The following is a 57,671-nucleotide window of genomic DNA, read 5'->3' on the forward strand; positions in this document are numbered from 1 at the left end:
AACTGGACATCGACGCCAGCTGCGTCATGGTGATGAAAAACTGCGGACCGAAGGGTTATCCAGGCATGGCCGAAGTAGGCAATATGGGTTTGCCCGCGAAACTGCTGGCTCAGGGCGTGACCGATATGGTGCGCATCTCCGACGCGCGCATGAGTGGCACCGCCTATGGCACGGTGGTCTTGCATGTGGCACCGGAAGCCGCTGCGGGCGGACCGTTGGCGGTGGTGCATGAAGGTGACTGGATCGAACTCGACTGCGCCAACGGCCGTTTGCACCTGGACATCTCCGATGCCGAACTGGCCGGGCGTCTGGCCGACTGGCAGGCGCCAGAGAAATTACTGCTGGGCGGTTATCGCCAGCTGTACATCGACCATGTCATGCAAGCCGATCAAGGTTGCGATTTCGACTTTCTGGTTGGCTGTCGTGGCGCCGAAGTACCGCGTCATTCGCACTGAGTTTGCGGGATAAATAACGGGGCGACGATACTATCGTCGCCCTGTCTGGCTCCCTGCGCGATGCTATTATGCGCGGCACTTATTGCTCAGGAACGACCCGCCCCTCATGGACTACCGTAAGCCCTCTGTCCGCAAAAGCATGCATGCCCGAATTGTTCAGGACATCGGCATGCAGATCGTATCCGGCCGCTTCAAGCCCGACGATAAACTGCCTGCCGAAACGACCCTGTGCGAAGAGTACGCAGTTAGCCGGCCGGTGCTACGTGAAGCCACGCGGGTGTTGGTCGCCAAAGGTCTGGTGTATTCCCGGCCACGGGTCGGTACGGTGGTCAAACCACGTCGCGAATGGCATTTGCTCGACCCGGACGTGCTGCATTGGGTCATGCAAAGCAGCCCGCAAAACGAATTCTTCAACCTGCTGACCAGCGTGCGCAGCATCATCGAGCCCGCTGCGGCCGCCCTCGCCGCGCAATACGCAACCGATCAGGACATTGCTTCGATTGGCGAGGCCTACCAACGCATGGAAGCCGCGCCGACGCCTGAAGCACTGTTGCAGCCAGACCTGGACTTCCACAGCCGGATCGCCGACGCCACCCATAACGACCTGCTCGCCCACCTGTGCAACATGCTGTCGCTGGCCCTGCGCGAAGCGTTGAAACACTCCAACCAACGACCAAACCTCCATGAGCTGGCGATGCCGCGCCACAAAGCGATCCTCACCGCCATCGAAAACCGCGACGCCCTTGGCGCACGCCATGCCACGCTGGTGCAACTGGATGACGCAAGAAGCGCCCTGAACGTGGTGTTGGGGCAGGATGTGGCGTTGTAACAGAAACCAATCCTAACTCGGCAATAAAAAACCGCAGCCCTTGAGCTGCGGTTTTTTTATTGCGGACGACTTCAGTGAGAGAACAACGAGTTCCCGACCTTGCCCGCCATGTTCTCCGGTTTGATCAGGAACCGCGCCAGTGCTGGCAGTAGCCACAGGGCACCGAACATGTTCCACAGGAGCATGAAGGTCAGCATCAGGCCCATGTCAGCCTGAAACTTGATGGCCGAGAAGATCCAGGTGCAAACCCCGATAGAGAGGCACAAGCCGGTAAACAGCACCGCTTTACCGGTGGACTTCAAGGTCTCGTAATACGCTTCCTGCAGGGGAAGACCGGCACGCAGGAAGCTTTCCAGACGGCTGTAAACGTAGATCCCGTAATCCACACCGATGCCCACACCCAGTGCGACCACCGGCAAGGTCGCAACTTTCACCCCAATGCCCATGAAGGCCATCAAGGCGTTGCCCAGTACGGACGTCAGCACCAGCGGCAGGACGATGCACAAGGTCGCCGCCCATGAACGGAAGGTGATCATGCACATGGTCGCCACGCAGAGGTAGACCAGGATCAGAATCGTCAACTCCGACGCCTTGATCACTTCGTTGGTGGCCGCCTCGATCCCCGCATTACCCGCGGCGAGAAGGAATTGCAGACCATCCTTGTCGTTGTCCCTGGCGAAGTCCTTGACTGCATGCACCGCGCGATCAAGGGTTTCGGCCTTGTGGTCGTTGAGGAACACCAACAGCGGTGCCAGCGAGCAATCGTTGTTGTACAGGCCGTCAGCGCGGGAGATGGAGTTGTTCAGCACGTCCTTGTTACGCGACAGGGATTCCCATTTCAGGTTGCCCTCGTTCATGCCCTTGATCATCTGCTTGGACACGGTCACCAGGGAAATCGCCGACTGCACGCCTGGGGTGTTCTCCATCTTCCAGGTCAGTTCGTTGATGGCAGACATCGTCGGATAGGCCGAGCAGCCTTCTGGCGGGGTCTTGACCATCACCACCAAGACATCCGAGCTGGTGGAGTAGTTTTTGATGATGAAACTGTTGTCTTTGTTGTAGCGCGAGTCCGGACGCAGTTCCGGCGCCCCCTGATCGAGGTCACCGATTTTCAGGTTCTGGCTGTACCAGAGCCCACCACCGAAGGCCAGCAACGCCAGGCCAATAGACACCGGCGCAACTTTTGCGCTGGCGAAATTCGACAGCAGGCGCCAGAACGGATGCTCACGCACCGCATCCTTTTTACTGCGTTCAACGGCTTTCTTGCTGATGCCGACATAGGAAATCGCCACCGGCAACAGGATCAGGTTGGTGAAAACGATGACCGCGACACCAATCGACGCGCCGATGGCCAGCTCGCGGATCACGCCGATGTCGATAATCAGCAAGGTGATGAAACCCACTGCGTCGGCAAGGATCGCGATCATCCCCGGCAAAAACAGTTGGCGGAACGTCCGTCGAGCAGCGGTCAAGGCGTTGTCGGCATCGCTGGACTGCATGGCGATGCCGTTGATTTTTTGTACGCCGTGGGAAATACCGATGGCGAAAATCAGGAACGGCACCAACATCGAATACGGGTCCAGGCCGAAGCCCACCACGTGCATCAACCCCAATTGCCAGACCACCGCAATCAGCGTGGTGCTGAGCACCGCGATGGTGCTGCGGATACAGCGCGTGAACCAGATGAGCAGCACCAGGGTGATCAGGAAAGCCACACCAAAAAACAGGACCACCATGATCAGGCCATCGATCAGGTCGCCGACTTTCTTGGCGAAACCGACGATGTGCACCTTCACATTAGGGTTCTGCGCCTGGAACTTGTCGCGAATTTTCTCTTCGAGCTGATGGGAAAACTGCCGGTAATCGAGGGCAAGCAGCTTGCCTTGATCATTCGGGTCCGGGTAGGACTCGAGCAACGGAATATCCACGATGCTCGATTTGAAATCGTTGGCCACCAGTCGACCGACCTGACCCGACTTGAGCACGTTGTTGCGCAGTTGATCAAGGCTGTCTTCGGACCCGTTGTAGCTTTGCGGGATGACTTCACCACCAGCAAACCCTTCTTCGGTCACTTCGGTCCAGCGCACGCTAGGACTCCACAGCGACTTCAACCCGGATCGATCAACGCCGGAGATGTAGAACACCTCGTCATTGATCAGTCGCAGGGTCTCCATGTACTCCTTCGTGAAGATGTCGCCGTCCACCGCTTCCACGGAAACCCGTACGGTATTGCCGAGGTTGGCCAGATCGTTGCGGTGTTCAAGCATCTTCTGGATGAAGGGATGCTCGAGCGGAATCATTTTTTCGAAACTGGTCGAGGGCCGAACCAACGTCGCCTGATAGAACAGAAAGGTACTGACCAGCAGGCAGATAAAGACCACTACCGGGCGATTGTTGAAAATCAACCGTTCAAGGAACGTCGCCTTGTCTTGATGATGAAGTGCTTGATGATTGGTCATGCGAAAACTTCCTCGCCTTAATAGGTCTTATTGTTGGACCAGCTCAGCGCCGGTTGGCGAGGTAACGCGAACGCCACCCTGTCCTACCAGAATCAGATCGCCCTTATCGTCGGCGGTCACGCCTGCCAGGGAGATGCGGTCAGGACGATTGGACACCTTGAACGAAACGCCGTCGTCAGTGCTGCGCATCACACTGCCGCCATTGCCCACCACTACCAGCGAGCCGTCAGACAGCAGGGCCGCATTCGACAGGCCGAACTCCAGCGGGCCACGTGCGCCCTTGAGTTCGATGGTGGTCCAGGTAGTGCCGAAGTCAGTGGACCGAAACAGGTTACCGCGCAGGCCGTAGGCCAACAGCGTGTCGGATCTGGCAGTGCCGATCACACCGAACAGGGAACCCTGATAAGGGCTTTGTACGCGCTCCCAGGTTTGTCCCTCGTCGGCAGAACGGAACATGCTGCCCATTTCCCCAACAATGAACAGACCCGAATCCTTGACCTGGGCGATGCCGTTGTAGTGGTACTGGTCCTGGTTGTCGATTCGGTCGCTGACATCGGCCCAATGCGCGCCGCCATCAGTGGTCGTCAGCAAGGCGCCATAGGCTCCCACGGCAAAACCTGTCTGGGCGTCCTTGAACCAGACATCCAGCAAGGGTGCTTCGCGGTTGAGGTCTTCGAATTGCTTGGTCCAAGTCGCGCCTGCATCGGCACTGGCAAGAATCTGTGCATCGTGCCCGACTGCCCAACCATGCGTGTCGTCGACAAAATAGACCGCCGTCAGCAACTGCCGGCTCGGCACTTTGGCCTGAGTCCAGGTCTTGCCCTGATCATCGGAATACAGAATGTGGCCCCGGTCGCCCACAACGATCAGCCGCGCACCGGCATGGGTCACGTCGAGCAATAACCCGTGAGAGGATTTGGGCGATTCGATGGAAAAAGTAGAGTCTTCAGCCGTGCTTTGCGCAGCCTGCAAGGGCGCGGCAAAACCAGATACCGACAGCGCGCCGAGCAGCGAGATGGTCACTGAGAGTGCCGCCGCCAGGGACTTGCCTTTACGTAACGCCGATGGACGACCTATAGCCGCATCCACATCGGACTGGGTGCGCCGATTTACAGGCTCACTCATAGACCTCTCCCCCGTTATTGTTATTAGGTCGACCTCAAGGTGTTCCAGAGGGCCGCAACCGCTCTAGAAAAACCCTTTGGAAGCAGACCTATCCTATCCAGCTTTAGAAACGTATGACAATCGACATGACGTTATCTTTTGTTAAGCCGGGCATGCGTGATTGATGGCTTATTCGTTTGCTTGATGACCAGGGTGCGAGCGGACATACCCTATCAAGAAGGGCACGCCTGATTGCAAGACTGCCCGTCCCGGCAGATCGCGCACCTGTGTGGTGACACGCGAGACTGCGATGAAGGGGCCAGGGCAGTCTCACTGCCCCCTACCGGGTACCGCGCCGGCGCAAGGCAGCTGGTTTGAACTCGCTTTCATCAGGGCTGATCTGGCTGAAGTCGATGGTATTAGGCTCCTCATTGTCCAGGTTCTGCACGTGATAGCGACGGGCCTGAAGATCGTGAAATACGTCCAGTGCAGACCAGGTGGTGGGCAGTTCGTAGTAGTTTTTCAGGTAGGCCATCGATACCCGCCACAATTCGCCGCGGCTGTCGTACTGATCGACCACCGCCGCTTGCCAGCTGTCCTCATCCAGATACAGGGTCCGTCTGGAATAGATATGCCGTGCGTTCGGTTTGAGCGTGCCCTCCACCACCCACACCCGATGCAACTCGTGACGCGTATAGGCAGGGTTCAAATGGCCCGCCTGCAACAATTGCTTGTAACTGACCTCCGGGCTGGACACCTTGTAGTTGTTGTAGGGGATGTAAATTTCCTTTTTGCCCACCAGCTTCCAGTCGTAACGGTCCGGCGAACCGTTGAACATGTCGGTGTCATCAGCCGTGCGTAAACCGTCGGCAGCGGGGATTGGCGTGTCATAAGCCAGATTCGGTGCGCGCCGCACCCTGCGCTGGCCTGCGTTATACGCCCAGGCCTGACGTGGCTCCTTAACCTGATCAAGGGTTTCATGCACCAGCACCGCAGAACCGGCAAGACGCGCCGGGCTTTTGGTGAACGACAGGTAATAGAACATCACGTTGCCCAAGCCGGCGTAAGAGCCATCGGGTTCATAAAACTTGAACTTGGCCTCCTGCTGCGACGTGATCGGACTGAAACTGCCATTACGCTGTACAGCCACTTCCGACGCACGACGCACCACATAGGTACCGCGGTAGCGGGCAATGTGGTTCCACAGCGCTTCAACCCCGCTTTGCGGCATCGGGAACGGAATACCTCCGTATGCATCGACAAAGCCGTTGCCGCCACCGATCAATTTGGCGCTGCCGGCGTTCTTGCGGGTGTTGTCATAGACCCATTGCGGTGCCGCTCCGGTGCGGCGAGTGGTGTAAACCGGCATCTGGTAGCTGTTCGGGTACGTTTCGAACATCGCGATCTGACCCGGCGTCAGACTTACTTTGTATTGGTCTAGATTGGCCTTGGTGATGGTGAACAACGGCGTGTCTGTGCCAAAGGGATCGACATGCGGTTTGCCGGGGCCTTTGTAACCCGCAGGCGCTTGGGTGAGACCACCACTCCAGGCCGGAATGGTGCCCGCCGCGTTGCCAGCCTTTTCAGCGCCCAGTGGGGTCAGGCTTTTATCCCACGCAGCAGCGTCCGCGGCCTGGACAGTGTTGGCCGTCAGCGTCAGGACAAAGGCGACTGCCATTGACCGATGCGTCTTGAGCATCTGTTTCATGAGCATCTGCACTCTCCTTGATTTCAAAACGAATATTTGACGTTCAACCCGATGTTGTCCCGGTCGCGAATGGCACTGTTCTGCCCTGCCCCGTAAAACTCGGTGTATTGCAGCTCGGCTTCCAGACGGTTCTGGTAGTTGGCCCTGACGCCGAGGGTGTAAGCCTTGCGTCCCTCAATGAAGTTGCCGGTCTGGTGAGAGTTGCCCTCGAAGTCATCCTTGTAGATAACGAAGGGCGACAGGTTGACCCCCGCATACGCATCGTTCCAGGTGCCCTGGAACATCAGCGTGTAGCCAAAAGCATTTTTGTTGACCTGGTCGTCCCGGCCATGGCCATTGATGTACGGAACGTTGCCACGGCTGGAGTAATAACGAGTGCTGCCATCCCAAGCGGTATATTTCAAGCTGCTACCGCGCAAGTGTTCGGAAGACAGCTCGGCGACGCCGGTCAGCGAATCAAAACTCATCCGTGGGCCGAAGTTGTAGATCGTGCCCAATGAGGTGTTGAACATTTCGACGCGTTCGGCGTTATGGATCCTGTCCCCCAGCCCGACGTCATTACCGCCGATATTGACCAGAGCACCCGAGGCCATTTGTGGGGCCTGCATCAGTAAATCGCCGAGCAAATCGCTGGTGGTGGCGATACCAATCGGCATGTTCGGCCGATAAGCCAGTTCCCCGAACAACGAGGCGTCACCCAGAGTCGTATTGAAGCTGACACCAAACATGCGGATGTCTTCAGCGTATTCGCGACGCCCCTGGACCTGATTGGCGACGTCCATGGTGGCCATCCCCCCCCACCGCCGAGGTCAGGGTGCTGCGATAGGCTTGGGCCAATGGCGAATTGGGGGCGGCAGCCAGTGCCGCCTGCAATTGCGCCACGCTGATACCGGCCTGAGCGGCCACCGCCTGTTGAATCGCAGGCGTGGTCGCGGCGGTCAGCTCGGCCAGATTCAACCCACTGTAGCTGCCCAGGTCAGCGTAAATGGTCGGTTCTTTGGCGTGATAGTTGACGAAGTAAAAGCCGAATTCGGTGGCGTTGAGCTGTTCGGCCAGATAGCGGAAAGCCACGCCGTATTGCCCGTCGTTTCTCGCGTTGATATCAGGCCCGATCGAGGCCACCTTGAAATTGCCGACGGCGTCAGCACCACCTCCGCCTTGCAGGCCCCCGGCACCCGCCGCACTGAGGCCCTGATACAAACCGTTGAGTTCGGTCAGCTGCGGCATCACCGCATAGGCCGTATTGCCACCATCGGCAAACAGATCGGTTTCCGAAAAATAGGTGCCCACCGGATCAACCTGGGTTTCCTTCCAGCTGAATTGGTAGAAGGTTTCCATCGACAGGTTGTCGCTCAACCCCACGTTGAAATTCAGCGCCTCGATGGGCACCAGTACCTCCTTGAGTTCAGAGCCAGGCAACCGGAATTGCGCAGCATTGATCGGGTTGGTGGTGTTGACTCCACCTCGATAGAAAAGCCCCTCGCCCCAGTTGAATACTTGTCGGCCCAGACGCGCCGTCAGCGGCAAATCACCGACCTCCCAATTACCGTAGACATAGGCATCGAGAATTTGTGCATCGCGCCCGGCACTGTGACGAGTGGCATAAGTGAAGCTGTCGTTATGCGGAAAGTTCTGACTGGGTTGCGACGGATTATTGTTACCCGAGTAATCGGTGCGCTTATCCATAATCTGTGTGTCATAGAACGCCGAGCCACGTACGAAAGCTCCATAGTTCTTGTAGGAAACTTCCAAGTCACTCGTAACTTTATAAACCTCCGAGACCAATCCGGTATCAAAGTTACGATTACCGTCATTGATATTGACATCATCATTAGTCTTGTCCCGGCCTTGCACTCGCCAAAGCTGCCCATAAGACAATGTGGTATCGAACGAGCCTTTGATTTCATCATCGGCGAAACTGAACTCGACAGCCTCGACCTCCACGCCGCCCAGCAAGGGCAAAAGCCCGGCCAAGGTAAAGCCCGCAATCCTTGGTGCGAAACGCAACCGCGCCCTGACAGGTCCCTTCTCCATAATGACTTACTCCCTGAAGTTACTTATTTACATGCATTAATTATTTTTATAAGAAACATCCCTTTAGCTTGTAGGAAATTTCACAAGTTAAACGCACGCAAGCCGTTCTCAAGTTAAAAACCCGCAATCCGGATGCCAAATGTAATAACAAAGGAGAGGATAAGTGTTACAGAACAAAAAACCAATCATTAAGGCAATAACATACGCCGTTCAACGCACGGAGAATATCCCAAGCAGTATTTCAGGAGCGAATACAATCCGACACACACCGAAAAGTTAGTAACTGCATGTGAGTTATCCGTCCAAGACAGGCCGTCGATACTTTCTTTACGCAAAAAAAATGTTACCCCATTGTTTGCGGGTAACACTTTTCAGAGGGGACTTTCCATTGTGCCTGTTGCTGGCGAAGGCGATGAATCAAGCCAGACTTTTGCTCACCACCTCATACACGTCGCTCGACAGATCGCCCGAAGCACGAATGCGCTCCAGTTCGGCCTTCATCAGGGCCTGACGGGCGCTGTCGTATTTGCGCCAGCGTGTCAGCGGTGCCAATTGGCGCGAGGCGATCTGTGGATTGAAGGCGTTCAGCTCAATCACCAGGTCCGCCAGGAAGCGATAGCCCGAGCCATCCGCCGCATGGAAGTTGATCAGGTTCTGACCGGCGAATGCGCCGACCAACGCACGAACCTTGTTCGGATTTTTCATCGTGAAGGCCGGGTGCGCCATCAACGCTTTAACCCGTTGCAGGCCACCGGGCAAGGTGCTTGCAGCCTGGACGCTGAACCATTGGTCCATGACCAGCGGATTGTCCTTGAAGTTGTCGGCAAACGTGGCCAGGGCCTTGGCTTTCTCTTCGGCGAATGGCGAGTTCACCAACACCGCGAGCGCAGTCAAGCGCTCGGTCATGTTGTCGCACGTATCGAACTGCTCAAGGCAGGCCGCAAGCACCTGCGGTTTGCCACTGAGCATCAGGTACGACAGGGCGATGTTTTGCAGGCCACGACGGGCAAAATGCTCGGCCTCGGCGACATAAGCGGTCTTTTTCGACAGCTCGCGGTTGGCCTGGTAACGCTGCCATAAGCCCTCGAACAGGCTGTCGGCCAATTGCTTGCGGGCAAACTCGCGGGCGGCATGGATCGCGTCCACGTCGGCGACTTCGCTGATTTCTGTCAGATAGGCCTCGCCCGGCAACGACAGCATCTCGGCAACCATGGCCTGATCAAGCTGATCGTCAGCCAGCACGCTATTCAACGCAGTGACCAGACGCTGATCGAGCACCAGGGCCTCACCCTTCTGGTGTTGGCCGATCAATTCCTGCAGCACCTGTACCGACAGTTGCTGGCCTGCTTCCCAGCGATTGAAGCCGTCGCTGTCATGCTGCATCAGGAACATCAGTTGGTCACGGTTGTACGGGAAGCTCAGTTTCACCGGTGCCGAGAAACCACGCAGCAACGACGGCAGCGGCTTTTCAGCGATGTCGACGAAGGTGAAGGTCTGCTCGGCTTCGTTCACCGAAATCACCCGCGAGGTGCCCGACGCCATTGCTTCGCCATACAGACGCAAGGCTATTTCGCCGCCCTGCGCATCCAGCAAGCCGAGCGCCACCGGGATCACGAAGGGTTGTTTTTCCTGTTTGTCCGGGGTCGCCGGGTAGCTTTGACGGAAAGTCAGGCTGTAGGTTTTCGCCGCGCTGTCATACGCCTCGCTCACCGCCAGACGTGGGGTGCCCGCCTGGCTGTACCAGCGTTTGAACTGGGTCAGCTCGACGCTATTGGCGTCTTCCATGGCTTTGATGAAGTCATCACAGGTCACGGCTTGACCGTCATGGCGTTCAAAGTACAGGTCGCTGCCTTTACGGAAGCCCTCGGTACCGAGCAAGGTGCGCAACATGCGCACCACTTCCGAGCCCTTCTCGTACACGGTCAGGGTATAGAAGTTGGAAATCTCGATGAAGCTGGCCGGGCGCACGGCGTGGGCCATCGGGCCGGCATCTTCGGCGAACTGGTGGGTACGCAGGTAAGCGACGTCTTCGATGCGCTTGACCGTGCGCGAGTTCATGTCGGCCGAGAACTCAGCGTCACGGAAGACCGTGAAGCCTTCCTTCAACGACAGCTGGAACCAGTCGCGGCAAGTCACGCGGTTGCCCGACCAGTTGTGGAAATATTCGTGGGCGACCACCGCTTCGACCCGCTGGTGCGCGGCATCGGTGGCGGTTTCGGCGCGGGCCAGCACACAGCTGGAGTTGAAGATGTTGAGGCCCTTGTTCTCCATGGCGCCCATGTTGAAGTCGTTGACCGCCACGATCATGAAGATGTCCAGGTCGTATTCGCGACCGTAGGTCTCTTCGTCCCAGCGCATGGACTTCTTCAGGCTGTTCATGGCGTGCTCGCACTTGTCGACGTTTTCAGGCTCGACATAAATGCGCAGTGTCACGTCGCGCTGGTTCATGGTGGTGAACACGTCTTCGATGCACCACAGATCGCCGGCCACCAGCGCGAACAGGTACGCCGGCTTCATGAACGGATCTTCCCAGGTCGCCCAATGCCGACCGTCCTCTCCCGGGCCACTGGCAATCGGGTTGCCGTTGGACAGCAGTACCGGATAGCTGTGCTGCTCGGCGCTGACGGTGGTGGTGAACTTGCTCATCACGTCAGGTCGGTCGAGGTAATAGGTGATCTTGCGGAAGCCTTCGGCCTCGCACTGGGTGCAGAACATCCCGCTGGACTTGTACAAGCCTTCCAGCGCGGTATTGGTTTCCGGGTGAATCCGTACCGAGGTGTCGAGGGTGAATTGCGCAGCCTTGGGTTGCACGGTCAGCTGGTCGGGAGTCTGTTGGTAGTCGCCGACACCCAGTTCAGTGTCGTCGAGCTTGAGCGACAGCAGTTCGAGCAACTGCCCATCCAGCACCAGCTGCGGCAGACCGGCACCGCGCGCCGGGTTACGACGCATCACCAGTTGCGCATGGACCAGAGTGTGGTCCTCGAACAGTTCGAAGGTCAGGTGCGTCTCGTCAATGAGGTACTCAGGCGCCTGATAGTCTTTCAGATAGATCATTTTCGGTTGTTCTGTGCGCATGCTGGAGTCCTTACTGATGCACGGCGAGCTGATAAGCCGTGTACTTACGAATATTGATCACGCCGGTATCGAAGATCAGGTACTGCCCCTTGATCCCCATCAGCGTGCCTTCAGCGATCGGGTTCTTGTCCAGATTGAAGCTGACGATCTTGGTCGGATAAGCCTCGACCGGGTAACGAATTTCAATTGGCTCGACGTCATGCAAGAGTTGGACGGCCTGCAGGCCGAATCGTTCTTGCAAGCCGAGCAAGCCTTCGCCACAGGTGTCGAACAGTTGCTGGCGAACGGCTTTAAGGTCCACCGGCGGTGCATCGCCCTTGAGCAAGGCACGCCAGTTGGTACGGTCGGCCACCTGACTGCGCAACAGGTCTTCGACAAAACCGGACTGCTGCCGCGTCGCGACGCGCACAATCGGCACCGCCTGACTGGCCCCCTGATCAAGCCAGCGGGTGGGCAATTGCGTGGCGCGGGTGATGCCTACCTTGACCCCGGAAGAGTTGGCCAGATAAACCACATGATCGGTCATGCAGAACTGCTCGCCCCACGCCGGATCACGGCAGGTGCCCTGTTCGTAGTGGCATTTTTCCGGGCTCATGATGCAAATATCGCATTGCGCCAGTTTGGTCATGCACGGGTAGCAATACCCTTGGCTGAAGCTGGTCTTGGTCTTGCGCCCGCAATGGGTGCAATTGATCGCGCCCAGGTATTCCAGGCGCACCGTCTTGCCGATCATGGGATTGACCGGTATGTCCGTGTCGCCCAGACGAAAACCGTACTGCACCCACGGCGCGTCGAGACGCGCCGACATTTTGCTGATTGCACCGCGGCCAATCTCGATCAATGGATAGCATCCGACTTGAACAGGATGTTAGGCACTGTTATCGATTTTGAACTGCATTCCTGCGGTCCCATATAGCCGGTGCGTTGTTCCTCGGGCAAGTTCTGGACTTCCCAGGCGATCAACGCTTGCAAGGACAACTCACGCTGTTCCTGGGACAGCTTGCGACCGTCGGACCACTTGCCGATTTCCACTGCCAATTTCAGGCTTTGGTAAATGTCCGGGGTAATGTTTTCGATCATTTCAACAAAAGAGGACATATCACTCTCCACAGTAAGGACACAATTTTAACCAGCCCGGCGAGCTAAAGCTCCGCCTACAAGACCCGTAACACAACCGATGATCAGGCCGCCGACATGAGCGCCGTTGGCGATGGCGCCGAAGCCCAGCATGCTGATCAGACCCGACAGGCACAGCAGCAGCCAGACCAGCATCATGATCAGTACGCCGCGAGGCAGACGATAAACAGGGTTCGGCGCCAGCCACTGGAAGATCCAGCAATGGCCGAGCAGGCCGTAGAGTACTCCCGAAAGCCCGCCAAACAGGGTCGGCCCACTGACCAGATATTGGGTGTAGTTGGACACCAGGCTGAACAGCAACGTCAGCCCGAGCAAGTGCCAACTGCCCTCGCGCGACTCGATCCGCCGCCCCAGTTCCCAGTACCACATGCCGTTCATCGACAGATGGAGAATACCGAAATGCACCAGCATCGGTGTGACCAGCCGCCACCACTGCCCCGCTGCCAGACTGTCGGCCAGTGGCATGAAGGTGATGTAGTCACCCCGCACGCGGAAGTCGAGAAAAGTCAGCCAGCTCAGGGTGTCAAACCGGTCACCGAGCAGGGTGACGGCGCCAACCACCAGGCACAGCAGCAATACCAGTGTCGTAACCGGGCTGTTGCGCAATTGTTGGACAAAGCCCGGCCGGGCGTAGGTCGCCCCCAGCTCGACAGCGGGCAATTCATAGGCGGGATCGCCTTCGGGGAAGCGTTGATACAGCACTCGGATGTCATCTGCCAACTGCGCATTTGGCACCCACAAGACCTGCTCGCCCGCCTCCTCGCTGACCCGATGGGGCACGCGCAGGCGTCGCAACAAACCGACGAAGCCGCTCAAGTCAGTGGTCAACGGCAAGCGTAGTACTGCGACAGGACTCATTGCACAGCCTCTGGACGTTCAACATCGACCCAGACGAATTTGCGTGGGTCGATGCAGGTTTCCTGGTCCAGCCGATAGGCGACCAGCTTGCCGTAAAGCACGGCGCTGTAATCCAGACAGGCCAGGTTCGGCCGGATTGGGGCGGGGTTGCCACTGCGCCAATAATGGCCAACGAACAGCAAGGGTTCGTCGATGCCGTAGCGTAACAAGGCATTTTTTTCGAGTGGCGACAACGGTGTCTTCGCGACCAGATCAGGCAAGGCGTCCGGCTGAAACACGACGTCGCCGTACGTTTGCGGGTCGTCTTCCCAAAACTTGGTGCGGAAAAACGCACGGGTCAGGCCATCGCCGCCGGTCAGGGTCAGGCCATGCGGCAGGCGCATGTCTGTCCCCCGCAGCAGACGGTCGAAGACGTTGCTGGCGAAACTGCCGGGCTCGGCGGACGCCTGAACAAAGTGCTCATCTATACAACCGTCGCTGTACTGCGCCCGTAGCGGCTCGATCAAACCCGCGTCCCAACAGGCGTGAACCATGCGAAACCGCCCGGCATCGATAAACAGCGGCATCGTGTAGAACCACGCGAGGAAGTCATGCCAGTCCTGAGGATGCTGGTCGAACTGGCTCAGGGTTTCCTCAAGCAGCCGCGCGTGACGCGGCGTATGTTCGCGCACGAATTGCTTGTGGCTGCCCGGCAAAGCCGGCGTGCTCCAGCCCAACGCATTGAATTCATGGTTGCCCATGATGCAGTGGGCCTGGCCCGCTTCGACCATGTCATGAACGATGTGCAGCGCTTCGCGGATTCGCGGGCCACGGTCGATGATGTCGCCAAGAAACAGCGCGATACGTTCAGGGTGACGCCAGACGCCCGCCTGAAAACGGTAACCGAGGGTGTCGAGCAAGTGCTCAAGGGTATGGGCACAACCATGCACGTCACCGATCAGATCATAGCTACGCGCGGGATCGAGCATCAATCGCCTCCACCACCGAGCCGGCTGCCCCAGCCAAGCTTGGTGCGGCAGACTTCGTAATAATTGTGATCAAGCGGATGAATCAACCGCAGCTTTTGCGGCTTCTTGCTGATGTTGATCGTATCACCGGGCGCGCAGGTGAAATGGTTCTGCCCGTCACACGAGACTTGCGGGTAGATCTGCATGTCTTTGGACACGACGATCTTCAATTCGCTGTTGCCATCGACCACGATCGGCCGGCCTGACAGGGTGTGCGGGTACATTGGCACGATGACGATCGCGTCGAGTTTGGGGTGCATGATCGGCCCGCCCGCCGACAGCGCGTAGGCAGTCGAACCGGTCGGCGTGGCGACGATCAGGCCGTCGGCCTTCTGGCTGCAGACGAACTGGCCGTCGATATACAGCTCGAACTCGATCATCCGCGTCGATTTACCGGGGTGCAGTACCACATCGTTGAGCGCATCACCCTGACCAATGGCGTCGCCATGGCGCCGTACTTCGGCCTGAAGCAGGAAGCGGTTCTCCACCAGATAGTGGCCGTCGAGCACTTCGGCGACTTTCACTTCCAGCTCATCGGGACGGATATCGGTGAGGAACCCCAGGCTGCCCCGGTTGATCCCCAGCACCGGCACGTTATGACGCGCCAAGGCCCGGGCAGCACCCAAAAGGCTGCCATCACCGCCGACGACGATGACCATGTCGCAGACTTCGCCCAGCATTTTACGCGTCGACGTCTGCAGACCATGCCCCGGCAAGACTTCGGCGATGGTGTCTTCGAGGATCACGTGCATGTGCCGCTCGAGCAGAAACGCCTTCAGTCGGCGAACGGTATCAAGCACCTGCGAACTGCCGAGGCGACCAATGATGCCGATATTGCGAAATTGCTCCATGGGGCTCCTGCGGGATTCGATACGACTCAAAGAAAGCGATTATGGGTGAAAGGCCTGCCCAGCGGCAAACCGGTGCGGATTATTTGCCTGCCCGGACATCCTCGCGAATGACCCAACCCCTTCAACACAGGCTATTCTCGCTGAATGACTTTATTCCCGAGCCTACTCGACCTGCCCCGCCAGTTGCGCCACCCCGAAGTGCGCGACCTGGCGTGGGTCATCCTCGCACCGCCGATGCTTGCCGAAACGCCCTGGCCCCAGCGTCACCCCCTGACGGGCAGTGATTGGGTGCAAGCGCCGCACACCCTGGCCGACTGGTTACTGCGTCTGGATCAGGACAGCAGCGCCCTGAATCACTGGCTGGCACTGGGCGCGACCCGACGCCTGGGCCTGTATTACGAGCGGCTGTGGCAATTTGCCGTGCAGCAGGCACCCGGCGTTGAAATGATCGCCGCCAATTTACCTATTCGCCTGGCCGGTCACACGCTGGGGGAGCTGGACATGCTTCTGCGTGACCGGGACGGCGTGCACCACGTGGAGTTGGCGATCAAACTCTATCTGGGGCCGCAACGGGGCGATGGCAAGGACCCCGCGCAATGGTTGGGGCCCGGTTGTCATGACCGACTGGACCGCAAGCTCGCGCACCTGAGCCAGCATCAACTGCCAATCTCGGCACGACCCGAGGCCCGTGAAGCCCTTGATGCGCTGGACATTCGCCAGTTCAGCGCTGAACTGTGGCTGGGGGGGTACCTGCTTTATCCATGGCCCGGGAAAGCACAATCACCGGCGGGCGCGCACCGTCAGCACCTGAATGGACGCTGGCTGCATCAGCATGACTGGGCAGATTTCATCGCGCAAAGCCCCGCAGGTCGTTGGCAACCCCTGCCGCGCCATGCCTGGCTGGCTCCCGCCCATTACAGTGAAGCGCAGACCTGGCAGGCCGATCAGTTACAGGAGTGGCTGCTGCAACTGGACCCGCTGGCGCCAGCACAGCTCTTGGTGCGCTTGACCGAAAACGGTGGCGGCGATTGGGAAGAGGCCGAGCGCCTGTTCCTGGTCTCGGATCAGTGGCCCTATCTAGGGAATACCACCAACGCCGTCGCCTCAGTCGCCGTACCAATGCCGCCGGCTTGAGCGTTCGGCCGGAATCTATGCAGTGATAGGTGATCAGACTTTTTTGGTATTGGGCAACAGAACCGTAAAAATCCCCAGCAGTGGCAGGAACGAGCAGAGCGAGTACACGTAGATGATTCCGTGGATATCGGCCAGGTAGCCGAGCAACGCTGCGCCAATCCCACCGAAACCGAACATCAAGCCAAAGAACACCCCGGCAATCATCCCCACGTTGCCCGGCACCAGCTCTTGAGCAAACACCACAATGGCGGAAAACGCCGAGGCCAGAATGAAGCCGATGATCACGCTCAGCACGCTGGTCCAGAACAGGTCCGCATAGGGCAGCATCAAGGTGAACGGCGCCACCCCAAGGATCGAGAACCAGATCACCGTTTTACGCCCGACTTTGTCGCCTATAGGGCCGCCAAAGAACGTACCGGCGGCCACCGCACCGAGAAACAGGAACAGGTGCAGTTGCGAACTGGCCACCGACAGGTCGAATTTCTGGATCAGGTAAAACGTGAAATAGCTGGTGAAACTGGCCATGTAGAAGTATTTGGAAAACACCAGAAAGCCGAGGACCATCAACGCGCCGGTCACCCGCTTTTTCGACAGGCCATGGGTCGCTTGCTGCCCTGCCTTGAGTTTGAACAGGTTCAGGTGCGCGCGGTACCAACGACTGATCGCGTACAGCAAACCGATGGCAAACACCGCGAACAGCCCGAACCAGGCGACATTGCCTTGGCCAAACGGAATGATGATGGCTGCAGCCAGCAGTGGGCCAAATGCCGACCCTGCGTTGCCACCGACCTGAAAGGTAGACTGAGCCAGGCCAAAGCGGCCACCCGAGGCCAGTCGGGCGATACGCGACGCTTCCGGGTGAAATGTCGAAGAACCAACGCCGATCAATGCCGACGCCAGCAGAATGAGCGGAAAGCTGCCGACCATCGACAGCATGACAATCCCTACCAGCGTACAAATAGCACCGGCCGGCAATAGCAGCGGGTTCGGATGACGATCCGTGTAATAACCCACCCAAGGCTGCAACAGCGACGCCGTGATCTGAAAGGTCAGGGTAATCAATCCGACCTGAGTGAAGGTCAACCCGTAGTTGGCCTTGAGCATTGGATAGATCGACGGCAGTACCGCCTGAATCAGGTCATTGATCAAATGCGCCAGAGCCACGGCACCAATGATGCGCATGACCAGAGGACTGCTTTGGCTCGCTGCCAAGGGCGGGACCGGGCTGGACTGAATATTGCTGATAGCCATGAAGATCATCCGTAACAATGGGTATGCGCTTTACAACCGTGATTGCAAAGGATGCCGCCAACAGTGGCGGCGCCAATGTGCCACTTTTTAGCGCATGAATGCCATTTTTTGTTGCGGACTCTGCCTGGCTGGCAAAATTTATCCTCCCTGATGCCAGTGCATCCAAAAGCATCAGTAGAGGTATTCGCTAAGCGACAGATCCCTGCGGCGACACTTCGAATTCATCTGAGCCATCAGCCCCGTGCAAGGAAACCTTCGACGTCTCCGGCAACGCCAATCCGCCCGCCAGCGCCAGCACTGCGACGGCCATCAGGTAAAAAGCCGGGGACAGGTTGCTGCCGGTCGTGGTGATCAGCCAGGTGGCAACCAGTGGCGCGGTACCACCAAAAATCGTGTAGGCCATGTTGTAGGTGATCGCCGAGGCGGTGTAGCGCGTACGTGTAGGAAAGGTTTCGGAGAGCAAGGCCGCCGTGACCACACCACAGAGCACTGCTCCCACCGCCAACAACATTACGCCGATGATCGACGCAATGAACGAGCCGGAACTGGCCATCAGGAATGCGGGATACACCACCACAAGCAACAACACGCCAGCGCTCGCTATTGTCGCCCGCCGCCCGACCCTGTCGGAAAACATCCCGGCCAATGGGCAGATCGCGGCGGCAAAAATCAGCGCAATCACCGACACCAGCAATGCCGTGGCCCGGCTCAGACCGCCTGCGACTTGCAGGTACGTGGCGAAATAGGTGGTGAACATATAAAACGAAAGCGCCGTCAACGACACGAACGCGCCCAGGCAGCAGATCGCGGCACCATGGGTACGCAGGGTTTCGCGCAATGGGGAATGGGCCACTGCAGCCTCGTTGGCGACGGCTTGAAACGCCGGGGTTTCATCCAGTTTCCAGCGCAGATACAGCCCGACCAACCCCAACGGGGCTGCCAGCAGAAACGGCAAACGCCAGCCCCAAGTGCTCATGGCGTCCAGCGACAGCGACGACTCCAGCGCATAGGCCACCACCGCCGCGCAGGCAAAGGCGGAGAACGTCGAGACCGGCACAAAGCTGCCATACCAGGCGCGCTGGGTGCGCGGTGCATGCTCCATCAGATAAGCGCAGGCGCCAGCGTATTCACCCCCGGCGGAAAACCCCTGGGCACAGCGAATCAACGTCAACAACACCGGCGCCAGCACGCCAATTGCCGCGTAATTGGGCAGCACGCCAATCAACGTCGTCGCACCCGCCATCAGCAGGATGGTCAAGGCCAGGGTTTTCTTGCGCCCTACCCGGTCACCGAGCATGCCGAAGAAAATACCGCCCAAGGGCCGAAAAGCGAACGCCACAGCAAAGACAGCGAACGTCTTCAACAACGCGGCGCTGGGGTCGCTGCTGGGGAAAAACTGCTGAGCGATAGTCGTCGCCAAAAAGCCGTACACCGCAAAGTCGAACCACTCGACAAAATTGCCAATGGCCGCCGCACAGATCACGCGTCTCAAGGTGGCAGGGTCTACAGCCTTCATTGCTTGGGTTGTCATGCTGACCTCGGCGCGCTCATCAGGAAGGTATCGATTAGAAGTTATCGATTATCCGGGCCGCGCCGAGATGTACGTGCTCCACATGTGTCATCCGCATACTCAGGGCCGACCCGTTACCAAATGAGATTCGCAGGATTCATGCCATGAGACTCAGAGCGTGGTCCTCGCCGCCATCCCGCGCCGCCCCTGCAAGCCGCCGGTGTGCACAAAAATCAAGCGAGTGCCTCGGGCCAATAACCCTGCTGCCACCCGATCATGCAAAGCCAGTAGCGCTTTGCCGGTATACAGCGGCTCCAGTGGCAGGCCGCTGTCGGCTTCACTGACGGAGATGAAGTCCAGCAAGTGCGGATCGGTCCTGGCAAAGCCGCCGCGGCTCGCGTCCAGCAGGTAATAGCTGCAATGGCGCTCGTTAGCCCGCTCGATGACAGCAGAGACGTGCTCGGCGACACCGTGGTCGTCCGGCACCGCCAGAGCGCCATAGACCGGGTGGGCGCCCGTTTCAGCCAGGACCAGCCCGGCCAGGGTGGTTCCGGTGCCTGCCGCCAACCACCAGGCGTGATAATCGTCCCAACCCAGTTGACTCAATTGGCTGCGCGCTTGAACCACCAAATCGGCACAGCCCAAAGCACCGGGCAATCCACCACCGCCTTCCGGTACCGGGTGCAGGTGCGGGTAAAGTGCTTGCCATGGCAACCAGAAATCCGCCTGATGCCGAGCCCGATAACCGGCGTAACCCAACCAGTGCAGCTGCATGCCAAATGCCTGCAAATCAAGACTTGTCGGGGTGTCTTGCGCATGGCCGCGCAGCAGGCCGACGGTGGGGAAACCGAAGCGTTTGCCCGCTGCGGCCAAGGCATGCAGGTGATTGGAATGCGCACCGCCGAGGCTGATCACGCCTTCAGCACCGGCCTCGGCTGCCGCCGCCAGATGATGAGTCAGCTTGAACCACTTGTTGCCGGAGATCAGCGGGTCGATCAAGTCCAGACGAAGGACAGCCACCTCGACACCAGCCTGTTTTAGCCAAGGCAGATGCAAGGGTTGGAGGGGGGCGTTGGGCGGGTGGGGTATTGGGGGAAACATGAGGTTGGAGTCAGTAAACAAAGAGGCCGCAGTTTAGCATTGCGCCCTCTTTGGTTTTTTCAGGCAGACCGGCGAATCGGGTTCATTCGCGACAACGGGGCATTAGAGCTCGGCCGCCAACCGCGAACCCTGATTGATTGCGCGCTTAGCGTCCAGCTCGGCAGCGACGTCCGCGCCGCCGATCAGGTGCACGTTCTGCCCGGCTTCGACCAAGCCGTCATACAGTTCGCGCAGCGGGTCCTGACCTGCGCAAATGACAATGTTATCCACAGGCAATAGCTGCGGTTCACCTTCACCGATGCGGATGTGCAAGCCAGCATCATCAATGCTCAGGTATTCGACACCATTGAGCATTTGCACCTGCTTGTTCTTCAGACCCGTGCGATGAATCCAGCCAGTGGTTTTACCCAGGCCGTCACCGACCTTGGTTTTCTTGCGCTGCAAGAGGAACACCTGACGCGCAGGAGCCTGCGGCTCGGCCTTGATTCCGGCGACGCCACCACGCGCCTCCAGCGTCGCGTCGATGCCCCACTCTTTCCAGAACGCAGCGCAGTCGAGACTCGTGGACACGCCCTTGTGCACCAAATATTCCGACACATCGAAACCGATACCGCCCGCGCCGATCACTGCGACGCTTTTCCCTACTGGCTTACGCCCCAGAATCACGTCGAGGTAATTCAGCACTTTTTCATGCTCGACACCGGGAATAGCCGGCGTACGCGGGGCAATGCCCGTCGCCAGAATAATCTCGTCGTAACCGGCACCCAGCAGATCGCTGACAGCCACCCGGGTGTTCAAGCAGACCTCGACACCGGTGGTTTGCAGCTTGCGAGAAAAATAGCGCAGGGTTTCGGAGAACTCTTCCTTGCCCGGCACCCGTTTGGCAACGTTGAACTGGCCACCGATCTCGCTGGCCGAATCGAACAATGTCACCTGATGCCCGCGCTCGGCAGCCACCGTTGCCGCGGCCAGACCCGCTGGACCGGCACCGATCACCGCGATTTTCTTGATCTGCTGCACGGGCAGGTAGTTGAGTTCAGTCTCGTGGCAGGCGCGCGGATTGACCAGACAACTGGTCAATTTGCCACCGAAGGTATGGTCCAGACAGGCTTGGTTGCAGCCGATGCAGGTGTTGATTTCATCACTGCGACCGGCGGCGGCCTTGTTGACGAAATCCGCATCCGCCAGAAACGGCCGCGCCATGGACACCATGTCGGCATCGCCCTCGCTGAGTATCTGCTCAGCAATTTCCGGGGTGTTGATGCGGTTGGTGGTGATCAGTGGAATGCTCACCGAGCCGCGCAATTTAGCCGTGACCTTGCTGAAAGCCGCCCGCGGAACCTTGGTCGCGATAGTCGGGATTCGTGCCTCATGCCAACCGATACCGGTGTTGATCAGGGTTGCACCCGCCGCCTCGATGGCTTTGGCCAGTTGCACGATTTCTTCCCAGACGCTGCCACCTTCCACCAGATCGAGCATCGACAGGCGATAGATAATAATGAAGTTCGGGCCTACCGCCTCGCGCACGCGACGGACGATTTCCACTGGCAGGCGCATGCGATTTTCATAGCTGCCACCCCAGCGATCAGTGCGATGGTTGGTGTGAGCGGCCAGGAACTGGTTAATGAAATAACCTTCCGAGCCCATGATTTCAACGCCGTCGTACTCGGCGATCTGCGCCAGGGTCGAACAGGTGACGAAATCCTGAATTTGCTTTTCGATGCCCTCTTCGTCCAGTTCTTTGGGCTTGAACGGGTTGATCGGCGCCTGAATCGCGCTTGGAGCGACTTGCCTGGGGCTGTAGGCATAGCGTCCGGCGTGGAGGATCTGCATGCAGATTTTGCCACCGGCTTCATGCACTGCCTTGGTGACGATGCGATGTTTGTCCGCTTCTTCAACCGTGGTCAACTTGGCTGCGCCGGAATACACCGCGCCTTCATCGTTGGGGCCGATACCGCCGGTCACCATCAGGCCAACACCACCACGGGCCCGCTCAGCGAAGTAAGCCGCCATGCGTTCGAATCCGCCGGGCTTTTCTTCAAGACCTGTGTGCATCGAGCCCATCAGGGTGCGGTTGCGCAAGGTGGTGAATCCCAGGTCCAGCGGGGCCAACAGGTGCGGGTAGAGAGCGGCGGCCATAAAAACTCCATCGAACGTCATCACGGGATGCGGGGGCCTCTATGGGCTCCCGTCAATTATTCAGGCAGGAGGCAAACTCACTGATCTGTCCATGGCACAAACATTAAAGAGCCAACCGGTCACACTCAATGACTCAAAGTGACAAGTTATTGATCCAAACGAACAGCGAGGGTTGGCAAGCGCGGCTCATCGCCCTACCCTAGTCGGTGAATCCTGCTCACGGCTGCTCTCTGTGTCTCCCATGCGCAAAATTTTCAATGTCTCCGTTGCCCTGCTGTTGATCGCCATGATCACCGGTTACGCCGTTTGGACCGGGCAACGCCCCGTAGGCCATTATCTTTCGGATCTGCGCATTCAACTGGCAGTGAATGACGGCCAACCCGGCGAGCGCGGCAACCTGCTGGGTATCCAGCCGGAGCTGTTCCCCACCGATTATCAAAGCCTCGAGCATCTGCACCGCAAGCTGGCGGCCTACCTGCAACAAGCCCGTGACCAGGGCCTGCTTAACGACAAAACCATCGTGGTGTTGCCTGAGCACATCGGTACCTGGCTGTTTGCCAGAGGCGAGAAAGATGAGTTGTATCAAGCCACGACGATCAATGAAGCCATGAACTGGCTGTCGGTCAGCAACCCCCTGCAATTCCTCAACGCGCTGATACGGGCCAAGGGCAGTAACCGGCTCGACGACGCTCATCTGCGCATGAAAGCACGGGCCATGGCCAAGGATTACCAGACGCTGTTCGGCGGTCTGGCCAAAGAGTTTGCCGTGACCCTGGTGGCAGGCTCAATCGTATTGCCCGAACCGAGCATCGATAACGGCCAACTGCACATCGGCCCAGGCCCTCTGTACAACAGCAGCCTGGTATTCAGCAGCGACGGCCTGCCGATTGGCCAGCCGCAGCGTCAGCTGTACCCGACGTTCGCGGAACGCAATTACATCCAGCCAGCGACGCAGGCTGCGCTGAATGTCGTCGACACCCCGGCCGGACGCCTGGGGGTGCTGATCGGCAGTGACAGTTGGTATCCGCGTAATTACGCACAATTGAACAACAACGGCGCCGAATTGATTGCCGTGCCTGCGCTCGTCGTGGGCCATGGTCTCTGGTCCAAACCTTGGCAAGGCTATAAAAGTGCTTCGACACCTGAGGGCGTCAGCCTCAAGCCGGGAGAAATCAGCGAAGGTGCGGCCTGGCGCCGCCTGACCTTGACCGGCCATGCACCGGCCAGTACCGCACGTGCTGGGATTAGTGTGTTCATGCGTGGACAGTTCTGGGATCAGGACAGCTCCGGCGACAGTTTTGCCAATCGCCAAGGGCTGACCGGCACCGATCAAATCAGCGCCGACCAGCCTGGGCACGGTGCGCGCTTGATTAACCTCTGGCTGTGAATCGATGACTTCGCCACGGGTGCGTTTGGGTGATTTGTCAGTAGGCTTCGTGCACAGCCTGGCCGACGCTGTAAGCAGTTTCGGCCAGGACCCGGAGCCGTTGCTGGAACAATACGGGCTGGACCCGGCACGCTTGGCTGAGCCGGGTGCACGCCTGTCGATCCCGCGTTACATGCGCCTTGGGCACGCCGCCATCCAGCTGACTGGCGAACCGGGGCTGGGCCTGCGCATGGGCCAGTTGAGCCGTATCAGCCAAGCAGGACTGGCGGGCGTGACCGCCGCGCAGGCGCCCACCGTGCGCGAGGCAGCACGCTGCCTGATCCGCTTTGAAGCGCTTTTCGGTTCGAATTACCGAGGGCGGTCGAGCTTTCATGAGGACGCTCAAGGCGCATGGCTGCGTTTCTATTCCATCAGCCCGTACAACGCCTACAACCGCTTTGTGGTGGATTCGATTCTCGCCAGCTGGATTCAGCAGCTTTCGAGTCTGGCCGGCTGCCGCCTGCGTGCGGAAAAGGTCGACATCGAGTTTCCCGCGCCGGCTTACGCGGGGTCTTACAGCGACTTGAGCGATAACCCTGTAAGTTTTGCTGCTGACATCAATCAACTGCGCCTGAGCCTGTCGAGCCTCGGGCTACGCAACCCGGAGCACTGCCCCAGCACGTGGCGGCACTTGTTGCAATTGTGTGAGAAGGAACTGGAACAGCTCACCCGCACCCGCAGCCTGCGAGAGCGCATCACTCAGTTGCTCGGGCCGTTATTGAATGGTGGTCGGGAACCGGATCTGGAAGAAGTGGCCGCACGACTGAAGCTGCCGACTTGGACATTGCGTCGCAAATTGGCTGACGAAGGCACGCAGTTTCGCGCCATTCTCAATGACACCCGCCGCGACCTGGCGATGACCTATATCCGTGATACAGAACTGGCCTTCGGCGAAATAGCCTACCTGCTCGGCTTTGCCTCGGCCGAGGCTTTTCAACGCGCCTTCAAACGCTGGAACGGGCATACCCCGGGAGAGTTCCGCCGCAGCCAGCGTCAAGCCGGTTGACGCTTACAGCTCGGTAGCGTCGTCGGCGGGTTCCACTGGATCAAGTTCAAAAGCCTGATACTCAAGCAGTTCTTCCTGGTATTCGTCCATTACGCATGCCCTCTTTGGCTGATGCTCACTATTGGTTTTATGACTGACCACGGTTTTCACCTTAAAGTGCCAACGTGACGAAAAAATGAATGCGTCGCCCCCTAGGGAAAGGGATACCTGGTTCTGCGATCATCAGTACACCTGACACGACGCCATCGCGGCGGGACGCGTCGTTGCAAGCGCGCGCCTACAGTTTGCTGCGCGACAGCGCGGCGAGGCCTCCTACATAGCCCGTGTAGGCTTGACTTGCCCACGCCATCCGAAATAGTCTTCGATACATGAACCTGACCCAGCATGTCGTCCGCCCGATTATTATTACCGCCATTCCTATCTTGGCGGGTTAGCTGACGGCTGCACCCAACCCGCCCTCGAGGCGGGTTTTTCTTCTGTCTCCTGGGCAACACCTCTCGTACCAGGAGCCCATCAATGAGCGATTTGCTCAAGCAGTACGTCAAGAAAATCCTCACCTCGCGCGTCTATGACGTGGCCGTTGAAACCCCCTTGCAGCAGGCTCGCCAGCTGTCCGAGCGCCTCGGCAATCAGATATTGCTCAAGCGCGAAGACTTGCAGCCGGTGTTCTCGTTCAAGATTCGCGGCGCGTACAACAAGCTGACGCAACTGAGCGAAGCCGAACGGGCCAAGGGCGTGGTCACCGCGTCGGCCGGCAATCACGCGCAGGGGTTGGCGTTGGCGGCCAAGGTATTGGGGGTCAAAGCCACGATCGTCATGCCAAAAACCACCCCCGAGATCAAGGTCGAAGGCGTGCGTTCGCGCGGCGGCAAGGTGGTATTGCACGGCGACTCGTTCCCCGAGGCGCTGGCGTTCTCCCTGAAACTGGTCGAAGAAAAAGGCTACGTCTACGTCCACCCGTATGACGACCCGGACACCATTGCCGGGCAAGGCACCGTGGCGATGGAGATCCTGCGTCAGCATCCGGGCCGTCTGGACGCGATTTTTGTCCCGGTGGGCGGTGGCGGCTTGATCGCAGGTATCGCGGCGTACGTGAAATACCTGCGCCCGGAGATCAAGGTGATCGGCGTCGAGCCTGACGATTCCAACTGCCTGCAAGCGGCCATGGCCGCAGGCGAGCGCGTGGTGCTGAGTCAGGTCGGTCTGTTTGCCGATGGTGTGGCGGTGGCGCAGATTGGCAAGCACACCTTTGATATCTGCAAGGATTACGTCGACGAAGTGATCACCGTCAGCACCGACGAAATCTGCGCGGCGATCAAGGACATCTACGACGACACCCGCTCGATCACTGAGCCTGCCGGTGCATTGGGCGTGGCCGGGATCAAGAAGTACGTCGAGCGTTACGGCGTCAGTGGTCAGACCCTGGTGGCCATCGACTCCGGGGCCAACGTCAACTTCGACCGTCTGCGCCACGTTGCCGAACGCGCCGAGCTGGGCGAAGGCCGCGAAGCGATCATCGCGGTGACCATTCCCGAGAAGCCGGGCAGCTTCAAAGCCTTCTGCAAAGCCATCGGTAAACGCCAGATCACCGAATTCAACTACCGCTATCACACCGATCGCGAAGCGCACATCTTCGTCGGCGTGCAGACCCACCCGGAAAACGACCCGCGCGCCGCGCTGCTCAGCAGCCTGACCGAACAGGGCTTCCCGGTGCTGGACCTGACCCACAACGAACTGGCGAAGCTGCATATTCGGCACATGGTCGGTGGCCATGCGCCAAGGGTCAGCGATGAAGTGGTGTTCCGCTTCGAATTCCCCGAGCGTCCCGGCGCGCTGTTCAACTTCCTGAACAAGCTCGGCGGCCAGTGGAATATCTCGATGTTCCACTACCGCAACCACGGCGCTGCAGATGGCCGCGTTATGGCGGGGCTGGTGGTGCCGGAAGAGGAGCGTCACCTGATCCCTGCGGCACTGGCCGAGATCGGTTATCCATACTGGGATGAAACGGATAACCCGGCGTACAAGCTTTTTCTAAGCTGAGGAACGCTGCCCATCAAAAAGCCGCTGAACGGAGAAGTCTCAGCGGCTATTGGGCACCGGATGCTGCTTGCCAGACGCTAAGGTGTCGTTGCCTCCGGCTGAACAGGTGTCGGCGCAGGCGCTACAGGTTCGACCTTAATAGACTCGTGCTCAGCCGGTGCTGGCGCTGGTTCACTTCCATTGGCGGCAGCAGGAGCCGTCTCCGGAGAGGATTCTTTCGCAGGTTCTGTCGCAGGTACCGCCTCTGGAGTCGCAGGCTTGGTCTCGGCCAGCGCTGCCGGCTTTATCGCTTGAGCAGCCGGTTCTGGTATGCCCAGATCGGTTTTCGGTTTTTCAGGGATATGGGCGGCTTTTTTCACTTCAGGTGGCAAGAAGATTTCTACCAGCGTAAAGAAGCGATCATAGAACGTGGGTGACGAGACCGTCTCGCTGGCAACCTTGACCATCGAATCGTCAGTGGAGCCAATCGGCATCGACACCGAACCCAGTACGCCAACACCCACGCTCGCCGAATTGTTGACCTTCTTCAGCGCATAACGGTCCTGCAACGCATTGGCGAACATCGTCGCCCCATTAGCGGCAGTACCATCAGACGCGCAGACCACACTGAAGCTGATCTCCATATGGGTTTCACCCGTCTGCTGGAAGCTTTTGTGCCCGCTGATCACTTTCGGGTCACTGCTACTGATGATGTAGCCCTGGCTGAGCAAGGCTCGACGCGCCGCCTCACAGGACGCGGAATCGCTGACCGGGTAGTTTCTCGAAAAAGTACCGGAATCGTCGAAATTTTCATGCTCGTAGACCGCCGGCTTGGGCGATGAGCAGCCTGCGGCAGCCAGCAGGGTGGTGACCCAGCATGCGGTACGAAAGCTCAGTAATTTAGACATTGAAAATCCTGGGGAAAATAGCTGTCAGTAGAACTACAGTCCTGAAACGAGGGGGTAAGTCTGCAACAAGGCTGGCGTTCGATCAACGCAGTTTGGAGGTATGGTCGATTTGACTGACGCCTGGGGATTCTACACCCGTTCGGCTCACGCGCCGACGTTGATTATCCAAGGCGCCGATGGGCGTGACGAAGTGGAGCTTCTCCCGTAATGTCGACACTGTGCGACGCTGCCCAAGTTAATCGAAGGCCGCCGGGCCCTGATTTGAATTGAACCGATTTTTCCAGGCTGTGATTACGGCCCGCGTATCAAGGATTTCCCATGCATTGCGACACCATCGTTCTGGGCGCCGGGATTGTCGGCGTCAGTACCGCCCTGCAGTTACAGGCACGCGGCCGCAACGTGGTATTGCTCGACCGAGAGCAACCCGGCAACGGCACGAGCCATGGCAACGCCGGGCTGATCGAGCGCGCCAGCGTGATCCCCTATGCGTTTCCGCGCCAGCTGTCGAGCCTGCTGCGCTATGCCCTCAACCAGCAATCCGATGTGCGCTACAGCCTGCGTTATCTGCCTAAGGCAGGTCCGTGGCTGCTGCAATACTGGCGTAACTCGGGACCCAAAGGCCTGGCCGACGCGACTCGCTCCATGCTGCCGTTGGTCGAGCGCTGTGTCAGCGAACATGACCTGCTGTCGGAACCGGCAGGCATGGGCGGGCTGATCAAGGACAGTGGCTGGATCGAGGCCTTCCGCAACCTGCCCGCGTTTGAAAAGGCCAAAGAAGACGCGGCGGCGCTCAAAAAGTACGACTTGAACTATGAAGTGCTTGATCAGCAGCAGGTACACGAGCGCGAGCCCGGGCTGCATGCCAACGTCGTCGGCGGTATTCACTGGCTCGACCCGAAGACGGTCAGCGATCCGGGCGGTCTGACCCGCGGCTATGCTGAACTGTTCATCAAGCGCGGCGGCGTATTCGTGCTGGGTGATGCCTTGAGCCTGAGCCAGCGTGCCGACAAATGGGAGGTGCAGAGCGAAAAGGGCCTGATCATTGCCAACGAAGCCGTGGTGGCCCTCGGTCCTCAGGCCAGGGGCATTTTCGAGCCGCTGGGTTACCGGATTCCGCTGGCGGTGAAACGCGGCTACCACATGCACTACGCAGCCAAACCCGGTACTCAGTTGCATCACCCCATCGTTGACCGTCAGGGCGGTTATGTACTGGCACCGATGGTGCGAGGGATTCGTCTGACCACCGGCGTCGAGTTCGCCGACAGCGACGACCCTATCAATGAAATCCAGCTGCGCCGTTGCGAAAAGCTGGCACGCGGCTTCTACCCCCTTGGAGAACGTCTGGATGCCGAACCCTGGCTGGGTCGACGTCCGTGCCTGCCGGACATGTGCCCGGTGATCGGTCCGGCCAACCGTCATCCGGGGCTGTGGTTCAACTTCGGCCACGCCCACCACGGTCTGACGCTGGGCCCGGTCAGTGGCCGCCTGCTCGCAGAGCTGATGACCGGCGCCGAACCGTTTACCGACCCAGCCCCCTATAGCGCCGAACGCTTCCACTGATCGCCGGGGGCGGCAACTACCCGCATGAGCGTTACATCGCGGATCAACCCAGCGCTGAGGTCATTGGAAACTCAAGGGTAAACACCGCCCCGGCGCCGGGCCCGTCACTGTGAACCGTCAAGGTGCCGCCCATCTCCTTGGCGGCCAACGCGCAGCTGTGCAGGCCAAAGCCATGGCCCTCTTTGCGTGTCGTAAAGCCATGAACGAAAAGCTGCGGCAGATGCTCGGGGGCGATGCCTTCGCCGTCATCTTCCACACTCAATTGCAAACGCCTGCCCTCGCTGTTCTTGACCACCCTTGCGCGCAGGGTGATCGGGCCTGTCAGGTCATCGATAGCGTCCATGGCCTGCCTGGCATTTCGCAGCAAGTTGACCAAAATCTGGATAAACCGCGACTTATCCAGGAGCAACGCGGGCACATCAGAATACTCCTTGAGCGCGAGAACCTGATGCGCACCTACGACCCCGGCCCCCAAACGCAGGACATCCTCGATCGCGACATCCAGATCGACATCCTCGATAATGCTGGCCGAGCCCGCATGGGACTGCTGGGTCGCGACAATACTTTTGATGTGGTTGATGTTTTGGGTCAATGAGCCGAGCTCATCCAGCACGTTGCGCTGCTCGGCGGACAACGCGGCCGCCAGCTTGAACAAGTAAGGCAGCAACAGCTTTCCTTTTTCATCTCGCGCCAGAAACTCACCGATGTCGTCCGAGTGCTCCTGGATAAGCTCCACGACATTACTCAGGCTGCGAACCTTCGACTGGCGCAGCGTGGAACACACGATATCGGCCGAGATATTCACGCTGTTAAGCACGTTGCCGACGTTGTGCAGGACGTTGTTTGCGATTTCGGCCATACCGGCCAGGCGCGCGGAGGTCACCAACTCCCCCTGGGTCGCTTTCAGCTCGCGGGTGATGCTTTCGTTATTGCGCAGCGCGGTTTCCAGATCCTGCGTGCGCTCATGCACCATGTCTTCCAGCATGACAGTGGTCTGAAACAGATCGAAATCGGAACCTTGACCGTTGGTCCCACGTTCGGCGCGGTCCATCAGGACCTCAATGATCTTGTCCTTGCGAGCGATCTCGGCGTACAGACGCTTTTCGTCATCGGCGGACAGCTGGGTTCGCTCAAGCATGATCCACCTCGGGCAGCGCTGCGCCAATCGCGATACCGGTCAATGTCTGGTTGACGTGCACTCCGCGAAATTGCTCACCATAGGTCGTGAACCCGGTGACATTGTTGCTGCGAAAAATATCCTCAACGGCGTCATCAAGGCCATTGAGGGTGATTTCCATCCTGCGCAGGACGCAGTCGAACCCCAGAACCAACTGCGGTGGCCCGATTTCCGCGTTGAATGCGGCAAAGGACTGCTGGAGGTTTTCCACCAGATCCTCGCCATGCGCCAGGCGTAGCACCAACCCTTCCTCGATGGCACAGAAAAACGTCAGGCTCCCGTCACTGTTGGCCGACTGAATGGCACGCACATAGCTCGTCTCGCCGATCACCACCACCAGGGGCGACGCGGCGAAACTCAACGGGGTCAGGTCGCTTACCTCAACACCGATATAGCGGGCATATTCCTCGGCGGCGGGCAATCCGTTGATTTCTTTCACCACGCGATGTGCGGGGTCGGCCGCGGTCACCACCAGCCTTTTGGACGTCGGTACAAAATGCTGGATTTTGAATAGTTTGAACGGCAACGGGGTACTCAGCAGGACCACGACCGCGCTATCGCTGTGAAATGTCCCGTCGAAGTAGACGTAGGTATGGCCAAAAGACAACGCATCGGCTGCAGACCCACCGATCAGTGGCAACTTGCCCAGGGACCGTTGCAACGCGTTAGCCAGCGGCTCTTCACGCACTGAAAGGCCATCGGTCAGGAGCAGCGCAAAACCACTTGGGTCCACCACCCCTGACGCCTTGATCGTGAGCCTCTGTAACTGCCGTTGCGCAAACTCCATGACCTTGGCCGCTTCAAGTTGCTGCAGGTGGTCAATAGCACCCACCACCGCCACAAAATCACTTTCAGGAAAACTGACTCCGGTGATGCTGTCGGTGCAATAACCGACAGGGCCAATCTCCCCCGCCGTCGAGCAGCCAACAACGTCTACGCCTGGGAACAGACGCGCCATTTCTTGCGCGACTATCTCCCGGTCATAGGTCGGCGAACAGAAGAACAGCACCAGTGCCATGTCGTGCTGAACGACCCCTGCGTGAAACTCACGCACCGCCTCTCGTGTATCGGAAGCGAATGACTGCGCCCTGCGAATACTGCCTGGAGACTCCATGAGTCACTCCCTTTCACCCCACCAAGGCCGCAACCGATGCCAAAACGCCTTCACGCTTCGAGCATAACCTAATCCCGGAGCATGGAAGAAACAGAAGCGCTCACCGCGTGAGTGCTGGCGATGGCGTCCTGTAAAATGACGGACGCAAAAAAGCGACCCTAAGGTCGCTTGTTTGTTTGCTTCAAGGAGTTCAAGGGCCTTGAAGCGGGATATGGCGCAGCGGACGGGACTCGAACCCGCGACCCCCGGCGTGACAGGCCGGTATTCTAACCGACTGAACTACCGCTGCTTGTCGCTCGAGCTTGCACCCGATGAACTCATTTGAAACGGGCCTTCGAGAGCCTGTTTCGTTGTAACCCTGACTGATCAACCTTGCGGCTTTCCAGTCTCAGACCGGGCGAACCCAATCTGAAAAATATGGCGCAGCGGACGGGACTCGAACCCGCGACCCCCGGCGTGACAGGCCGGTATTCTAACCGACTGAACTACCGCTGCTTGTCGGTGGACTTTCGTCCTGTTCTCGTTAAAGAACACTCAATAAATGGTGGGTGATGACGGGATCGAACCGCCGACCCGCTGCTTGTAAGGCAGCTGCTCTCCCAGCTGAGCTAATCACCCTTTGCTTCGTTGAGGCCGCGAAATTTACGCAGGTATCGAACCTAAGTCAATACCCTGCTTGAAGTTTTTTTGAAAAGTACCATTTTGAATCAATCGTCTGACATCGTTTTACCGAATCACATTTGCGGGAGCGTATCTATCCGCGAACAGATCGGCACATTCAGGTCATGCCGGTTTGATGCAGCGCTTTCGCTGAAAACCTCAATCCTGATAAACCATCTTCCTGGTCATGCCGCCATCGACCACAAACTCCTGGCCGGTGACGAACCCTGCATTTTTCGACAGCAGCCAGACCACCATCGCAGCCACGTCTTCAACCGTCCCCACCCTGCCCACCGGGTGCTGGGCATGGTCGCTATCGGACAAAGGCTCTGCACGCCGCACTGACGGATCACGGGCATCGATCCAGCCAGGGCTGACAGCGTTTACACGAATTTCCGGCCCCAAACTGATGGCCAGAGCATGGGTCAACGCCAGCAGGCCGCCCTTGCTCGCTGCGTAGGCCTCTGTGTCCGGTTCCGATTGTGTGGCACGGGTCGAGGTCAGATTGACGATGGCGCCACCGTGAGCGCGCAGGTAAGGCGCGCAATGCTTGGCCAGCAGCATCGGCCCACTGAGATTGACGGCCAGTACCCGATTCCAGTCATGAAGACTCAAGCTTTCCAGTGTTGCATTGTGTGGATCGGCAACGGCCGCATTGCACACCAGCGCATCAAGGCGACCGAACTGCCCCAGCACTTCAGCCACACACAGCGCCACTTGCTCTTCACTGGACACGTCCATGGCAATGAACCAGGCGTTTTCGCCAAGCACCTTGGTCACTTTCGAACCACGAACACGATCCCGGTCCGTCAACACCACCTGCCAGCCTTCGCTGACCAGCCAGGCGGCAATGCCCAGACCGATACCGCGAGCAGCCCCTGTGACCAACGCGACCCGGCCATTGCTGGCTGGGGCCGCTTCCACCGCCCACTCACTCACAAAGCCGCCAGCCCGCGTGCCAGATCCGCCTGCAAGTCAGCAACGTCTTCGAGACCCACCGCAACCCTGATCAAGCTGTCACGAATCCCGGCAGCTTCCCGCTCTTGCGGCGCCAGACGCCCGTGAGAAGTGGTGCTCGGGTGGGTGATCGTGGTTTTGCTGTCGCCCAGGTTGGCGGTGATCGAAATCAACCGCGTAGCATCGATAAAGCGCCAGGCGCCTTCTTTGCCGCCTTTGACTTCAAAACTCACCACCGCACCAAAGCCCTTTTGCTGACGTTGCGCCAAGGCATGCTGTGGATGGCTCTTGAGGCCTGCGTAATGAACCTTTTCGATGCCGTCCTGCTGTTCCAGCCACTCGGCCAGAATCTGGGCGCTGGCGCAATGAGCGCGCATACGCAGACTCAAGGTTTCCAGGCCCTTGAGAAAGATCCAGGCGTTGAACGGGCTCAGCGTCGGCCCGGCGGTCCGCAGGAATCCCACTACTTCTTTCATCTGCTCGCTACGACCAGCAACCACACCGCCCATGCAACGGCCCTGGCCGTCGATGAACTTGGTCGCCGAATGCACGACCACGTCGGCGCCCAACAACAAAGGCTGTTGCAGCGCAGGCGTGCAGAAACAGTTGTCGACTACCAGCATCGCGCCTTTGGCATGCGCAATTTCGGACAGTGCAGCGATATCCACCAGCTCGGCCAGAGGATTTGACGGCGACTCGACGAACAGCAACCGGGTGTTGGCCTTGATCGCTGCATCCCAGCCAGACAGATCGGCCAGCGGAACATAGTCGACTTCGACACCGAAGCGCTTGAAGTACTTCTCGAACAGGCTGATGGTCGAACCGAACACACTGCGCGACACCAGCACGTGATCACCGGCGCTGCACAAGCTCATCACTACAGCAAGGATCGCCGCCATGCCTGTGGCGGTGGCGACGGCCTGCTCAGCACCTTCGAGTGCGGCAATACGCTCCTCGAAAGAACGCACGGTCGGGTTGGTATAACGCGAATAGACGTTGCCCGGCACTTCACCGGCGAACCGCGCCGCCGCATCGGCGGCAGTGCGGAACACGTAGCTGGACGTGAAGAACATAGGATCGCCATGCTCACCTTCCGGCGTGCGGTGCTGACCGGCACGCACGGCAAGGGTGTCGAAACCCACGCCGTCGAGATCACTGTCCAGCCGGCCTGCATCCCATTCGTGAGCCATGCCGCCTACCCCTTCTTAGTTGTTGTACAAATCGATAATGGCACTGACCGCCTGAGTCTTGACCTTGGAGGCGTCGTTGCGCGCCTGCTCGATCCTGTTCAGGTAATGCTCGTCGATATCGCCGGTCACGTACTTGCCGTCAAATACCGCGCAGTCAAAGTTTGCGATCTTGACCTTGCCGCCGCCCACTGCATCGATCAGGTCACTGAGGTCCTGATAAATCAGCCAGTCGGCGCCGATCAGGTCCGCAACGTCCTGCGTCGTACGATTGTGTGCGATCAGCTCATGAGCACTCGGCATGTCGATGCCGTAGACGTTCGGGTAACGCACAGCCGGTGCCGCAGAACAGAAGTACACGTTCTTGGCCCCGGCTTCACGGGCCATCTGAATGATCTGTTTGCAGGTGGTACCACGCACGATGGAGTCATCCACCAGCATCACGTTCTTGCCACGGAATTCCAGGTCGATAGCGTTGAGCTTCTGGCGCACGGACTTTTTCCGCGCAGCCTGCCCCGGCATGATGAACGTGCGACCGATGTAACGGTTCTTGACGAAACCTTCGCGGAACTTCACGCCCAGGCGATTGGCCAGTTCGAGCGCTGCGGTACGGCTGGTGTCAGGAATCGGGATGACCACGTCGATGTCGTGATCAGGGCGCTCGCGCACGATTTTGTCCGCCAGCCGCTCGCCCATGCGCAGACGCGCCTTGTACACCGAGACGCCGTCGATGATCGAGTCTGGACGCGCCAGATAAACGTGCTCGAAAATGCACGGTGCGTATTGCGGGTTGGTCGCACACTGGCGAGTGTGCAGCTTGCCGTCTTCGGTGATGTAGACCGCTTCGCCCGGCGCCAGATCACGGATCAGTGTGAAACCGAGCACATCCAGCGCAACGCTTTCGGAAGCGATCATGTACTCGACGCCTTCGTCGGTATGACGCTGACCGAAGACGATAGGACGTATGGCATGCGGGTCACGGAAACCGACGATGCCATAGCCAGTGATCATGGCGACCACGGCGTATCCGCCACGGCAACGGTGGTGCACATCGGTCACGGCCGCGAAGACGTCTTCTTCTGTCGGCTGCAACTTGCCGCGCTGGGCCAGTTCGTGAGCAAAAATGTTGAGCAACACTTCCGAATCGGAGTTGGTGTTGACGTGGCGCAGGTCAGATTCGTAAATCTCCTTGGCCAATTGCTCGACGTTGGTCAGGTTGCCGTTGTGCGCCAGAGTAATGCCATACGGCGAGTTGACGTAAAACGGCTGAGCTTCGGCCGAAGTCGAGCTGCCTGCGGTGGGATAGCGCACATGGCCGATACCCATGTGACCTACCAGGCGCTGCATATGGCGCTGGTGGAACACATCACGGACCAACCCATTATCCTTGCGCAGGAATAACCGGCCGCCATGGCTGGTTACGATACCGGCAGCGTCCTGGCCGCGGTGCTGGAGGACGGTTAGCGCGTCATACAGCGACTGATTGACGTTCGACTTACCGACGATACCGACGATGCCACACATGCGACGCAACCCCTACTTAGTGGAACTGGATTTACCGAACACTTCTTGCGGCATTGTTGACGGCAGGAGGTGTTCCTTGAACGGGAGATCAGCGGGTACGCTGATACCGCTGGCTAGCCACTTGCTGGACAACCCGAGAATCAGGTTTTTCGACCAGTCAGCGACCAATAGAAATTGTGGCATCAGTTTAGACTGCTGCCACCATTGATCTTGCTGTACGGGGCCCAGGCTCAACAGCCCGACCGCGACAACCACTAGCAAGCCTCCGCGCGCAGCGCCGAAGACCATACCCAGAAAACGATCGGTCCCGGAAAGCCCGGTGACGCGAATCAGTTCGCTGATAAGAAAGTTGACCATGGCGCCTACCAGCAAGGTGGCGACAAACAGGATGGTGCAGCCGGCAATCACGCGAGCTGAAGGTGTCTCGATGTAACTGACAAGGTACTGCGAAAGCGAGCCGCCGAACATCCAGGCAACAACACCGGCAATGATCCAGGTGAGTAACGACAATGCTTCCTTGACGAAGCCGCGTTTCAAACTGATCAAGGCGGAGATGGCAATGATCGCAATGATCGCCCAATCAACCGGGGTAAATGGCACGTTGAAGCCTACGGACGGATAAGGCGGCGTATTTTAGCAGAGCACCAGCCCGCCCGTAAGCAGCTATTACCGATTAGATGACGGACTCAATTTCGCTCAGGCTGAAAGCGCACCACCAAACCGTTGAGTTTCTGCTGTTTGCTCAACTGATCACGCAAACGATCAGCCTCGGCACGCTCAATCAGCGGCCCGACAAACACTCGGTTCAAGCCGTCCGAGGACCGAATATAAGCATTATAACCCTGAGCACGCAGGCTTTTCTGCAACGTGTCGGCACTGGCGCGATTGGACAGACTGGCCAGTTGCACCGACCAACTGACCGACAGGCCATTGGCATCCACACGACTGGGGTCCGCAGCGGGTTTGGCGGGCGCCTGAGCCGCTGCCGGCTTGACTGCCGGGACTGGCTGCGTGGTCGCGACCGACGGGGTCACAGTGGTTATTGGCACAGGCACTGAAGAGGCCTTGGGCTGAGCAAGGTCTTCGTCCGTCGGCACAGGCTCCTGCGGCAACGACTGAGGCTCTGGAACCGCTACGGGCTCGACCTGCACTTGAGGCGTCGCCGGTGTTTGCGGCGTGGCGGGCACATCGACCGACACGCGACGCGTTTCATCCTGGCGCGAAAACAACATCGGCAAAAAAATCACCGCCAATGCAACCAATACCAGTGCACCGACCATCCGCTGCTTGAACACGTTATCCAGCAAAGCCATTTGCAATGTCCTCCTTGGCGCGCCGGGCCAGCCATTCCAGGGCCTCGGCGACGCAATAAAATGATCCGAACAACAGAATTTCATCTTCGGCAGTCGCTTGATCGCACTGCCCTTCCAGCGCCAGTGCGACACTCTGATAAGACGTCACGCTTGCGCCAAGGTTCTGTAGCGCGGCCTGCAACTCGCCAGCCGAACAGCTACGGGGCGTCGGTAAAGGTGCAACAGCCCACTCCTGAACGCTGCCAGCCAGCTCGGCCAGTACGCCCTTGAGATCCTTGTCCGCCAGCAATCCGAAAACTGCCAGGCGTTTACCAGCCAGCGGCCGACTTGCCAGCCGCTGCGCCAGATAGTGTGCCGCATGAGGATTATGGCCGACATCCAGCAAAAGCTTCAGTGGCTTGCCATGCCAGTTGATCTGGCGCCGATCCAGACGACCGGTCAACCGCGTGCTGCTCAAGGCTGCACTAATGTGTTCCTGCACCCAGGGAAGATCCAGCAGCAGATAAGCCTGCAACGCCAATGCGGCATTTTCCATCGGCAGGTCAAGCAGCGGCAAGTGGTGCAATTCAACCAATCGGCCGCGCGCATCATGCCCCTGCCAATGCCAGTCACTGTCGGTCACCGCCAGATCGAAATCACGACCGCGCAACAGGAACGGGCAACCAAGCGCCTTGACGCGTTCGAGCAATGGCGCGGGAGGGTCGAGGTCGCCGCACAGGGCTGGACGCCCCTGACGAAAGATCCCGGCCTTTTCGAAGGCGACCGACTCTCGGGTATCACCCAACCAGTCAGCGTGATCAACGCCAATACTGGTGATCACGGCCAAATCGGCATCGATCAGGTTCACCGCATCCAGACGTCCACCGAGGCCTATTTCAAGGACCACCGCATCCAGCGCCGCACGCTCGAACAGCCAAAACGCCGCGAGCGTGCCCATTTCGAAGTAGGTCAGGGAGATGTTACCGCGAGCGGCTTCTACCGCCGCGAAGGCCTCGCACAGCTGGCTATCGGTGGCTTCAACACCCTGGACCTGCACCCGTTCGTTGTAACGCAACAAGTGCGGCGAGCTGTAAACACCCACCTTGAGCCCCTGCGCCTGCATCAATGAAGCAATGAACGCGCAGGTAGACCCCTTGCCGTTGGTCCCTGTAACTGTGATCACCCTGGGTGCCGGCCGGGTCAATCCCAGCTTGCCCGCCACTTGTTGCGAACGCTCCAGCCCCATATCGATGGCCGATGGATGCAGTTGCTCAAGGTAAGCGAGCCAGTCGCCCAAGGTACGCAGGGTCATACAGTGGCCGGTGCCGGCGGAACGATGATCGGTTCCAAAGGTGCGGCGATGAATTTTGGTGTCGGCAAGTTCATCATTTGGGCCAGCAGATTACCCAGACGCGGACGCAGTTCTTGACGCGGAACGATCAAATCGATAGCGCCATGTTCCAGCAGGAACTCACTGCGCTGGAAACCTTCTGGCAGTTTTTCACGCACAGTCTGTTCGATCACACGAGGACCGGCGAAGCCGATCAGCGCTTTAGGCTCGGCAATGATCACGTCGCCCAGCATCGCCAGACTGGCGGAAACACCACCGTAGACCGGGTCGGTCAGGACCGAGATAAACGGCAAGCCTTCCTCGCGCAAACGCGCCAATACCGCCGACGTCTTGGCCATTTGCATCAGGGAAATCAGCGCTTCCTGCATCCGCGCACCGCCGGAAGCAGCGAAGCAGACCATTGGGCAGCGATTTGCCAGTGCGTAGTTGGCCGCGCGGACAAACCGCTCGCCGACAATGGCACCCATCGAGCCGCCCATGAACGAGAATTCAAACGCGCAGGCCACGACGGGCATCCCGAGCAGCGTGCCGCTCATGGAGATCAGTGCATCTTTCTCGCCGGTCTGCTTCTGCGCAGCGACCAGGCGGTCCTTGTACTTCTTGCTGTCGCGAAACTTCAGTCGATCCACTGGCTCAAGGTCGGCGCCCAGCTCTGCACGCCCTTCCACATCGAGAAAGATGTTCAGACGAGCACGCGCGCCAATGCGCATGTGGTGATTGCACTTGGGGCAGACGTCCAGGGTCTTTTCGAGTTCCGGACGATAAAGCACCGCTTCACAAGACGGGCACTTATGCCAAAGCCCTTCTGGTACCGAGCTTTTTTTCACCTCGGAACGCATGATCGAAGGGATCAGTTTGTCTACCAACCAGTTGCTCATGCTTTCTTTCTCCAGTACCGGTGACTCGATCGCGCTAGCGATTCACAGTCCCGCGTATGCCCTTGAGCTAATTCATGTGTACAGCGGCGACAAGCACTTCAGGGATCGGCATACCGCCGGACCTGCCTGAACCGAACCTCGTCACTCGCCATTGTGACGACGCGCATCAGCGTCGTCGCTTATTCAATGTCGACCCGCGCGCTTATCGCTACGCCAGGCTTATGGACGGTGGCTAAACACTAACCGTCACATCAGGCAAACAACCTGTCAACGGGCGGATCAAGAACCCCGCACCGCGTGCATGAACGCACGGATCTTGTCGTGATCCTTGATGCCCTTGCTCATTTCAACTCCGCCGCTGACATCCACCGCATAAGGTCGGACCTGAGCGATGGCTTGCGCGACGTTGTCTGGCGTCAAACCGCCCGCCAGAATAATCGGTTTGCTCAGCGTGTGCGGGATCAACGACCAGTCAAACGCTTCGCCTGTGCCGCCCGGCACGTCGGCAACATAAGTATCGAGCAGGATACCGCTGGCCCTGGAATAGGCCCGGCAACTGGCGGCGATGTCGTCACCCGCCTGCACGCGCAACGCCTTGATGTAAGGTCGATGATAGCCGTCACAGTCTTCGGGCGTTTCGTCGCCATGAAACTGCAAGAGATCCAGAGGTACGATTTCCAGTATCTCGGTGAGCTCGCAACGGCTGATATTGACGAACAAGCCGACGGTGGTAATAAACGGTGGCAAGGCAGCAATAATTGCACGCACCTGCTCGACGCTGACGGCACGAGGGCTTTTGGCGTAGAACACAAAGCCGATGGCATCGGCCCCGGCATCAACCGCGGCCAACGCGTCTTCTATACGGGTAATCCCGCAGATCTTGCTGCGAACGCCTGACATGCAGTGAAAACCTCAAGCCTTGTTCGGGAAAGTCCCGGATGTTAGCAAATGCTTTTCCGGGCGTCAGCCGCCAAGTTCAGAGAAGCCGGTCAAGAAGTGCGGGCCGACGTAACGTTCCGGCAGGGCAAACTCATCGTGGTATTCCACTTTCACCAGGTAAAGCCCGAACGGGTGCGCGGTCACGCCACCGGTCCGACGGACCCGGCTCTCCAGTACTTCCCCGGCCCATTCGATTGGCCGCTCACCGGTGCCAATGGTCATCAACACGCCGGCGATATTACGCACCATGTGGTGCAAAAAGGCGTTGGCGCGAACGTCGATGACGATCATTTGACCGTGACGCGTCACCCGCAGGTGATGCAGCTGCTTGATCGGTGACTTCGCCTGACATTGCCCGGCACGAAACGCACTGAAATCATGGGTGCCGACCAGGTACTGAGCAGCCAGCGCCATGCGCTCTGCATCCAGCGGGCGGTGGTTCCAGGTGATTTCCTGGCCCAGGTGCGCCGGCCGAATCGGATCGTTGTAGATGACGTAGCGGTAACGACGGGCAATCGCCTTGAACCGCGCATGAAAATGCGCCGGCATGACTTGGGCCCAGGTCACGCTGACATCGTGAGGCAAATTGATATTGGCGCCCATGACCCAGGCTTTCAGCGACCTTTCGGCCTGAGTATCGAAGTGCACCACTTGCCCACAGGCGTGAACACCCGCATCGGTACGCCCGGCGCACAACAATGAGACGGGGGACGCAGCAACTTTGGACAATGCGTTCTCAAGGGTTTCCTGAACGGTCAGTACGCCGGAAGCCTGGCGCTGCCATCCGCAATAACGCGAACCTTTATACTCGACGCCTAATGCGATTCTGGAAAAGCCGGCGGCAGCCATCTCGGCTGCCGCAGTGGTCATATTTTTCAATTTGTTACGCCAATATCGTTTTCGCAGTGGCGGCCATTATACGCACCTGAAAGCTGAGTACCACGCAGGCCAGCCTTCCTTTATAGAGCGCTCCGTGGCCATCGAAGAAACAGCGGTTTGCCAGCCAGCAACCCAACAACCTCCTCACGCGCTATCTGGTCGCTCTTTTTTCGCCACCCTATTTTTTGCAAAAAAGTAACATTAAGGTGCTCAAGCGCCGCGATTCATCTGTTCCAGCCAATGCTTGAGGTCGGCCACTTCAGCTTCATTGATCGAATGCCCCAAGCCGGGATAGGCATGAAACTGCACCGTGACCGAACCACCCTTCAAGAGTCGATCCGCCTCGATAGCCAAAGCGAAGGGCAATGTCCCATCGGAAGTGCCATGACCGATGAACGTGGCCGGCATTCCCAGAGGCTTGCCCGGTTCCACTTCAGCGCGCAGAGAGGGCAGCATCGTTCCGCTCAGCGCCGCAATTCCGCCGATAGCCTGCGGATGGTGCAGCGCAACGTAGTAACTCACCATTGCGCCCTGGCTAAAACCTACCAGATACACCTTCTTCGCCGAAGTCCGGTATTTCTGAATCGCCGCAACGACAAACTCGGCGATCAGCCGCTCACTGTTTTTCACCTGCGCGGTGTTGCCGTCATATTCACCGGTGCGATTAGTCTTGTCGAACCATTGGAAGACGCCATCGGCCAGGGTCATCGGCGCGCGAACAGACAGGTAAGTGTAGCGGGCAGGTAACGATTCTCTCAGCCCGAACAAGTCATTCTCGCTACCACCATGACCGTGGAGGAAAATGACCAGAGGTTGATTGTTCGAACCTGGCTGGGTCTGTTCCAGATAGCTAAGCGGCAAGTCGCGTTGCACAGCCTCTTCGGCATAAACCGGAGACGAGCACAGCAGAACCATCAATGCGAGCCACTTACTCATTATTCACGACCTGGGAGGATGAAAGAGGCTAAAAAGATTAGCACGTCGGGTACACGGTATTGCACGCAATGGCGAAGACCACACGTTGTAGGCGATCATGTTCAAGCCCGATAAAATCGCCAACCGCCTTCATGTGTCGTACGTTCTGAGCGACACACATGGCCACTTGAACCTTGACGGAGTCGCTCATGCAGTTTCTCGAGAACGCACCACGCTTTCTGTTTTTTACTGGCAAGGGGGGTGTAGGTAAAACGTCGATTGCCTGCGCCGCGGCCCTGGAACTGACGGCACGAGGGAAACGCGTACTTCTGGTGAGTACCGATCCTGCATCCAACGTTGGCCAGGTATTTGGCATCAGCATTGGCAACCGCATAACCCCTGTACCCGCAGTTGCTCATTTATCTGCGCTCGAAATCGACCCGCAGGCGGCAGCCCAAGCCTACAGAGATCGCATTATCGGGCCTGCACGCGGTGTGCTGGACGCCAATGTCGTAAAGGGCATGGAAGAACAGTTGTCCGGGGCATGCACAACAGAAATCGCCGCCTTCGATGAATTCACAGCGCTATTGGTGAGCGCCACGTTGCTCCATGACTATGATCACATCATCTTTGATACAGCGCCTACCGGGCACACCATTCGCCTACTCCAACTGCCTGGCGCCTGGAGTGGATTCCTTGAAGCAGGTCAAGGCGATGCCTCTTGTCTAGGGCCATTGGCGGGGCTCGACAAACAGCGTGATCAATATCACAAGGCGGTTGAAGCCTTGTCCGATCCGGCACTGACTCGACTCATCCTGGTCGCTCGTGCCCAGAACGCCACGCTACGCGAAGCTGCACACACCCACGAGGAACTTGCGAGTATCGGCCTGCGCCAGCAATACCTGGTGGTCAACGGGATTTTGCCCAGGACTGAAGCTGATAAAGATCCTTTGGCTGCCGCAGTATATGCACGGGAACAAGAAGCCCTTGCGCAGATGCCGGACGCGCTCAAGGCGTTGCCCGCTGATCAACTCCCCCTGAAAGCTTTCAACCTGGTTGGGATTGATGCACTGAAACAGTTGTTACGCGAAGACGACGGCGCGGCTGAAACGCTTGACTCTCCAACTACCGAGATTCATGCGCCCAGCTTGAGCGACCTGGTGGATGACATTGCGGCTGATGGCCATGGACTGGTGATGGTCATGGGTAAAGGCGGCGTCGGTAAAACAACACTGGCGGCGGCGGTGGCCGTCGAGTTGGCACACAGAGGATTGCCCGTTCACCTCACCACGTCCGACCCGGCGGCTCATCTAGCAGAAACCCTGGACGGTTCAATGGCAAACCTCACCCTCAGTCGCATTGATCCTCACGTTGAAACCCAGCGGTATCGCGATCAAGTGATGGCCTCTAAAGGCGCGCATCTGGATGAGCAGGGAAAAGCGCTTTTGGCGGAAGACCTTCGCTCTCCCTGCACCGAAGAGATCGCGGTCTTCCAGAGCTTCTCGCGCATTATTCGGGAGGCTGGCAAGAAGTTCGTGATCATGGATACTGCCCCAACCGGTCACACCCTTTTGTTGCTTGATGCCACCGGTGCCTATCATCGCGATATCGCCCGGCAGATGGCAGGCAGCAACACCCACTTCACGACGCCGATGATGCAGCTTCAAGACCCCAAGAAAACCAAGGTCTTACTTGTCACGCTGGCTGAAACAACCCCCGTGCTAGAGGCTGCCAATCTGCAAGCCGACCTGCGACGGGCGGGTATTGAGCCTTGGGCCTGGGTGATCAACAACAGCATCGCGGCAGCCAAGACCCAATCCCCACTGCTTCGTAAGCGGGCGACAAATGAGCTCAAGGAAATTGATCATGTAATCCACGAGCATGCTCACCGCTATGCCGTAATCCCGCTGATGGCTGAGGAGCCTGTCGGGGTAGAACGTTTGCTTGGATTGAGTGCAGCACTGTAGTTTTTCTGCTGTTTCTCCCCTTTACCCTGCAGTGCCATGCGCAGGACACGCCGCAATCTCCAGAGCCCTTCCACGCCCAAACAAGACCCGGTTTGGCGGACGAAAGGCAACGAGACCGCGGCGTGGTTATCTGCGCCTGGGAACTGGCACAAACCTGATACCCGACTAAGCTTGCGTTTGCCGATCGCCAGCAGTAAACATCCACACTACACAGGCGTTTTTACGATGAGGGACAGAAGCTATTGGGTTGATTACGCAAAAGCGATAGGTATCATTTTAGTTGTATATGGTCACGTCGCCAGAGGCGTTTACAGTGCCGGGCTGCCTATCGATGCCTATACATTTCGAATGGTAGACAGCATTATTTACAGCTTCCACATGCCGCTGTTTTTCTTCCTGTCAGGCCTGTTCTTTTACGAGTCGCTCACGAAGCGTGGCGCGGGCGGACTGATCGTCAACAAAATTGATACCATCGCCTATCCATTCATTATCTGGTCTTTGTTGCAAGGCAGTATTGAGTTTGCACTGTCGAATTACACCACCCACAGCACCTCTTATTTCGATGTGCTTTCTTTTGCCTGGAATCCAAGGGCGCAGTTTTGGTTCTTGTATGCTCTTTTCTGGATCTTTGTTTTAAGTGCGCTTATTTATTCGCTGGTCAGCAAGGCTTATTCGGCACTGTTGCTCTTGTTTTTCGCTGTCCTGTTTGTGGTCAGCAAAGAACTGCACGCAGGGGTCATCGTATATTACATAGCCGGAAATACCGTTTTCTTTGTCTTCGGCATTGTATTCAACGATATAAAGGATTTTTTCGAGCGGCGCTGCAAGGCATTGGCGATGGGCCTTGGTATTGCTTTTCTGGCGGGGCAATACATTTTTCACTTCGTACTGGGACTGACCTACGACGTCGTCGGCGTTACGGCATTAATGCTCGCGGCGGTCTCGATTCTGTTTGTTGTGTCGTTGTCCATGTGCCTGGATAAAGTTCGCCTGGAATGGTTCATGTTTTTAGGGACGTCCTCCATGGCGATCTATCTAATGCATGTTCTGGCCGGCAGCGGTGCACGGATAATCCTAGTGAAGGTCGCCGGAGTACAGGCTGCGTCCGTTCATTTGGCGGTAGGAACTCTGGTTGGCATAACCGTACCACTGCTCGCCCTCACGCTCATTGAACGCTACAAATTAAACTTCCTCTTCGTACCCCCTCCGTCCATTTCTGCAACCTGTCTGATCGGAAGGCTGAGTAAAAAGGCCAGCTCAACTTAAACCCTGAGTCACCGGGGGCACGCCTCAGGGAGGATGCCCCACACCGTCCATGACGAACCTGCCAAACGCCATAAACGCAAACGACCGCCAAGGCGGTCGTCATACGGTAAAACCAAGAGCATCGACTCAGAGCAAGCGCGCCAGCATCTCCTGTGCTTCGGTTTTCTGGGTTTCATCACCTTCGCCGACCACTTCGTCGAGAATATCGCGGGCGCCATCGTTGTCGCCCATCTCGATGTAAGCCCTGGCCAGATCAAGCTTGGTCGCAGCCTCATCCGTACCCGCCAGGAAGTCGAACTCAGGCTCGTCGTCCGCGAGAGCTGCGTCCTCTGCGGTAACGCCCGGGGCTTCGAACGGCTTGGCGATCGGTGGGTGCTCAAGGCTCTGGGACAAACGATCCAGCTCGGCATTGACGTCGTTGAGTTCCGAATCGAAAGCATCGGGCGCTGCTTCAGCGTCAATTTCATCGGCCAACGACAGGTCGAAATCAGCCGGCAATTCCAGATCGTCCGCAGACGACTTATCGACGACGGGTTGATCCAGGGTCGGAGCGTCATCAAAAGCGGGAAGATCTCGCAGGTCATCTTTGAGGCTGAGCAGGAAGTCATCCTCGGCACTCAACGATGGCTGCTCTTCCGGGAGATCCAAGTCGAAATCTGCCAAATCATCGGACGGGGCTTTCCTGGCGTCCGTCTGTTGTTGCAACACCGCGTCAAAATTCAGGTCATCATCGAGCAACGCGTCGGTCACCAAAGGCGCATCAAGGTCCAGATCGTCGCCCAAAACAGGCACATCATCGAGCGTCGACTCGACCGGGTTTTTGATGATCGCAGGCGAGGCTTCTTCCAGATCATCCAGACTCAGGTCGAAATCCTGGTCAAAATCATCGAGATCATCGGACTCCGCGACAGGCGCCGGAGCTGGAACCGGAGCAGGTGTTGGTGTTGGTGTTGGTGTTGGTGTTAGAACTGGAGCCGGAGTTGCTGCCGGAGCAGGCGCTTCAGGCTCGTCAAGCATCAGGTCCTCGACGTAGTTGGCGTCTAGTTCGGCTGCCAGGGCCGCAGCGCTCAAGCCAGCAACTGCTGCCACCAGCATCGTCGGATAGCGGCTTTTCAGTTGTTCGACTTCAGCGTGATTTTTGCCGGTGGCCACCAACTTGCGTTCCTGGCCAGTAAAGCCACTGCGATTACCTTGCTCTGCATAGACTTCCATCAGTTTCAGGCGCAGGTCGCTGCGTTGCGGCTCTTCCTTGATGGCCTCTTCCAGAAGTTCGGCAGCCTGATTGAGACGACCGTTGGCAAGATGAACCTCTGCCTGACCAAGAACATCAGCCGATCGTTCACGCACCGGCTCAACGGCAGGTACTGGCACTGGCACTGGCGCCAGCATGACGCTTGGCGGCGGAACATCGACACCGTCGAAACTGTCTTCAGGCAAATCCATGTCAGCCGCAAACTGGGTTTCTTCGGCCAGCGCCCGAGCCATACGTTTATGTTTGTCAGACGCTTGCCGAGCATTGCGACGTCGCGCCAGGAGCAGCAGCAAGAGCAGCGCAATCAACAGCGCGCCGCCACCCACCAACCCCAACATCAGCGGGCTGGCAAGCAATTGATTCAATGCATTATCTGCATTTTCTTCTGCTGCGGGCGCGGCAGGCGCAGGAGCGATCGGCGCGGCATCCGGCGCTGCGCTGGCTTGCGCAGCACCCGGTGGCAGAGCATCTTCGGGCGCAATCTCGCCCGGGACCTTCGCAACCATATCAGCCGCGACCAGTTCAGCAGGTAGCGGTGGCACGGTATTAGTGGCGCCAGGTGCGGTCGCCCCATCAGCCTGCATCTTCGCCAACTGATCATTTTTCAACTGGATCAAGCGCTGCAACTTGTCCAACTGGCTTTGCAAATCAGTCATGCGGCTTTTCAGTTCCGCATTATCACGACGCGTCGTGTCGAGGTTTTCCTTGGCTACCGCCAGCTTGTTGCTGAGCGCCTTGCTATCACCCGAGGCACCTTTGCCGCCCGCCTTGGAGCTGCCCGAGACCAGGCTCAAGTTATCCTGCGCGTCGACCTTGGAAGGTGCGGCGTCGGCACGAGCGCGACGGGTCGCATCAACCTGACGCGCGGCTGCGGGCAAACTGCGACGCTGACGCCAGGCCACATTTTGCTCCGCCACCTGAGCGACGGCCTGCGGCTGAGGGAGCGTGGTGATTTGCTGCTGATCGGGAAGACGCAACACTTGACCGGTTTTCAGCCGATTGATGTTACCGCCAATAAACGCATCCGGGTTCAGCGCCTGAATGGCCAGCATGGTCTGCTGAACCGACCCACCATTGCGCACGCGGGCGGCGATTTCCCACAACGTATCGCGTTTACTGGTGGTGTATCGAGCAGGTTTAGCCTCCGCGACCGGAGTCGGCGCAGGCGCCTCTACCGGTGCAGGCGGCGTTGCGGCCGGTGCTTGAGGCTCGGCGGGCGCAGTGGCCGGAAGTTGCGCAGCAACGGCCGCTTCCGGCGTAGCCTTCGGCGGATCGAGTAACAGGCTGTATTCGCGCAGCAACCGGCCGTTAGGCCAGAGCACTTGCACGAGGAATTTCATGTAGGGGTCACGAACCGGCTTGCTCGACGTAATCCGCAGAACGCTTTTACCGCCGGCATTCAGCACCGGGGTAAACGTCAGATCATCGAGAAATGCCTGCCGAGCAACGCCAGCCTGGGCGAAATCAGCGGATGGCGCCAAGCTCGGCACTACCTGCCCGGCATTCAGGTCTCGCGCATCAAGCAACTCGATCTCGGCAACCAGAGGCTGGTTCAGGGTCGACTTCAATGTCAGGTCCCCGAGCACCAACGCATGCGCCATACCGGACGACAACGCCGAAGCGGCAGCGATTGCTAAAACCAGTTTGCGAACCTGAACCATAGCCCATCCCTTGTTTGAATATTCCTCGGCAACCGAGAAGGTAAAGTCTGAAAGCTAAAACGATTCTTGAATTGTTGCCAAGTATCTTTTACACAAGGTCTTTTATCAACAATTCAGCCACTTGCACAGCGTTCAACGCCGCACCCTTGCGCACATTATCAGACGTGATCCACAGATTAAGTTCCTCCGGGTCGTCGATCCCTGTACGCACTCGTCCTACATAGACGACATCCTGATCCACGGCATCACCAACCGCCGTGGGGTAATCGCCCGCTTCAATCAGTTCGATTCCCGGTGCAGCCTCCAGCACAGCATTGACTGCCGCTAGATCGACCGCGCCCGATAGCTGCAGCGAAACGCTAAAGCTATCGCCAAAAAATACAGGAGCTTGAACGCAGGTAGCGGACACCTTAAGCAATGGCATGGCAAGCAACTCGCGCAACTCTGTGACCAAACGCTTTTCCAACGGCGCATGGCCTTGGGTGTCGGGCGTACCGACCTGAGCCAGCAGGTTGAACGCCATCTGCCGATCAAAAAAGCGTGGTTCCATCGGTCGCACATTGAGCAGCTCAGCGGTTTGCCGAGCCAGCTCCGCCACCCCTTCGCGGCCCTGACTGGACACCGCAAGGCAGGCAGTGACATTGACCCGGACGACGCCGAGCAGCGCACGCAACGGCGCGATCACCACTGCCAATGCCGTCGCCGACGGGCTGGGACTGGCAATTTGATACGGCTTTCTCAGCGCGCCAAGCAGGGCCGCGTTGACTTCTGGAATAATAGTGGGCGCCTGCTCAGCCGGCAAACCGCCCGACAGATCGATCACCGTGCAACCCGCCGCTGTCGCCCGCGCTGCATAGCTGCGGGTAATGGCTGGGCCAGCGGCAAAAAAGACCAGCTGGACTTTGCTGAAATCGAATTCATCCACTTCACGCACGCGCACGTTCTTGCCCTTGAACGGCACCGAATGGCCCGCCGATTCGATGCTCGCCAACAAGTGCAGACTGGCCACCGGAAACTCGCGCTCTTCAAGAATCTGGACGAGGGTTTCGCCAACAGTGCCGGTGGCGCCGATCACGGCAATATCAAAGGACTGCTTCATGCAAAAACCTCAAGCAAAAACGGGGAGCGGCACTTTAACCGTCGAGGTACCGACAGGCAATTAACCGCAGGAACAGAGACAGGTCCAGAACTGCTGACAACCCACTTCAGGGTTCGAGTCCGATTCGAAAAAATTCGCCACCACTCCATACGCCCAACCAACGCTGGCCATCTATTTCTCGCGTTACCGCCAGATCAACCAATTGATAGAACACATTGCGGTGCATCAGCGCTTCCAGATTGACCCGCACATGGACATAAGGCGCTGGTTCCTGAGTGAGCGGGTCAATTTCTACCCGTATCGGATGCTCGGGCCCCGCCTCGGTCTGATCCTCGACATTGGTGGTGAAGCGCAAACGCTGATCTTCGCCCTGGCCTTCCACTTCAAGGCTGACTGCAACAAAAGGTGCGTCATCCACCCTGATCCGGACCTTCTCCACGGGAGTGATCAGAAAGTAGTCGTCGCCGTCACGGCGCATGATCGTGGAGAACAGGCGCACCATGGGCTTACGTCCAATGGGCGTGCCGAGGTAGTACCACGTGCCGTCACGGGCGATACGCATATCTATATCGCCGCAAAAATCGGGATTCCACAGATGAACAGGCGGCAACCCCTTCGACTTGGGAATCTGCGCGAATAGATCGTTGGCATTGCCGGAACCACTCATGCCTTTCTCCTTAGCGACTCATGCCTAACAGACTGCGAGCGTAGTCCTCCAGGGGTGGACCAAGCAAATCTTCGGGCTTAGTGTTGCGCAGTGTCAGCAATCCGCCGCGGGTGTGAATCCGTGCGGTATCGATCAAATAGCGGGTACTGGTTTCGATCAGCATCAGCTGAATCACGCCGCTGTCGACGCCCAGCCGATCCACGGCTTGCTGGTCGTGCCATTCGTCAGTGTTGCCAATCCTGTCGTCAGCTTTGGCGAAACGGGTGTACAGCAAATAATGCGCACCCGCCGCGCGCGCCTCGCTTAAGGCTGCATCCAGACCAATCGGCGCTCGGGCCCGACGAACCATAGGGAAGTATTCGACAAAGCCGTCAAAGGCTTCTTCCGCCACGACATTAGGCCGCGGATAGGCATTGCCGGGGGGAACGAATGAGCCCTGGGCAATATAGATAAAGGAGTCTGCCTGTATACGCAGATTGTTCGCGCGACTCGTGTTGCTGTGATCGAGTAAGCCCGCATCACTCAACTGATCGTGAGCGCCCTGCCCCATGTCACTGACACTCATGCAGCCACTCAACGCCAGAAGCGTCAGTAGCAAAACCAGACTACGCATCATCCACTCCCTCGTGCCGGTGACGGAAAACCGGCGAATGGGCACAAGATGCAGCTTCCGCGCCATCAAGCAGTGTATGAGCGACGATGATGGACAGTTTTACGTGGGAACGCCGGGATGCGAGAAGCTTAGCCGCCAATAATTTTCATGATCGTGGCGCCGCCGGAAAACGCGACTTCTTGCTTGTCGCCCAAGGCTCTGACCAGCAAACGCTGGAGCGCTGGCAACGCTTCGTGGCGTGGCTTATCCAACAGATCGCCTACGTAATGGCGGTTGCTGGAGGACAGGCAACCGTGCAACCAGCCCGTGGAAGAAAGGCGCAAACGTGAGCAGGTACGGCAAAACGGTACGCTTTCGTTGGCAATCACGCCGAAAAAACCAAGGTCGGGAATTTGATAGCGGACAGCTGTAGCATCGACTGGCGCGTCGGCTTGCAGGTACTCATAACGCTCGCCGATCAATGCCAGCAATTGTTGCAGACTGACAAACTGCTGCAGGAAGGCATTCGAATCGTTGGCCAGATGGCCCATGCGCATCAACTCGATAAACCGCAGCTCGTATCCGCGCTCAAGGCAGTAGTCGAGCATCGGCATCACCTGATCCAGGTTTTGCCCGCGCAGCGGCACCATATTGACTTTGATTTTGATCCCGGCGGCGCGCGCCTGATCCATGCCGTCCAGCACGCTGGCCAGATCCCCGCCACGGGCAATCTGGCGGAAGGCCACAGGATCAAGGGTATCGAGGGACACATTGAGCCGACGAATACCCCCATCGACCAGCAATGGCAGCTTGCGAGCGAGTAATTGTCCATTGGTGGTCAGGCTGATATCAGCCAGCCCCAATTGACCGACTCGCCCCATGAACGCTTCCAGCTTCGGGCTCACTAGTGGCTCGCCGCCAGTAATACGCAAACGCTCAATGCCCGCGGCTTCGATCAGATAGGCTACGCCACGCGCCATGGCATCGGCCGACAATTCATCCTGCGCAGCCACCAACCGCTTGCCGTTGGGCACACAGTAGGTACACGCATAGTTGCAGGCTGAAGTCAGGCTGATTCGCAAGTTGCGGAAACGCCTGCCTTGACGGTCAACGATCATGAGCGACTCCGGCTAAGAAATTAGGCCGGTAAAACATGACTGGACATCACGTTTCAACCAACCCCGGGGCCCAGTATATTCCCGCACCAACGATCCCTGCATTCACTACCTGACGCTATAACGGTACCGAATATATCAGCTGCCTGGCGGGGTATCGGTATCACGCTTGCGCTTGTTACCCATACGCACGCCGATGTCCATCAGGAACTGAAAAAAGCCCTCCTGATCTTCCAGCACATTGCTCCAGAACGGCGAGTGATACAGGGCCACGGCGCCATGCACCAGTGCCCAGGACGCACAGTAATGAAAATAAGGCGGCACATCTTCGAGCTTGCCTTCGCTGATCCGCCCCTTGATCAACAGGGTCAGGCGCTCGAAGTTCGACGCGCGAATCCGGTGCAACTCCTCGATCATCTCCGGCACCTGATTGCCCTTGACCACTTTTTCTTCCAGTCGATCGAACAACCGGTAGCGCTGAGGATCGCGCATGCGGAATTCGAAGTAGGCGCGGGATAAAGCTTCCTTATCCTTGTCGACGTCGGCAGAGTGGAGCAACTCGTTCAAATCGCGCTCGTAGTCGAGCATCAGGCGCAGGTAGATTTCCGCCTTGGACTTGAAGTGCTTATAGATGGTGCCTTTGCCGATACCCACGGCATCAGCGATCATCTCGACGGTGACACTGTCTTCACCTTGATCGAGGAACAGCTTTAGCGCGGTATCGAGAATTTCTTGCTCGCGGCGACGAAACTCACGGACCTTACGAGGTTCTTTTTGCATAAGAAAAGGTCTGTAGGGGTCAAAATCGAAGCCGCGTATTATGCCTAACTTGCGCCAAATTGCACGGATCATCCGACCATGTCTACGTTTCTTGATGAATTTGCACAGGCCCCGGGCCTGCGATATTTAAACCACGCTGCGGTCGCCCCCTGGCCAAAACGCGCCGCGACCGCCGTCAGCCGCTTTGCCCAGGAGAACGTTTTATTGGGCGCGAGGGACTATCCAGACTGGATGGTGGTAGAGCAACGCTTGCGTGAACGCCTGATGCGCCTACTGAACGCACCGTCGACCGATGACATCGCTCTGGTCAAAAATACCTCGGAAGCGCTGTCATTCGTTGCATTTGGACTGGACTGGAAAGCCGGCGACCAGATCGTTATCAGCGATGAAGAGTTCCCATCCAACCGCATCGTCTGGGAGGCGCTGGCGCCCCAAGGCGTCGAAGTCATCCAGGTCAGCCTCAAAAACGACGACCCTGAGGCGGCGCTGCTCGCCGCCTGCGGTGCTCGCACACGCCTGCTGTCGATCAGCGCGGTGCAATACGCTTCGGGCCTGCGCCTGGATCTGGAGCGTCTGGGCCAGGGCTGCAAACAACGCAGCGTGCTGTTCTGCATTGATGCTATCCAGCAACTGGGCGCCCTGCCCTTTGATGTTCAGGCAAACCAATGCGACTTCGCCATGGCAGACGGCCATAAGTGGTTGCTGGGCCCGGAAGGCCTGGGCGTGTTTTATTGCCGCAGCGAATTGCGACCACAACTGAAACTCAGTGAGTTCGGCTGGCACATGCTCGAGCACATGGGTGACTACAACCGCACGACATGGGAGCCCGCCCTGTCTGCGCGCCGCTTCGAATGCGGCAGCCCGAACATGCTTGGCACCATGGCATTAGAGGCCAGCCTTTCGCTGCTCGAAGACGTCGGCATGGACGCAGTGGGGAAGGCCATTGCCGAGCGCATTCTCTGGCTCGAAGACGGGTTGAGCGCCATTCCAGGTGTCCGCTTGCACACTCCAAAAAACCCTGAGAAACGCGCGGGAATCCTGAGCTTCAGCCTGGACGGTATAGCGAACGCCCACGTATTCGAGCACCTTAAACGGGAACAGGTGGTGTGCGTTCAACGTGGACCCGGCGTCAGATTTTCCCCACACTTTTATACTGAGTCGCGGGTGATCGAAGAGACATTGGCCATCGTACGCACGCTGGCGGCTCATTGAGAACTCAACAGAAGCGGATGTATTCCAAATCTGTTTAAAAAATGAGCATCTGCGACTGGACGCCCGCCAATCATGACCAATACTAAGATAGTTGACGCGACATCTCCCCCAAGTGACGCGTCAATGAAGGTGCCGATGGACCGAGCGCCTTTGTTTTACTCCTAATGGTCTTAACCCGGATTCCCCCCCCAGAGCCCGGGTTTTTTTTGCATGAAAATACCCTGCAGGGCAGCGCTCGAGAAAAGAGTGCCTAGCGCTTCACGTGCGCCAGAGGGAACAGCCGCCTAAAGTTTTCAGTGGTCTGCTCGGCAAAACGCTCGTAGGACTCACCACGCAACATCGCCAGAAACTCTGCCACTTCCCGCACATATTGCGGAAGGTTGGGTTTGCCTCGATAAGGAATCGGTGCCAGGTAAGGTGAGTCGGTCTCCACCAGTAATCGATCGACGGGCACCTGACGTGCCACGTCTCGCAGAGCATCGGCATTACGGAAGGTGACGATCCCGGACAACGAGATATAAAACCCCAGGTCCAGCGCCGCCCTGGCCATCTCCCAATCCTCGGTAAAGCAGTGCAGTACGCCAGCGTGCGGCAACGCAGCTTCTCGCAACAGGTTCAAGGTGTCGGCGCGAGCGCCACGAGTGTGCACAATAACCGGCTTGCCCGTGATGCTGGCCGCCTGCAGGTGCAGACGAAACGATTGTTGCTGAAGCTCGGCAGCCTCAGGCTCATAGTGGTAATCCAGTCCCGTCTCGCCAATGGCCACCACCCGCGGGTGATTCAGCTCATCCAGCAGCCAGTCCAGTGCCGGTGCCTCGCCCGGCTGCAGGTCCAGCGGATGAATACCCACCGAACAATCCACGTCGTCATAACGCTCAGCCAAGGCTTTGACCGCACCGGCATTCTCGGCGCTGACACCGATGCACAGAAAATGCCCGACGCCCCGCGCCCGTGCAGCGTCAAGGGCTGCATCGAGCGAACCTGCATGCACAGCGAGATCGAGACGGTCGAGGTGGCAATGGGAATCTACAAGCATGGCAGGATGGCAACTACATGGTATGGGTTGGACGGTCGGATTTCAGGGCTCCGGCCAGGTACGTTTCAATCTTGTTCCGGGCCGTGTTGTCGCCATCATTGAACTGGACGCCAACTCCCGCCGCCCGATTACCCTGAGCGCCCTTGGGCGTTATCCAGGCAACCTTGCCCGTCACCGGGATTTTTTCCGGCTCGTCCATCAGGTTGAGCAGCATGAACACCTCGTCACCCAGCTTGTAGCTTTTGCTGGTAGGGATGAACAGCCCGCCATTTTTGATGAATGGCATATAAGCGGCGTACAACACGGATTTGTCCTTGATCGTCAGGGACAAAATGCCGTTCCGTGGGCCTGGACTCAGCGGCAAGTTCATTGCAACTCCTGGGGACATGATCCGAATAATAGGGTCTGTTGACGTTTGTTGGCGAACCGCGTTGCGATGCCAACGTGTGCGAGGCAAGGCGCGGGATGCCGCTAATGGTTGTTCCCTTGGCAAATCCCGCAACGCAGCCTCGCGCACGTTGGCGCGCAACCCGAAGGGACGGGGCCCATTTGGCGCAGGGCTGCGTTGCTCGGAACTTATTTGGAACAACCAAACCGCGTTCCTCGCGCCTCGCCCTGCGCCAAATGGGCCTCCGTCGCGGTCGTCACCAAACGTCAACAGACCCTAGAGTCTAACCTTGTCCGGGCAAGCCTGCCCACTGCACCAACAACGCTTCGAGCAACAACACCCGGTTAAGATTGGCTTTGGACATGACTTTCTGACGCTGGGCCAGCACCCAGTCCTGAATCCCGAGGACCTTGCTCTGAGTGGATTTCTGCGCCAGGTATTGCAGCACCTTACGCATATCCCCCAAGCCTAGCCCCGCCTCATCCTGGGTCAGCTGATAGCGCAGAATCAGATGCGACCAGTCGCAGAACCAGTCGAACAGCAACAACAGCGGAATATCTTTCCAGCCTTCAGCCAGCTGAGTGGGTGATTGCTGGTGTTTAAGCAGTTTTTTCACACCGTCCACCACCAGCGCCCGCTGCTCCCGTACGCCCTGAGCCTGCAGGCTGACTGCCGCCAAGGGCGAACCGGCGGCCAGCGCCAGCAGTTCGACACGCTCATCCTCCGCGCAATCGGGCAACGCGCTGGCCAGCCAGTCCAGGCTCATCGCCTCATTGGGCAGCGGACAGGCCTGTTGCACGCAACGGCTTTTGACCGTCGGCAACAAACGGCTCGGCTGATGACTGACCAGCAACAGCACGGTATTGCCGGAAGGTTCTTCGAGGCTTTTGAGCAATGCGTTAGCGGCGTTGACGTTCATCGACTCGGCAGGCTCGATCAACACCACCTTGCGACCGCCCATTTGCGCGGTCTGCACGACGAAGCTGACCAGATCGCGAACCTGATCGACCTTGATTGCTTTGTCCGCCTCTTCCGGCTCCAGCACGTAATTATCCGGGTGACTGCCCGCGACCAGTAGCAGGCAGGACTTGCACTGACCACACGCGTCCAGTCCTTCAGGGCGCTGACACAACAAGCGAGCCATGAGGCGCTCCGCCAGTGCGCGCTTGCCGATGCCCGCAGGCCCATGAAGCAAGTAAGCGTGCGCGTGCTGGCTACGCCCGGCCAGTTGCTGCCAAAGACTTTCTTGCCACGGGTAGGCCTCAGCCACGTTGAAGCTCCAGCAACTCGGGCAGCAAGCCATCAAGTGACTGCTGAACCTCCGACAGCGACAACGCTGCGTTCACCAGACGGTAGCGCTCAGGACTGGCGGCCGCACGTTTCAGATAGGTACTGCGCACGGCATCGAAGAACGTCCGACCTTCCTGCTCGAAACGGTCGAGCCGCCCACGGGCCGTCGCACGCGCCAGACCCACTTCCACCGGCAAGTCGAACACCAGGGTCAGATCGGGACGCAGATCACCCTGAACAAAATGCTCCAGGACGGCGATTCGCTCATGGGACAAGCCACGGCCACCCCCTTGGTAAGCGTAGGTTGCATCTGTAAACCGATCACACAGCACCACTGCCCCGCGAGCCAGTGCCGGACGAATGACTTCAGCCAGATGCTGGGCTCTGGCAGCGAATACCAACAACAGCTCGGTATCGGCGTTCATCGGTTCATCGCTCGGCGCTAACAACAGCTCGCGAATCCGCTCAGCCAAAGGCGTGCCGCCCGGCTCCCGGGTCAGCACAACATGGACACCATGGGCGCGCAGGCGCTCGGCCAGGTATTCGCGGTTGGTGCTTTTACCGGCGCCTTCCGGACCTTCCAGGGTAATAAACAAGCCAGTCACAGGCAGTCCTTAATCAAATTCATTGCGGGCCCTGCTCGCTTTTTTCATCTGGCGTGGCAGTGGATGCGGGAGCCGGTACGACCTCTGGCTCCGACGTTGGCATGGAGCCCGGAGCGGGAACAGGCGCCGGACTGGAACGATAGTCCGCACGTCGTTTGAGCTGAAACTCGCGAACCGCGTTGTTATGGGCGTCCAGATCAGCAGAAAACACATGACTGCCGTCACCGCGAGCAACGAAATACAAGCTGCTGCCAGGCACTGGATTAAGCGCGGCATGGATGGCTTCGCGTCCCACCA

49 protein-coding genes, 3 tRNA genes and 1 pseudogene (2 of these 53 only partly in view) are annotated in these 57,671 nt (G+C 58.4%); 10 read left to right on the top strand and 43 right to left on the bottom strand.

The window, feature by feature from the left end; translation table 11 throughout:
- On the top strand, positions 1-455 hold the 3' end of the coding sequence (locus ACVBEG_RS18545) for an IlvD/Edd family dehydratase (RefSeq protein ID WP_447108178.1). The gene continues 1,288 nt to the left of window position 1, outside the view; the window shows 455 of its 1,743 coding nt (coding positions 1,289-1,743); its start codon lies beyond the left edge, outside the window; the stop codon is at positions 453-455.
- Between the two features lie 106 nt (positions 456-561).
- Positions 562-1,284, top strand: coding sequence for a FadR/GntR family transcriptional regulator (locus tag ACVBEG_RS18550; RefSeq protein ID WP_322180738.1), 723 nt, complete (start codon positions 562-564; stop codon positions 1,282-1,284).
- A gap of 71 nt (positions 1,285-1,355) precedes the next feature.
- On the opposite strand, the gene ACVBEG_RS18555 is transcribed toward ACVBEG_RS18550, so the two are convergent.
- The 10 genes and pseudogenes from ACVBEG_RS18555 to ACVBEG_RS18600 all read right to left on the bottom strand — a co-directional run bounded on the left by ACVBEG_RS18555 (position 1,356) and on the right by ACVBEG_RS18600 (position 15,517).
- Positions 1,356-3,743 carry an efflux RND transporter permease subunit gene (locus ACVBEG_RS18555; protein ID WP_447108179.1) on the bottom strand — a complete coding sequence of 796 codons (2,388 nt, stop codon included), beginning with the start codon at positions 3,741-3,743 and terminating at the stop codon, positions 1,356-1,358.
- Positions 3,744-3,770: 27 nt separating this feature from the next.
- The gene (locus tag ACVBEG_RS18560) at positions 3,771-4,868 is read right to left on the bottom strand and encodes a WD40/YVTN/BNR-like repeat-containing protein (RefSeq protein ID WP_322180742.1); all 1,098 of its coding nucleotides are present in this window, start codon (positions 4,866-4,868) and stop codon (positions 3,771-3,773) included.
- 319 nt (positions 4,869-5,187) lie between these two features.
- Positions 5,188-6,546, bottom strand: a complete 1,359-nt coding sequence (locus ACVBEG_RS18565; protein ID WP_330201553.1) for a DUF1329 domain-containing protein — start codon at positions 6,544-6,546, stop codon at positions 5,188-5,190.
- Between the two features lie 32 nt (positions 6,547-6,578).
- Positions 6,579-8,589, bottom strand: a pseudogene (locus tag ACVBEG_RS18570) (DUF1302 domain-containing protein).
- A 417-nt stretch (positions 8,590-9,006) separates the two neighbouring features.
- Complete coding sequence (gene pepN, locus ACVBEG_RS18575) at positions 9,007-11,664, bottom strand: aminopeptidase N (protein ID WP_323565894.1); 2,658 nt, start codon at positions 11,662-11,664, stop codon at positions 9,007-9,009.
- 10 nt (positions 11,665-11,674) lie between these two features.
- On the bottom strand, positions 11,675-12,505 hold the full coding sequence (locus ACVBEG_RS18580) for a DUF2797 domain-containing protein (RefSeq protein ID WP_322180749.1): 831 nt from the start codon (positions 12,503-12,505) through the stop codon (positions 11,675-11,677).
- On the bottom strand, positions 12,502-12,762 hold the full coding sequence (locus tag ACVBEG_RS18585; RefSeq protein WP_219061586.1) for a YeaC family protein: 261 nt from the start codon (positions 12,760-12,762) through the stop codon (positions 12,502-12,504). Before ACVBEG_RS18585 ends, ACVBEG_RS18580 begins: the two co-directional genes overlap by 4 nt.
- Positions 12,763-12,789: 27 nt before the next feature.
- Complete coding sequence (locus tag ACVBEG_RS18590; RefSeq protein ID WP_322180752.1) at positions 12,790-13,659, bottom strand: rhomboid family intramembrane serine protease; 870 nt, start codon at positions 13,657-13,659, stop codon at positions 12,790-12,792.
- Entirely contained in the window at positions 13,656-14,627 is a 972-nt protein-coding gene (locus ACVBEG_RS18595) for a metallophosphoesterase (RefSeq protein ID WP_219061588.1), read from the bottom strand. Before ACVBEG_RS18595 ends, ACVBEG_RS18590 begins: the two co-directional genes overlap by 4 nt.
- Positions 14,627-15,517, bottom strand: coding sequence for an NAD(+) kinase (locus ACVBEG_RS18600; RefSeq protein WP_219061589.1), 891 nt, complete (start codon positions 15,515-15,517; stop codon positions 14,627-14,629). The genes ACVBEG_RS18595 and ACVBEG_RS18600 overlap by 1 nt, the downstream gene beginning before the upstream one ends.
- A 144-nt stretch (positions 15,518-15,661) precedes the next feature.
- Here ACVBEG_RS18600 and ACVBEG_RS18605 point away from each other — a divergent pair, with 144 nt between their 5' ends.
- Positions 15,662-16,651 (top strand): DUF1853 family protein, encoded by a 990-nt coding sequence (locus ACVBEG_RS18605; protein ID WP_322180754.1) that lies wholly within the window; start codon positions 15,662-15,664, stop codon positions 16,649-16,651.
- Between the two features lie 33 nt (positions 16,652-16,684).
- On the opposite strand, the gene ACVBEG_RS18610 is transcribed toward ACVBEG_RS18605, so the two are convergent.
- The 4 genes from ACVBEG_RS18610 to ACVBEG_RS18625 form a co-directional block, all read right to left on the bottom strand.
- Positions 16,685-17,902 carry an MFS transporter gene (locus ACVBEG_RS18610; RefSeq protein WP_322180756.1) on the bottom strand — a complete coding sequence of 406 codons (1,218 nt, stop codon included), beginning with the start codon at positions 17,900-17,902 and terminating at the stop codon, positions 16,685-16,687.
- A gap of 187 nt (positions 17,903-18,089) precedes the next feature.
- Entirely contained in the window at positions 18,090-19,433 is a 1,344-nt protein-coding gene (locus ACVBEG_RS18615; protein ID WP_323565893.1) for an MFS transporter, read from the bottom strand.
- A gap of 150 nt (positions 19,434-19,583) precedes the next feature.
- Positions 19,584-20,513, bottom strand: a complete 930-nt coding sequence (locus ACVBEG_RS18620) for a 1-aminocyclopropane-1-carboxylate deaminase/D-cysteine desulfhydrase (protein ID WP_322180760.1) — start codon at positions 20,511-20,513, stop codon at positions 19,584-19,586.
- 102 nt (positions 20,514-20,615) lie between these two features.
- A complete protein-coding gene (locus ACVBEG_RS18625; protein WP_323569546.1) occupies positions 20,616-22,652 on the bottom strand; it encodes an NADPH-dependent 2,4-dienoyl-CoA reductase in 2,037 nt (678 codons plus the stop codon).
- A 241-nt stretch (positions 22,653-22,893) separates the two neighbouring features.
- On the opposite strand from ACVBEG_RS18625, the gene ACVBEG_RS18630 reads away from it, so the two are divergent.
- Positions 22,894-24,039, top strand: a complete 1,146-nt coding sequence (locus tag ACVBEG_RS18630; RefSeq protein ID WP_443690552.1) for a carbon-nitrogen hydrolase family protein — start codon at positions 22,894-22,896, stop codon at positions 24,037-24,039.
- A gap of 4 nt (positions 24,040-24,043) precedes the next feature.
- Complete coding sequence (locus tag ACVBEG_RS18635; RefSeq protein ID WP_447108180.1) at positions 24,044-25,084, top strand: AraC family transcriptional regulator; 1,041 nt, start codon at positions 24,044-24,046, stop codon at positions 25,082-25,084.
- A gap of 3 nt (positions 25,085-25,087) precedes the next feature.
- On the opposite strand, the gene ACVBEG_RS18640 is transcribed toward ACVBEG_RS18635, so the two are convergent.
- A complete protein-coding gene (locus tag ACVBEG_RS18640; RefSeq protein ID WP_322180769.1) occupies positions 25,088-25,225 on the bottom strand; it encodes a hypothetical protein in 138 nt (45 codons plus the stop codon).
- Between the two features lie 342 nt (positions 25,226-25,567).
- Between ACVBEG_RS18640 and ilvA the strand changes: the two genes are divergently transcribed.
- On the top strand, positions 25,568-27,124 hold the full coding sequence (gene ilvA / locus ACVBEG_RS18645) for a threonine ammonia-lyase, biosynthetic (protein WP_447108474.1): 1,557 nt from the start codon (positions 25,568-25,570) through the stop codon (positions 27,122-27,124).
- A gap of 77 nt (positions 27,125-27,201) precedes the next feature.
- Here ilvA and ACVBEG_RS18650 read toward each other — a convergent pair whose 3' ends face one another.
- The gene (locus tag ACVBEG_RS18650; protein ID WP_322180771.1) at positions 27,202-28,011 is read right to left on the bottom strand and encodes a DUF2242 domain-containing protein; all 810 of its coding nucleotides are present in this window, start codon (positions 28,009-28,011) and stop codon (positions 27,202-27,204) included.
- Positions 28,012-28,329: 318 nt separating this feature from the next.
- On the opposite strand from ACVBEG_RS18650, the gene ACVBEG_RS18655 reads away from it, so the two are divergent.
- Complete coding sequence (locus ACVBEG_RS18655; RefSeq protein WP_443696468.1) at positions 28,330-29,571, top strand: FAD-dependent oxidoreductase; 1,242 nt, start codon at positions 28,330-28,332, stop codon at positions 29,569-29,571.
- 43 nt (positions 29,572-29,614) lie between these two features.
- Here ACVBEG_RS18655 and ACVBEG_RS18660 read toward each other — a convergent pair whose 3' ends face one another.
- From ACVBEG_RS18660 to ACVBEG_RS18735, 16 genes are all read right to left on the bottom strand, one after another.
- Complete coding sequence (locus ACVBEG_RS18660) at positions 29,615-30,709, bottom strand: sensor histidine kinase (RefSeq protein WP_322180775.1); 1,095 nt, start codon at positions 30,707-30,709, stop codon at positions 29,615-29,617.
- A complete protein-coding gene (locus ACVBEG_RS18665) occupies positions 30,702-31,862 on the bottom strand; it encodes an FIST N-terminal domain-containing protein (RefSeq protein WP_323569539.1) in 1,161 nt (386 codons plus the stop codon). Before ACVBEG_RS18665 ends, ACVBEG_RS18660 begins: the two co-directional genes overlap by 8 nt.
- A 212-nt stretch (positions 31,863-32,074) precedes the next feature.
- Positions 32,075-32,151: transfer RNA gene (locus ACVBEG_RS18670), tRNA-Asp, on the bottom strand.
- A gap of 129 nt (positions 32,152-32,280) precedes the next feature.
- A tRNA-Asp gene (locus tag ACVBEG_RS18675) sits at positions 32,281-32,357 on the bottom strand.
- Positions 32,358-32,404: 47 nt separating this feature from the next.
- Positions 32,405-32,480 (bottom strand) — tRNA-Val (locus ACVBEG_RS18680).
- 201 nt (positions 32,481-32,681) lie between these two features.
- The gene (locus ACVBEG_RS18685; RefSeq protein WP_407074659.1) at positions 32,682-33,446 is read right to left on the bottom strand and encodes an SDR family oxidoreductase; all 765 of its coding nucleotides are present in this window, start codon (positions 33,444-33,446) and stop codon (positions 32,682-32,684) included.
- An 11-nt stretch (positions 33,447-33,457) separates the two neighbouring features.
- The gene (locus ACVBEG_RS18690; protein ID WP_322180780.1) at positions 33,458-34,669 is read right to left on the bottom strand and encodes an O-succinylhomoserine sulfhydrylase; all 1,212 of its coding nucleotides are present in this window, start codon (positions 34,667-34,669) and stop codon (positions 33,458-33,460) included.
- A gap of 15 nt (positions 34,670-34,684) precedes the next feature.
- A complete protein-coding gene (gene purF / locus ACVBEG_RS18695) occupies positions 34,685-36,190 on the bottom strand; it encodes an amidophosphoribosyltransferase (protein ID WP_322180782.1) in 1,506 nt (501 codons plus the stop codon).
- A gap of 12 nt (positions 36,191-36,202) precedes the next feature.
- Entirely contained in the window at positions 36,203-36,790 is a 588-nt protein-coding gene (locus tag ACVBEG_RS18700; protein WP_219061602.1) for a CvpA family protein, read from the bottom strand.
- An 86-nt stretch (positions 36,791-36,876) separates the two neighbouring features.
- Positions 36,877-37,503, bottom strand: a complete 627-nt coding sequence (locus ACVBEG_RS18705) for an SPOR domain-containing protein (protein ID WP_322180785.1) — start codon at positions 37,501-37,503, stop codon at positions 36,877-36,879.
- Complete coding sequence (folC, locus tag ACVBEG_RS18710) at positions 37,487-38,794, bottom strand: bifunctional tetrahydrofolate synthase/dihydrofolate synthase (protein WP_323565961.1); 1,308 nt, start codon at positions 38,792-38,794, stop codon at positions 37,487-37,489. Before folC ends, ACVBEG_RS18705 begins: the two co-directional genes overlap by 17 nt.
- Complete coding sequence (gene accD / locus ACVBEG_RS18715; protein ID WP_322180789.1) at positions 38,791-39,711, bottom strand: acetyl-CoA carboxylase, carboxyltransferase subunit beta; 921 nt, start codon at positions 39,709-39,711, stop codon at positions 38,791-38,793. Before accD ends, folC begins: the two co-directional genes overlap by 4 nt.
- A gap of 279 nt (positions 39,712-39,990) precedes the next feature.
- Complete coding sequence (locus ACVBEG_RS18720; RefSeq protein ID WP_322180791.1) at positions 39,991-40,611, bottom strand: phosphoribosylanthranilate isomerase; 621 nt, start codon at positions 40,609-40,611, stop codon at positions 39,991-39,993.
- Between the two features lie 63 nt (positions 40,612-40,674).
- Complete coding sequence (gene truA / locus ACVBEG_RS18725) at positions 40,675-41,499, bottom strand: tRNA pseudouridine(38-40) synthase TruA (RefSeq protein WP_322182787.1); 825 nt, start codon at positions 41,497-41,499, stop codon at positions 40,675-40,677.
- 240 nt (positions 41,500-41,739) lie between these two features.
- A complete protein-coding gene (locus ACVBEG_RS18730) occupies positions 41,740-42,465 on the bottom strand; it encodes an alpha/beta hydrolase (protein ID WP_323565960.1) in 726 nt (241 codons plus the stop codon).
- Between the two features lie 37 nt (positions 42,466-42,502).
- Positions 42,503-42,655, bottom strand: a complete 153-nt coding sequence (locus ACVBEG_RS18735; RefSeq protein ID WP_322180795.1) for a hypothetical protein — start codon at positions 42,653-42,655, stop codon at positions 42,503-42,505.
- On the opposite strand from ACVBEG_RS18735, the gene arsA reads away from it, so the two are divergent.
- Together arsA and ACVBEG_RS18745 are read left to right on the top strand one after the other, a co-directional pair.
- The gene (gene arsA / locus ACVBEG_RS18740; RefSeq protein ID WP_322180797.1) at positions 42,654-44,411 is read left to right on the top strand and encodes an arsenical pump-driving ATPase; all 1,758 of its coding nucleotides are present in this window, start codon (positions 42,654-42,656) and stop codon (positions 44,409-44,411) included. The genes ACVBEG_RS18735 and arsA overlap by 2 nt on opposite strands.
- 225 nt (positions 44,412-44,636) lie before the next feature.
- Positions 44,637-45,677 (top strand): acyltransferase family protein, encoded by a 1,041-nt coding sequence (locus ACVBEG_RS18745; RefSeq protein WP_322182790.1) that lies wholly within the window; start codon positions 44,637-44,639, stop codon positions 45,675-45,677.
- A 126-nt stretch (positions 45,678-45,803) separates the two neighbouring features.
- Here the strand turns inward: ACVBEG_RS18745 and ACVBEG_RS18750 are convergent, their stop codons facing one another.
- The 6 genes from ACVBEG_RS18750 to ACVBEG_RS18775 form a co-directional block, all read right to left on the bottom strand.
- Positions 45,804-48,590, bottom strand: coding sequence for a FimV/HubP family polar landmark protein (locus ACVBEG_RS18750; protein ID WP_447108181.1), 2,787 nt, complete (start codon positions 48,588-48,590; stop codon positions 45,804-45,806).
- A gap of 88 nt (positions 48,591-48,678) precedes the next feature.
- Positions 48,679-49,689, bottom strand: a complete 1,011-nt coding sequence (locus ACVBEG_RS18755; protein WP_447108182.1) for an aspartate-semialdehyde dehydrogenase — start codon at positions 49,687-49,689, stop codon at positions 48,679-48,681.
- Positions 49,690-49,795: 106 nt separating this feature from the next.
- On the bottom strand, positions 49,796-50,356 hold the full coding sequence (locus ACVBEG_RS18760) for a DUF1285 domain-containing protein (protein ID WP_323565957.1): 561 nt from the start codon (positions 50,354-50,356) through the stop codon (positions 49,796-49,798).
- A 10-nt stretch (positions 50,357-50,366) separates the two neighbouring features.
- Positions 50,367-50,969 (bottom strand): DUF4823 domain-containing protein, encoded by a 603-nt coding sequence (locus ACVBEG_RS18765; protein WP_323565956.1) that lies wholly within the window; start codon positions 50,967-50,969, stop codon positions 50,367-50,369.
- A 128-nt stretch (positions 50,970-51,097) separates the two neighbouring features.
- Complete coding sequence (locus ACVBEG_RS18770) at positions 51,098-52,066, bottom strand: GTP 3',8-cyclase MoaA (RefSeq protein ID WP_322180807.1); 969 nt, start codon at positions 52,064-52,066, stop codon at positions 51,098-51,100.
- A gap of 135 nt (positions 52,067-52,201) precedes the next feature.
- On the bottom strand, positions 52,202-52,843 hold the full coding sequence (locus tag ACVBEG_RS18775; RefSeq protein ID WP_322180809.1) for a TetR/AcrR family transcriptional regulator: 642 nt from the start codon (positions 52,841-52,843) through the stop codon (positions 52,202-52,204).
- Positions 52,844-52,921: 78 nt separating this feature from the next.
- Between ACVBEG_RS18775 and ACVBEG_RS18780 the strand changes: the two genes are divergently transcribed.
- Positions 52,922-54,055: an aminotransferase class V-fold PLP-dependent enzyme gene (locus ACVBEG_RS18780; RefSeq protein ID WP_322180812.1), complete on the top strand. Its 1,134-nt coding sequence runs from the start codon at positions 52,922-52,924 to the stop codon at positions 54,053-54,055.
- Between the two features lie 250 nt (positions 54,056-54,305).
- Here the strand turns inward: ACVBEG_RS18780 and ACVBEG_RS18785 are convergent, their stop codons facing one another.
- The 5 genes from ACVBEG_RS18785 to mltG all read right to left on the bottom strand — a co-directional run.
- Entirely contained in the window at positions 54,306-55,091 is a 786-nt protein-coding gene (locus ACVBEG_RS18785; RefSeq protein ID WP_322180814.1) for a TatD family hydrolase, read from the bottom strand.
- A gap of 13 nt (positions 55,092-55,104) precedes the next feature.
- Positions 55,105-55,461: a PilZ domain-containing protein gene (locus ACVBEG_RS18790; protein WP_322180816.1), complete on the bottom strand. Its 357-nt coding sequence runs from the start codon at positions 55,459-55,461 to the stop codon at positions 55,105-55,107.
- A gap of 301 nt (positions 55,462-55,762) precedes the next feature.
- A complete protein-coding gene (locus tag ACVBEG_RS18795) occupies positions 55,763-56,749 on the bottom strand; it encodes a DNA polymerase III subunit delta' (RefSeq protein WP_323569285.1) in 987 nt (328 codons plus the stop codon).
- Entirely contained in the window at positions 56,742-57,374 is a 633-nt protein-coding gene (gene tmk / locus ACVBEG_RS18800; protein WP_322180820.1) for a dTMP kinase, read from the bottom strand. The genes ACVBEG_RS18795 and tmk overlap by 8 nt, the downstream gene beginning before the upstream one ends.
- 19 nt (positions 57,375-57,393) lie before the next feature.
- Positions 57,394-57,671, bottom strand: the 3' portion of a protein-coding gene (mltG, locus tag ACVBEG_RS18805; protein ID WP_323565953.1) for an endolytic transglycosylase MltG. Its footprint extends 856 nt past the window's final position; the window shows 278 of its 1,134 coding nt (coding positions 857-1,134); its start codon lies off the right edge, out of view; the stop codon is at positions 57,394-57,396.

It is taken from the genome of Pseudomonas sp. GG8, from assembly GCF_052976945.1.

Bases quoted from the DNA above. Each gene is read 5' to 3' on its own strand.
- ACVBEG_RS18785 (WP_322180814.1), bottom strand. From the start codon at position 55,091: ATGCTTGTAGATTCCCATTGCCACCTCGACCGTCTCGATCTCGCTGTG.
- ACVBEG_RS18635 (WP_447108180.1), top strand. From the start codon at position 24,044: ATGACTTCGCCACGGGTGCGTTTGGGTGATTTGTCAGTAGGCTTCGTG.
- ACVBEG_RS18625 (WP_323569546.1), bottom strand. From the start codon at position 22,652: ATGGCCGCCGCTCTCTACCCGCACCTGTTGGCCCCGCTGGACCTGGGA.
- ACVBEG_RS18770 (WP_322180807.1), bottom strand. From the start codon at position 52,066: ATGATCGTTGACCGTCAAGGCAGGCGTTTCCGCAACTTGCGAATCAGC.
- ACVBEG_RS18590 (WP_322180752.1), bottom strand. From the start codon at position 13,659: ATGAGTCCTGTCGCAGTACTACGCTTGCCGTTGACCACTGACTTGAGC.
- ACVBEG_RS18565 (WP_330201553.1), bottom strand. From the start codon at position 6,546: ATGCTCAAGACGCATCGGTCAATGGCAGTCGCCTTTGTCCTGACGCTG.
- ACVBEG_RS18585 (WP_219061586.1), bottom strand. From the start codon at position 12,762: ATGTCCTCTTTTGTTGAAATGATCGAAAACATTACCCCGGACATTTAC.
- ACVBEG_RS18555 (WP_447108179.1), bottom strand. From the start codon at position 3,743: ATGACCAATCATCAAGCACTTCATCATCAAGACAAGGCGACGTTCCTT.
- pepN (WP_323565894.1), bottom strand. From the start codon at position 11,664: ATGCGCACAGAACAACCGAAAATGATCTATCTGAAAGACTATCAGGCG.
- ACVBEG_RS18775 (WP_322180809.1), bottom strand. From the start codon at position 52,843: ATGCAAAAAGAACCTCGTAAGGTCCGTGAGTTTCGTCGCCGCGAGCAA.
- ACVBEG_RS18610 (WP_322180756.1), bottom strand. From the start codon at position 17,902: ATGGCTATCAGCAATATTCAGTCCAGCCCGGTCCCGCCCTTGGCAGCG.
- ACVBEG_RS18705 (WP_322180785.1), bottom strand. From the start codon at position 37,503: ATGGCTTTGCTGGATAACGTGTTCAAGCAGCGGATGGTCGGTGCACTG.
- ACVBEG_RS18790 (WP_322180816.1), bottom strand. From the start codon at position 55,461: ATGAACTTGCCGCTGAGTCCAGGCCCACGGAACGGCATTTTGTCCCTG.
- ACVBEG_RS18690 (WP_322180780.1), bottom strand. From the start codon at position 34,669: ATGGCTCACGAATGGGATGCAGGCCGGCTGGACAGTGATCTCGACGGC.
- ACVBEG_RS18765 (WP_323565956.1), bottom strand. From the start codon at position 50,969: ATGCGTAGTCTGGTTTTGCTACTGACGCTTCTGGCGTTGAGTGGCTGC.
- ACVBEG_RS18730 (WP_323565960.1), bottom strand. From the start codon at position 42,465: ATGAGTAAGTGGCTCGCATTGATGGTTCTGCTGTGCTCGTCTCCGGTT.
- ACVBEG_RS18600 (WP_219061589.1), bottom strand. From the start codon at position 15,517: ATGGAGCAATTTCGCAATATCGGCATCATTGGTCGCCTCGGCAGTTCG.
- ACVBEG_RS18550 (WP_322180738.1), top strand. From the start codon at position 562: ATGGACTACCGTAAGCCCTCTGTCCGCAAAAGCATGCATGCCCGAATT.
- ACVBEG_RS18615 (WP_323565893.1), bottom strand. From the start codon at position 19,433: ATGACAACCCAAGCAATGAAGGCTGTAGACCCTGCCACCTTGAGACGC.
- accD (WP_322180789.1), bottom strand. From the start codon at position 39,711: ATGAGCAACTGGTTGGTAGACAAACTGATCCCTTCGATCATGCGTTCC.
- ACVBEG_RS18560 (WP_322180742.1), bottom strand. From the start codon at position 4,868: ATGAGTGAGCCTGTAAATCGGCGCACCCAGTCCGATGTGGATGCGGCT.
- ACVBEG_RS18655 (WP_443696468.1), top strand. From the start codon at position 28,330: ATGCATTGCGACACCATCGTTCTGGGCGCCGGGATTGTCGGCGTCAGT.
- ACVBEG_RS18665 (WP_323569539.1), bottom strand. From the start codon at position 31,862: ATGGAGTCTCCAGGCAGTATTCGCAGGGCGCAGTCATTCGCTTCCGAT.
- ACVBEG_RS18650 (WP_322180771.1), bottom strand. From the start codon at position 28,011: ATGTCTAAATTACTGAGCTTTCGTACCGCATGCTGGGTCACCACCCTG.
- ACVBEG_RS18720 (WP_322180791.1), bottom strand. From the start codon at position 40,611: ATGTCAGGCGTTCGCAGCAAGATCTGCGGGATTACCCGTATAGAAGAC.
- ACVBEG_RS18620 (WP_322180760.1), bottom strand. From the start codon at position 20,513: ATGTTTCCCCCAATACCCCACCCGCCCAACGCCCCCCTCCAACCCTTG.
- ACVBEG_RS18780 (WP_322180812.1), top strand. From the start codon at position 52,922: ATGTCTACGTTTCTTGATGAATTTGCACAGGCCCCGGGCCTGCGATAT.
- ACVBEG_RS18660 (WP_322180775.1), bottom strand. From the start codon at position 30,709: ATGCTTGAGCGAACCCAGCTGTCCGCCGATGACGAAAAGCGTCTGTAC.
- ACVBEG_RS18755 (WP_447108182.1), bottom strand. From the start codon at position 49,689: ATGAAGCAGTCCTTTGATATTGCCGTGATCGGCGCCACCGGCACTGTT.
- ACVBEG_RS18760 (WP_323565957.1), bottom strand. From the start codon at position 50,356: ATGAGTGGTTCCGGCAATGCCAACGATCTATTCGCGCAGATTCCCAAG.
- ACVBEG_RS18750 (WP_447108181.1), bottom strand. From the start codon at position 48,590: ATGGTTCAGGTTCGCAAACTGGTTTTAGCAATCGCTGCCGCTTCGGCG.
- ACVBEG_RS18735 (WP_322180795.1), bottom strand. From the start codon at position 42,655: ATGAGCGACTCCGTCAAGGTTCAAGTGGCCATGTGTGTCGCTCAGAAC.
- purF (WP_322180782.1), bottom strand. From the start codon at position 36,190: ATGTGTGGCATCGTCGGTATCGTCGGTAAGTCGAACGTCAATCAGTCG.
- ACVBEG_RS18630 (WP_443690552.1), top strand. From the start codon at position 22,894: ATGCGCAAAATTTTCAATGTCTCCGTTGCCCTGCTGTTGATCGCCATG.
- ACVBEG_RS18595 (WP_219061588.1), bottom strand. From the start codon at position 14,627: ATGCTCGATCCCGCGCGTAGCTATGATCTGATCGGTGACGTGCATGGT.
- folC (WP_323565961.1), bottom strand. From the start codon at position 38,794: ATGACCCTGCGTACCTTGGGCGACTGGCTCGCTTACCTTGAGCAACTG.
- ACVBEG_RS18745 (WP_322182790.1), top strand. From the start codon at position 44,637: ATGAGGGACAGAAGCTATTGGGTTGATTACGCAAAAGCGATAGGTATC.
- ACVBEG_RS18605 (WP_322180754.1), top strand. From the start codon at position 15,662: ATGACTTTATTCCCGAGCCTACTCGACCTGCCCCGCCAGTTGCGCCAC.
- arsA (WP_322180797.1), top strand. From the start codon at position 42,654: ATGCAGTTTCTCGAGAACGCACCACGCTTTCTGTTTTTTACTGGCAAG.
- truA (WP_322182787.1), bottom strand. From the start codon at position 41,499: ATGGCTGCCGCCGGCTTTTCCAGAATCGCATTAGGCGTCGAGTATAAA.